Origin of the sequence: Peptostreptococcus russellii (assembly GCF_003012055.1) — a bacterium.
Classification (GTDB): domain Bacteria; phylum Bacillota; class Clostridia; order Peptostreptococcales; family Peptostreptococcaceae; genus Peptostreptococcus; species Peptostreptococcus russellii.
On sequence record NZ_JYGE01000007.1, the window covers coordinates 1 to 57,671 of the forward strand.

General features: G+C 30.0%; 48 protein-coding genes, 2 rRNA genes and 1 other annotated feature (1 of these 51 running past the window's edge). Of the genes, 45 read left to right on the forward strand and 5 right to left on the reverse strand.

The genetic code is table 11. From position 1 onward, the window contains the following. From UF10_RS07895 to UF10_RS07980, 18 genes are all read left to right on the forward strand, one after another. A 23S ribosomal RNA gene (locus UF10_RS07895) occupies positions 1-319 on the forward strand; the annotation flags it as partial. Between the two features lie 67 nt (positions 320-386). After that, positions 387-503 (forward strand): 5S ribosomal RNA (rrf, locus tag UF10_RS07900). Between the two features lie 139 nt (positions 504-642). Then, positions 643-2,346, forward strand: a complete 1,704-nt coding sequence (locus tag UF10_RS07905; RefSeq protein WP_106777263.1) for an aminotransferase class I/II-fold pyridoxal phosphate-dependent enzyme — start codon at positions 643-645, stop codon at positions 2,344-2,346. Between the two features lie 259 nt (positions 2,347-2,605). Further along, a complete protein-coding gene (locus UF10_RS07910) occupies positions 2,606-3,316 on the forward strand; it encodes a dTMP kinase (RefSeq protein ID WP_106777264.1) in 711 nt (236 codons plus the stop codon). Between the two features lie 486 nt (positions 3,317-3,802). Next, positions 3,803-4,741: a DNA polymerase III subunit gene (locus UF10_RS07915; protein ID WP_106777265.1), complete on the forward strand. Its 939-nt coding sequence runs from the start codon at positions 3,803-3,805 to the stop codon at positions 4,739-4,741. Next, positions 4,742-5,650: a PSP1 domain-containing protein gene (locus tag UF10_RS07920; RefSeq protein WP_106777266.1), complete on the forward strand. Its 909-nt coding sequence runs from the start codon at positions 4,742-4,744 to the stop codon at positions 5,648-5,650. A 193-nt stretch (positions 5,651-5,843) separates the two neighbouring features. Next, complete coding sequence (locus tag UF10_RS07925; RefSeq protein ID WP_106777267.1) at positions 5,844-6,596, forward strand: tRNA1(Val) (adenine(37)-N6)-methyltransferase; 753 nt, start codon at positions 5,844-5,846, stop codon at positions 6,594-6,596. Beyond that, positions 6,596-7,429 carry a 16S rRNA (cytidine(1402)-2'-O)-methyltransferase gene (gene rsmI, locus UF10_RS07930; protein ID WP_106777268.1) on the forward strand — a complete coding sequence of 278 codons (834 nt, stop codon included), beginning with the start codon at positions 6,596-6,598 and terminating at the stop codon, positions 7,427-7,429. Before UF10_RS07925 ends, rsmI begins: the two co-directional genes overlap by 1 nt. Positions 7,430-8,086: 657 nt before the next feature. Then, positions 8,087-9,523: a nicotinate phosphoribosyltransferase gene (locus tag UF10_RS07935; protein WP_106777269.1), complete on the forward strand. Its 1,437-nt coding sequence runs from the start codon at positions 8,087-8,089 to the stop codon at positions 9,521-9,523. Between the two features lie 56 nt (positions 9,524-9,579). Next, a complete protein-coding gene (locus UF10_RS07940; protein ID WP_106777469.1) occupies positions 9,580-10,008 on the forward strand; it encodes an Lrp/AsnC family transcriptional regulator in 429 nt (142 codons plus the stop codon). A gap of 174 nt (positions 10,009-10,182) precedes the next feature. Beyond that, positions 10,183-10,402 (forward strand) — a binding site (T-box leader). A gap of 61 nt (positions 10,403-10,463) precedes the next feature. Further along, complete coding sequence (gene metG, locus UF10_RS07945; RefSeq protein WP_207654586.1) at positions 10,464-12,401, forward strand: methionine--tRNA ligase; 1,938 nt, start codon at positions 10,464-10,466, stop codon at positions 12,399-12,401. Beyond that, positions 12,402-13,172: a TatD family hydrolase gene (locus UF10_RS07950; RefSeq protein ID WP_106777271.1), complete on the forward strand. Its 771-nt coding sequence runs from the start codon at positions 12,402-12,404 to the stop codon at positions 13,170-13,172. A gap of 546 nt (positions 13,173-13,718) precedes the next feature. Then, a complete protein-coding gene (locus UF10_RS07955; RefSeq protein ID WP_106777272.1) occupies positions 13,719-14,384 on the forward strand; it encodes an HAD family hydrolase in 666 nt (221 codons plus the stop codon). Between the two features lie 25 nt (positions 14,385-14,409). Further along, on the forward strand, positions 14,410-15,219 hold the full coding sequence (gene proC / locus UF10_RS07960; RefSeq protein ID WP_106777273.1) for a pyrroline-5-carboxylate reductase: 810 nt from the start codon (positions 14,410-14,412) through the stop codon (positions 15,217-15,219). An 11-nt stretch (positions 15,220-15,230) separates the two neighbouring features. Next, entirely contained in the window at positions 15,231-15,920 is a 690-nt protein-coding gene (locus UF10_RS07965) for a response regulator transcription factor (protein WP_106777274.1), read from the forward strand. A 4-nt stretch (positions 15,921-15,924) separates the two neighbouring features. Continuing rightward, a complete protein-coding gene (locus UF10_RS07970) occupies positions 15,925-16,827 on the forward strand; it encodes a sensor histidine kinase (RefSeq protein WP_106777470.1) in 903 nt (300 codons plus the stop codon). A 205-nt stretch (positions 16,828-17,032) separates the two neighbouring features. Further along, positions 17,033-17,788, forward strand: a complete 756-nt coding sequence (locus UF10_RS07975) for an ABC transporter ATP-binding protein (protein WP_106777275.1) — start codon at positions 17,033-17,035, stop codon at positions 17,786-17,788. Positions 17,789-17,791: 3 nt separating this feature from the next. Then, positions 17,792-19,783: an FtsX-like permease family protein gene (locus UF10_RS07980; RefSeq protein ID WP_106777276.1), complete on the forward strand. Its 1,992-nt coding sequence runs from the start codon at positions 17,792-17,794 to the stop codon at positions 19,781-19,783. A gap of 183 nt (positions 19,784-19,966) precedes the next feature. Here the strand turns inward: UF10_RS07980 and trhA are convergent, their stop codons facing one another. Then, the gene (gene trhA, locus UF10_RS07985; RefSeq protein WP_106777277.1) at positions 19,967-20,611 is read right to left on the reverse strand and encodes a PAQR family membrane homeostasis protein TrhA; all 645 of its coding nucleotides are present in this window, start codon (positions 20,609-20,611) and stop codon (positions 19,967-19,969) included. Positions 20,612-20,941: 330 nt separating this feature from the next. On the opposite strand from trhA, the gene UF10_RS07990 reads away from it, so the two are divergent. The 5 genes from UF10_RS07990 (at position 20,942) to UF10_RS08010 (ending at position 25,826) form a co-directional block, all read left to right on the forward strand. Beyond that, positions 20,942-21,625: a DUF1836 domain-containing protein gene (locus UF10_RS07990; protein WP_106777278.1), complete on the forward strand. Its 684-nt coding sequence runs from the start codon at positions 20,942-20,944 to the stop codon at positions 21,623-21,625. Next, a complete protein-coding gene (gene rnmV / locus UF10_RS07995) occupies positions 21,622-22,158 on the forward strand; it encodes a ribonuclease M5 (protein WP_106777279.1) in 537 nt (178 codons plus the stop codon). Before UF10_RS07990 ends, rnmV begins: the two co-directional genes overlap by 4 nt. Positions 22,159-22,176: 18 nt before the next feature. Beyond that, positions 22,177-23,061: a 16S rRNA (adenine(1518)-N(6)/adenine(1519)-N(6))-dimethyltransferase RsmA gene (gene rsmA, locus UF10_RS08000; RefSeq protein ID WP_106777280.1), complete on the forward strand. Its 885-nt coding sequence runs from the start codon at positions 22,177-22,179 to the stop codon at positions 23,059-23,061. Next, positions 23,051-23,902 carry a hypothetical protein gene (locus UF10_RS08005; protein ID WP_106777281.1) on the forward strand — a complete coding sequence of 284 codons (852 nt, stop codon included), beginning with the start codon at positions 23,051-23,053 and terminating at the stop codon, positions 23,900-23,902. The genes rsmA and UF10_RS08005 overlap by 11 nt, the downstream gene beginning before the upstream one ends. Before the next feature lie 544 nt (positions 23,903-24,446). Beyond that, positions 24,447-25,826 carry an aminopeptidase gene (locus UF10_RS08010; RefSeq protein WP_242969081.1) on the forward strand — a complete coding sequence of 460 codons (1,380 nt, stop codon included), beginning with the start codon at positions 24,447-24,449 and terminating at the stop codon, positions 25,824-25,826. A 203-nt stretch (positions 25,827-26,029) separates the two neighbouring features. Here UF10_RS08010 and UF10_RS08015 read toward each other — a convergent pair whose 3' ends face one another. The 3 genes from UF10_RS08015 to purR form a co-directional block, all read right to left on the reverse strand. Then, a complete protein-coding gene (locus UF10_RS08015; RefSeq protein ID WP_106777283.1) occupies positions 26,030-26,332 on the reverse strand; it encodes a DUF6693 family protein in 303 nt (100 codons plus the stop codon). Between the two features lie 15 nt (positions 26,333-26,347). After that, a complete protein-coding gene (locus UF10_RS08020; protein WP_242969082.1) occupies positions 26,348-27,088 on the reverse strand; it encodes a pentapeptide repeat-containing protein in 741 nt (246 codons plus the stop codon). Positions 27,089-27,331: 243 nt separating this feature from the next. Continuing rightward, positions 27,332-28,162 (reverse strand): pur operon repressor, encoded by an 831-nt coding sequence (gene purR, locus UF10_RS08025; RefSeq protein WP_106777284.1) that lies wholly within the window; start codon positions 28,160-28,162, stop codon positions 27,332-27,334. A gap of 407 nt (positions 28,163-28,569) precedes the next feature. Here purR and murC point away from each other — a divergent pair, with 407 nt between their 5' ends. The 20 genes from murC (at position 28,570) to rpmE (ending at position 55,347) form a co-directional block, all read left to right on the forward strand. After that, entirely contained in the window at positions 28,570-29,916 is a 1,347-nt protein-coding gene (murC, locus tag UF10_RS08030) for a UDP-N-acetylmuramate--L-alanine ligase (RefSeq protein ID WP_106777285.1), read from the forward strand. Between the two features lie 648 nt (positions 29,917-30,564). After that, on the forward strand, positions 30,565-33,294 hold the full coding sequence (locus tag UF10_RS08035) for a BspA family leucine-rich repeat surface protein (protein WP_106777286.1): 2,730 nt from the start codon (positions 30,565-30,567) through the stop codon (positions 33,292-33,294). A gap of 312 nt (positions 33,295-33,606) precedes the next feature. Further along, positions 33,607-34,005 carry an RrF2 family transcriptional regulator gene (locus UF10_RS08040; RefSeq protein WP_106777287.1) on the forward strand — a complete coding sequence of 133 codons (399 nt, stop codon included), beginning with the start codon at positions 33,607-33,609 and terminating at the stop codon, positions 34,003-34,005. A 711-nt stretch (positions 34,006-34,716) separates the two neighbouring features. Further along, positions 34,717-35,370 (forward strand): C39 family peptidase, encoded by a 654-nt coding sequence (locus tag UF10_RS08045; protein ID WP_106777288.1) that lies wholly within the window; start codon positions 34,717-34,719, stop codon positions 35,368-35,370. Between the two features lie 252 nt (positions 35,371-35,622). Beyond that, entirely contained in the window at positions 35,623-37,002 is a 1,380-nt protein-coding gene (gene glmU / locus UF10_RS08050; protein WP_106777289.1) for a bifunctional UDP-N-acetylglucosamine diphosphorylase/glucosamine-1-phosphate N-acetyltransferase GlmU, read from the forward strand. A 279-nt stretch (positions 37,003-37,281) separates the two neighbouring features. Beyond that, the gene (locus UF10_RS08055; protein ID WP_106777290.1) at positions 37,282-38,235 is read left to right on the forward strand and encodes a ribose-phosphate diphosphokinase; all 954 of its coding nucleotides are present in this window, start codon (positions 37,282-37,284) and stop codon (positions 38,233-38,235) included. Between the two features lie 422 nt (positions 38,236-38,657). After that, the gene (locus UF10_RS08060) at positions 38,658-39,206 is read left to right on the forward strand and encodes an Mpv17/PMP22 family protein (protein ID WP_106777291.1); all 549 of its coding nucleotides are present in this window, start codon (positions 38,658-38,660) and stop codon (positions 39,204-39,206) included. Positions 39,207-40,004: 798 nt separating this feature from the next. Next, a complete protein-coding gene (locus UF10_RS08065) occupies positions 40,005-41,084 on the forward strand; it encodes a type IV pilus twitching motility protein PilT (RefSeq protein WP_106777292.1) in 1,080 nt (359 codons plus the stop codon). Positions 41,085-41,129: 45 nt separating this feature from the next. After that, positions 41,130-41,864 (forward strand): prepilin peptidase, encoded by a 735-nt coding sequence (locus UF10_RS08070; RefSeq protein WP_106777293.1) that lies wholly within the window; start codon positions 41,130-41,132, stop codon positions 41,862-41,864. 415 nt (positions 41,865-42,279) lie between these two features. Continuing rightward, positions 42,280-42,840: an aminoacyl-tRNA hydrolase gene (pth, locus tag UF10_RS08075; RefSeq protein ID WP_106777294.1), complete on the forward strand. Its 561-nt coding sequence runs from the start codon at positions 42,280-42,282 to the stop codon at positions 42,838-42,840. A 17-nt stretch (positions 42,841-42,857) separates the two neighbouring features. Then, positions 42,858-46,265, forward strand: coding sequence for a transcription-repair coupling factor (mfd, locus tag UF10_RS08080; RefSeq protein WP_106777295.1), 3,408 nt, complete (start codon positions 42,858-42,860; stop codon positions 46,263-46,265). Between the two features lie 12 nt (positions 46,266-46,277). Then, positions 46,278-47,354 (forward strand): peptidylprolyl isomerase, encoded by a 1,077-nt coding sequence (locus UF10_RS08085; RefSeq protein WP_106777296.1) that lies wholly within the window; start codon positions 46,278-46,280, stop codon positions 47,352-47,354. A gap of 178 nt (positions 47,355-47,532) precedes the next feature. Then, complete coding sequence (locus tag UF10_RS08090) at positions 47,533-49,149, forward strand: putative polysaccharide biosynthesis protein (RefSeq protein WP_106777297.1); 1,617 nt, start codon at positions 47,533-47,535, stop codon at positions 49,147-49,149. Positions 49,150-49,336: 187 nt separating this feature from the next. Next, positions 49,337-50,284, forward strand: a complete 948-nt coding sequence (locus UF10_RS08095; protein ID WP_242969083.1) for an SAM-dependent methyltransferase — start codon at positions 49,337-49,339, stop codon at positions 50,282-50,284. Positions 50,285-50,422: 138 nt separating this feature from the next. Continuing rightward, the gene (locus tag UF10_RS08100) at positions 50,423-50,701 is read left to right on the forward strand and encodes an HU family DNA-binding protein (protein ID WP_106777299.1); all 279 of its coding nucleotides are present in this window, start codon (positions 50,423-50,425) and stop codon (positions 50,699-50,701) included. A gap of 365 nt (positions 50,702-51,066) precedes the next feature. After that, complete coding sequence (locus UF10_RS08105) at positions 51,067-51,306, forward strand: RNA-binding S4 domain-containing protein (protein WP_106777300.1); 240 nt, start codon at positions 51,067-51,069, stop codon at positions 51,304-51,306. Between the two features lie 11 nt (positions 51,307-51,317). Next, positions 51,318-52,298 (forward strand): Ppx/GppA phosphatase family protein, encoded by a 981-nt coding sequence (locus UF10_RS08110; protein ID WP_242969084.1) that lies wholly within the window; start codon positions 51,318-51,320, stop codon positions 52,296-52,298. Between the two features lie 75 nt (positions 52,299-52,373). Continuing rightward, complete coding sequence (galU, locus tag UF10_RS08115; RefSeq protein WP_106777302.1) at positions 52,374-53,267, forward strand: UTP--glucose-1-phosphate uridylyltransferase GalU; 894 nt, start codon at positions 52,374-52,376, stop codon at positions 53,265-53,267. A 135-nt stretch (positions 53,268-53,402) separates the two neighbouring features. Then, entirely contained in the window at positions 53,403-54,998 is a 1,596-nt protein-coding gene (gene rho / locus UF10_RS08120) for a transcription termination factor Rho (RefSeq protein WP_106777303.1), read from the forward strand. 148 nt (positions 54,999-55,146) lie between these two features. After that, positions 55,147-55,347: a 50S ribosomal protein L31 gene (gene rpmE / locus UF10_RS08125; RefSeq protein ID WP_106777304.1), complete on the forward strand. Its 201-nt coding sequence runs from the start codon at positions 55,147-55,149 to the stop codon at positions 55,345-55,347. A gap of 125 nt (positions 55,348-55,472) precedes the next feature. Here rpmE and prmC read toward each other — a convergent pair whose 3' ends face one another. After that, complete coding sequence (gene prmC, locus UF10_RS08130; RefSeq protein WP_106777305.1) at positions 55,473-56,357, reverse strand: peptide chain release factor N(5)-glutamine methyltransferase; 885 nt, start codon at positions 56,355-56,357, stop codon at positions 55,473-55,475. 360 nt (positions 56,358-56,717) lie between these two features. Between prmC and UF10_RS08135 the strand changes: the two genes are divergently transcribed. Next, entirely contained in the window at positions 56,718-57,458 is a 741-nt protein-coding gene (locus UF10_RS08135) for an AzlC family ABC transporter permease (protein ID WP_106777306.1), read from the forward strand. Continuing rightward, on the forward strand, positions 57,451-57,671 hold the 5' portion of the coding sequence (locus tag UF10_RS08140; RefSeq protein WP_106777307.1) for an AzlD domain-containing protein. Its footprint extends 115 nt past the window's final position; the window shows 221 of its 336 coding nt (coding positions 1-221); its start codon is at positions 57,451-57,453; its stop codon lies off the right edge, out of view. Before UF10_RS08135 ends, UF10_RS08140 begins: the two co-directional genes overlap by 8 nt.

A 57,671-nucleotide genomic window follows, 5' to 3' on the forward strand; every position in this document is an offset into this window, starting at 1 on the left:
AGCTGGGTTCAGAACGTCGTGAGACAGTTCGGTCCCTATCCGTCGCAGGCGTAGGAAATTTGCGGAGATCTGCCCCTAGTACGAGAGGACCGGGGTGGACATACCTCTGGTGTACCAGTTGTCCTGCCAAGGGCATAGCTGGGTAGCTATGTATGGAAAGAATAAGCGCTGAAAGCATCTAAGCGCGAAGTCCACTTCAAGATAAGATTTCCCACCGTAAGGTTAAGATCCCAGGAAGACTACCTGGTTGATAGGTCAAAGGTGTAAGTGCAGTAATGTATGTAGCTTATTGATACTAATAGATCGAGGACTTGACCAATAAATACGATGGACGTCAAAGTTCACTAAATATACTCAGTTTTGAAGGTATAAACTTCAATTAAATATGTGGTTATTATAGCAGAGAGGATACACCTGTTCCCATACCGAACACAGAAGTTAAGCTCTCCAGCGCCAAAGGTACTTGGTGGGAAACTGCCTGGGAGAGTAGGAAGTAGCCACGTAATAAGCTCTAGCATTTATGCTAGAGCTTTTTTTATTTCTGATACTCTTCTGATATCGAAAAAATATTGGATATATGATATTATTTAGTATAGGAAAGCTAGGGGGAGGAGGGGCTTAATTACTAAGCCAAGTTTATATATGGAAACTTCAATTTATAATAGATTAAGGGAAATAAAAGAATCGGAAATAGTTTCATTTCATATGCCAGGTCATAAATATGGTACTATATTTGAAAAATTAGGATATGGGGATATAATGAAGTCTTTGTACACATTAGATACTACAGAGATAATAGGTACCGACAATCTTCATAATCCAAAGGGGGTTATATTACAATCTCAAGAAAATGTTAGAAAAATATTATTTCCTAATTATGATGATATTGAGATAAGATATTTAGTTAATGGAAGTACATGTGGTCTACAAGCTGCTATAATGACTGCCTGTAGACCAAAGGATAAAATTATTATCAACAGAGCCTGTCATCAATCTGCATATAATGGATGTATACTAGCAGATGCGAGACCTATATTTGTAAATGAAAGAGTAAATAAAGAAAACAATATATTTTTAGGGGCGGATACAAGCGATTATATTGATCAGATTGAAAAAAATAAGGATGCAAAGGCAGTATTAATTACGAGACCAACTTATCACGGTATGAGCTTTGAAATATTGGATATAATAAAAAAGGCACATGAGTATAATATGCTTGTAATAATTGATGAAGCGCATGGAGCACATTTTGGTCTTAATCCAAAATTCCCTAAATCTGCTATAGAGTACGGTGCAGATATGGTGGTACAGAGTATACATAAGAGTTTGCCAGCAATAACTCAATGCTCAATGTTAATATTAAATGATAATATAATAGATAAAGCATATATAAGTGAATCTGAGAAAACAATAAATTACTCATCTGAAAGTTTTAAAAAACATATTGAAAAATATAATAAAAAAGAATTATATTATAGGGGTAGTAGTCCAGAATTGGGCTCTAAAAATAAAGAATATTTAGAAGAAATAGATATTGTGGAAGATATAGAAGAGCATAGAAAATCACTACATAGAAATTTGATAGATAAAAATAGGCTAAATAGAGTGTTAGCAATGATGGAAAGTTCTAGTCCTTCATATGTGATGATGATGAGTATAGAAATTGCATTTGATATTTATAAAGTTCATGGCAAAAGCTTGATGAAGGAACTTTTAAACAATATAAATGAGTTCAAAAAAGAAATGAAGTCATATGATATTTTTGAAACATCAGACCCAACAAAAATATTTATAAATACTATAAATAAGGGAATAAATGGATATGACTTTGCTAAAGTTTTAAGGTATAGATACAATATACAAGTTGAATTAGCAAATTATAGTGGAATACTGATGCTTTCAAGCCTATCAAATGATAAAAGTGATTTTGATAAAATGATATTAGCATTAGAAGAAATACGTAAAAAGAAACTTTTTGGTTTAAATTTAGATTTCTTTGATGATATGGATGATGCGACTATTAAAAATAAAAATGACGATATAAAAAGAATGACAACTAGCAAACAGGTCAAAGTAGATCTTCCAACATCTATTCCTAAGGCCGAGATAGCACCTAAGGAAGCCTTTAACATGGAGACAGAGGATATAGTTGTTGATGAATCTTTAGGGCGAATATGTGGGGAGTTTGTAATTCCATATCCACCTGGAGTATGTCTAGTAGCACCTGGGGAAGTCATTGAAAAAGAAGTAATTGAGTTTATAAAATCTGCAAATAAAATGGATGTAGATATAAATGGAATGGAAAGCGCTGAATTTAATTATATAAAAGTAGTTAAAAATAAGTAGACTGTAAAACTTTGCAAATATGATTAAATAAATTTAAAGGAAAAAATTTTAAAAAATAGAGGGGTTCAAAGTTTATGCTCCTCTATTTATTGTATTGAATTGTTGTATAATTTTTAAATATTTACTAATCATATCAATATATGATAATGTATAAGAGGGAAAATAAAAATATACAATATATAAAAATGGTATGCTAAATATAGAAAATTTAGTTACCAAAATATAATTAAGTTCAAATAAAATAAAGGAAGTTGAATAAATGATAAAATCGCTAAAAAATAAAGGGGAAATTTTTGTAATAGAGAGTGGAACGGACGGTTCAGGCAAGGCAACCCAAAGTAAACTGCTGTATGATAGATTAATAAAAGATGGCTATAAGGTGATGAAGGTAAGTTATCCGAACTATGATTCAGATTCATCTGCCTTAGTAAAGATGTATTTACGAGGAGATTTTGGAGAAAAAGCAGATGATGTAGATGCATATATAGCATCAACTTTTTATGCTGCTGATAGATATGCCTCATATAAGACAGAATGGGAAAATTTTTATCTTGATGGTGGGATTATAATAGCAGATAGGTATACAACATCTAATATGGTTCATCAAGCATCTAAAATGAATGATTCAATAGAAAGAGAAAAGTTTCTTGACTGGCTAGATGAATATGAATATGACCTATATAAAATACCTAGACCTAGTGAAGTATTCTTCCTAGATGTACCAGTAAAATTTAGTGAAGAACTGATGAAGGATAGAAAAAATAAGATTACGAATGAAGATAAGAAAGATATACATGAAAGCGATCATGGATATTTAGTAAAGACATATGAAAATTCAAAATATGTAGCAGATAAGTATAATTGGAATATAATAGAGTGTATTGATAGTAAAGAAAAAGAAATGAAGTCAGTAGAAGTGATACATGAAGAAATTTATAAGAAAGTATTAAATGCAATTAAAAATAAATAATTAAAATAGTTTATTGAAAAATGATCTAAAGAGGTATTAAATAAGAAGTATAAACTTTAAAAAATACTGCTGAGCAAAAATGTAAAGTACTAATAAAATTAAAGAATCATAAATAAAAGAACGATAAATCACTAATAAGTGCCATAAATGAAAATAGTTAGAAGTACTTAAAATGCTATAAAAAAAGTTATAGCATAAAAAGGAATAGAGAGAGTATTAGAAAGAAAAAAATACTAAAAATAAGCATAAAGGCTTAAAATAACATAAATACTAGAAACAAAAAGCTATAATACTTAAGAAGTAGGAAAAGTATTATAAATATAAAAAGTACTGAAAAATAAGCATAATAGTTTAGAGTAACTGATAAATACCAGAAACAAAAAAGCTATAATACTTAAGAAGTAGGAAAAGTATTAGAAGTACTAAAAAGTAATTATAAAGATAATTAAAAAATTGGGTTTTATTAAAATTAGAAAGAGAGAAAAAATGTTTGAAGATATTCTAGGGCAAGACAGCGTCAAAAAAAAATTAAATAGAGCAATTGAATCGAAAAAAATAACAAATGCATATATATTTAGTGGGCCAGAGGGCGTTGGTAAAAAAATGATGGCAGAAGATTTTGCAAGTAATTTAATAGGAATTGATGCTAATAACAGTCCAGACTATATATTAATTGATGCAAAGAAGGGTGAAAACTCTATTAAAATAGATCAGATAAGAAAACTAAATACAAGTATGAGCCTAAAGCCGTACAGTGATTATAAAATATATATAATTAACAACGCAGAAAAAATGACAACACAGGCTCAAAATGCACTATTAAAAACTTTAGAAGAACCTTCTAGTTATGGTATAATAATACTAATAAGCAAAAATGAAGAAAGCTTATTACAGACTATTAGATCAAGGTGTACAGAAGTGAAATTCTCTCCTTTGAATAGAAATGATATTAAAAAAATTCTAATCAATGAGGGGGTAGATGAAGATACAGCTAGCATTTCGTCTATTTTCTCTAGAGGTAGTGCTGCAATAGCCTTAGATATAAGTGCTAATCAAAATTTAAGTGACTTAAGAAAGAAAGTTGAGTCTTTCATAGAATATATGATAATAGAAAAAAATAAATTTGAGATTACGAGAATATCTGAATATATGAAAGAGTATAGTAATGATGTTCAAAGAGTTACAGAACTCTTAAAAATATACATTAGAGATGCTATTTTATATAGAGAAGGCGTTGCTAGTGAGTTATTGATCAATATAGATAGAATAAAAATAATTAGGAAGCTAGCCTTGTCTGTAAGTGTAGCCCAGTTGGGTAAGATAATGTCTATTTTAGAAGAAACAGACAAAAAACTTGCTGCCAACTGTAACTTTAATACAACTATACAGACCATGGCATTAAATATTTATGAGGTGGTTAAATAAATGGTAAAGATAGTAGGTGTAAGATTTAAAGCAGCAGGGAAGATATATTACTTTGACCCTGTAGAGATAGAATTAGAGCTTGGAGAAGATGTAATTGTAGAAACATCAAGAGGGCTTGAATACGGAATGATAGTAGTTGCCCCGAAAGAAGTAGAGGAAGAAGACCTAGTAAGTCCTTTAAAAGAAATCATTAGAATAGCAAATGATGATGATAAAATGACATATGCTGAAAATAAAGATAAGACTAAAATAGCTTTTGATATTTGCGAATCAAAAATAAAAGAGCATGAACTTGAAATGTTTCTTATAGACTGTGAATATACTTTTGATAGAAATAAGTTGATATTTTACTTTACAGCAGATGGAAGAATAGACTTTAGAGACTTGGTTAAAGATCTTGCGGCAATTTTTAAGACAAGAATAGAGCTAAGACAGATAGGTGTAAGGGATGAAGCTAAAATCCTAAACTCAATAGGACCTTGTGGAAGAGCACTTTGTTGTTCAACTTGGATAGGAGAGTTTATGCCTGTATCTATTAAGATGGCTAAAGAGCAGGGATTATCACTTAATCCAGCCAAGATATCAGGTGTCTGCGGAAGATTATTCTGTTGCTTAAAATATGAGGCTAAAGGATATTCAGATGCTATAAAGAAAATGCCAGCATCAGGTTGGATAGTAAAGGATAATTTCGATGATAGAAAGGCAAAAATACTAGAAGTAAATCACTTATTGGAATCAATAAAGGTGGAATACGAAGATAAAACGGTAGCAGTTCTATCTGAGGGAGACTATACAGTAATTAAATCTTTTAAAAAGGATAACTCAGATCATAGACATCACGCAGCAGTAGATGAAAAGTTAGATGCAGCAGATCTTAAAGAATTAAAGAAATTGGAAAAAGAAAAATAATTTCTAGAAATAGATATTAAAATAACAATAAATAAAAAACATTTAAACAGTTTGCTTCAGCGAACTGTTTAAATATTTTGAGAAAATTGTAAAAATAAACAATATGTTTAATAAAAAGTATGACTTTAAGTTAAAAAAAATTTTAAGCAAGATAGAATTTAAAATATATTTAATAGATTAGATGGAAGGTAAAATGGAAGTAAAATTATTAGAAAATGAGAGAATTGACGATTTACAATTTGAAGGGCTAAAGATAATTCAAAGTACAGATGGTTTTTGCTTTGGAATAGATGCGGTACTCTTATCAAATTTTTGTAAAGTAAAGAAAAATTCCAAGCTAATAGATTTGGGAACAGGTACAGGAATTATACCTATATTATTGGCTGGTAAAAGTAATGCAAAAGAAATTTATGCTATAGAAATACAAGATGAAGTAGCAGATATGGCAAAAAGATCAGTAAAATTAAATGATTTAGAAGACAGAGTTAAAGTTATAAATGCAGATTTGAAAGATGTAACTGATATATTTGAAAAGTATACTTTTGACGTGGTAACATCAAATCCGCCATATATGCACTCCAAAGGTTTAATAAATGAAAATGACAAAAAGGCTATTTCTAGACATAGTATAAAATGCGATGTGGAAGATGTAATCAAGGCAGCTTCTGACCTATTAAAGCCAAATGGAAGGTTTTTTATGGTAAATAGACCAAATAGACTGGTAGATATGATGTATTTTGGAAGAAAGCACAATCTAGAGGCTAAATTTGTAAGGTTTGTGCACTCAAGAGAAACAAAAGCACCAAAGCTAATTTTAGTAGAATATGCTAAATATGCAAAGGCAGAGGCGAAAATAATGGATCCTTTGTATATATATGACGATGAAAATAAATATACAAAAGATATAATGGAAATATATGAAAAGAAGAGTGTGGAGGTAAAATAATGTCAGGAAAATTATACGTATGTCCTACTCCAATAGGCAATCTTGAGGACATTACATACAGGACACTTAGAACTCTTAAAGAAGTTGACTTAATAGCTGCAGAAGATACTAGGCACACTGTAAAACTATTAAATCATTTTGAGATTAGCAAGCCCTTGACTAGCTATCATGAACACAATAAAAATTCAAAGGGATATGTATTAATAGAAGCTTTAAAAGAAGGTAAAAATATAGCTCTTGTAAGCGATGCAGGTATGCCAGGTATATCAGATCCTGGAGAAGATATTGTAAGAGAGTGTATAGAAAATTCTATAGATGTAGAGATACTTCCAGGGGCTTCAGCATTTGTAATAGCACTTGTAGGATCTGGTATAGATACAAGAAGATTTACTTTTGAAGGATTTTTAGATAGAGAAAAAAAGAAAAAGAAAAAGAGAATAGAAGAGATTAAAAATGAAAAAAATACCCTTATAATATACGAATCACCACATAGATTGAAAGAGACTTTAAAGCTTCTTAGAGAGGGTTTTGGCAATAGAAAGATAAGTCTATGTAGAGAACTAACAAAGAAACATGAGGAATATATTAGAATGGATATAGAAGGTGCAATAAAATACTATGAGGAAAATGATCCAAGAGGAGAGTATATTTTAGTTATAGAAGGCAATAAAAATGTAGAAGAAATCTTGGATGAAACTGATAAATTAGATGATAGAGAATATGTAAAATATCTTATAGATAGTGGTATGAGCAAAAAAGATGCTATTAAAAGTGTCGCAAAAAAACGTGCTTTAAAAAGAGATGTAGTATACCAGCAAGTTTTAGATTTATAGAATCTAGAGCTTAATATAGATTTGAATATAAAAATATGTTTTAAGAGTCCATATAGTTTTTATGGACTTTTTTATTTATATATTTTTTAGATTGATACATAAAATTCATTTTTTATGATAAGACTATTGAGATTTAATATGCTTAGGTATCGATTTAAAATTATAAGATAAAATAAGATAAAGGATGTATTATTTTAAAATAGATATATAAAAATAATAAATAAAAATATTTATAAAATAAATAAGTCTCTTTTTATCTGATTTTATTAAAAATTTTGAAAATAATCTTGATTAAATATTTATTATCGTATATATTTGTATTTGGGATACTCTTAAATACTAGAATTATATAATAAAATAAAAAAAAATCCTTTTAAAACAAATATAGACAATTGTATACAATGAGCAATCTACATAACAATATAAAGGAATTATGTATGTGTACTAAAAAAAAATGCCGTTAAAATAAAAACTAAAAGACAGTTGATAAAGGTCTTTATATAGCTAGTACTTTTATTAAATATAAAGATATTATAAAAAAACGACAAATAATTATAATAAAAATAGTATTTTAGATGTATTTATGATAAAATAGAAGTATATACTAGTACTTTATAATATTAAGTATTATAATATGTTCATATAAGGAGTTTTTAAATGGAACCTAACTTGACAATGTTAACTGACTTATATCAGTTGACAATGATAAATGGGTATTATAAAAAAGGTACTCATGAAGACACTGCTGTTTTCGATGTTTTTTTTAGAAAAAATGGTAGTGAGGGTGGATATACTATTATTTGTGGCGTAACAGAAGTAGTGGAATATATAAAGAGTCTTAAGTTTGAAGACTCTGATCTTGAATATCTAAGAAGTCTGAATCTTTTTGAAGAAGATTTCATACAGTTTCTAAAGGATTTCAAGTTTACTGGAGATATTTATGCGGTAGAAGATGGAACAGTGATGTTTCCTGGAGAACCTGTGATAGTGGTCAAAGCACCTCTATATCAAGCACAATTGATAGAAACTGCGATGTTATCAATAGTTAATTTTATGTCTTTGATAGCAACGAAAGCATCTAGAGTATGCAATGCAGCAAAGGGAGATCCTGTATTGGAATTTGGTCTTAGAAGGGCTCAAGGTCCACAGGCTGGACTTTATGGAGCTAAGGCAGCTGTTATAGGAGGATGCTTAGGTACATCAAATGTACTAGCAGGGAAAATGTTTGATGTTCCAATATCTGGAACTCACGCACATAGCTGGGTACAAAAGTTTGATACAGAATTGGATGCTTTTAGAGCTTATGCAGAGGTTTATCCAGATGAGTGTTTATTATTAATAGATACTTATAATGTTTTGGAAAGTGGTATTAAAAACGCACTAATTGTATTTGATGAACTTAGAGCAAAAGGTCATGAACCAGTAGGTGTAAGACTTGATTCAGGAGACTTAGCATATATTTCTAAGGAAGTAAGAAAAATATTAGATGAAGCAGGCTATCCAGATGCAAAGATTACTGCTTCAAATGATTTAGATGAATATACAATCACATCTCTTAAGCAGGAGGGTGCTGAAATCGATTCCTGGGGTGTAGGTACAAAGCTTATTACGTCTTATGATTATCCTTCTTTAGGAGGAGTGTATAAGATGGCTGCTACTTCAAACTCAAAGGGTGAGCTGGTTCCAAAAATAAAAATATCTGAAAATCCTGAAAAAATTAATAATCCAGGATTTAAAAAGGTAGTAAGAATCTATAATCCTTGTGGTAGAGCAGCAGCAGATTTGATAATGCTTAATCATGAAGAGATAGATACAACGGCTCCTATTGAGATTTTCGATCCAGTATATACTTGGAAGAGAAAGAAGATTGAACACTATGTAATAAGAGAAATGTTATCACCATTGTTTTTAGATGGTAAATGTGTAAGAGAAGAAAAGAGTGTTGAGGAAGTTAAAAAGTATACTAAGGCAGAATTAAATAGCATATGGGATCAATATAAGAGAATAAAAAATCCTCATATTTATAAAGTGGATTTATCTCAAGAATTATGGGATCTCAAGAATGATATGGTTGCCTCTAGAAGGAATGTTTAAATATATTTTATGTAAAGTAGGTGGATAAAATGACAAAAAAATCTTATGAAGAAAGAATGGATTCAACAGATGCAAAGATTATTGAAATTTTACAGGAAAACGGTAGAATTTCTATGAAGGATTTAGGTATAGCTGTAGGACTTACTTCTCCAGCAGTATCAGAAAGAGTAAAGAGACTAGAGGAGGCTGGAATAATATCTGGTTATAAGGCTATAATAAATCCAGATTCAATGGGAAGAGTAATTAAGGCATTTATAAATGTATCTCTACCAGGAACAGCTTATGAAGCATTTATAGACACAGTAAGAAATGATCCAAGAATAGTAGAGTGTCACCATATAACAGGAGACGATAGCTCTTTAATTAAGGTAATAGTGGAAAATATGGATGAACTAGAAAATGTGATAGATGGTCTTAAGGACTATGGTAGAACTAAGACTTCTGTAATACTTTCTACTCCAATTCAGGCAAAATCAATACTTTAATAATTGACTTTTGACGTGATTTATTATAAACTTGTCTTTAGCAGAGTTTAAGCTAGTTATATTGGGTTATTTAAAATGATTTTCTATTTTTACTGAGAAGGAAATATAGCATTTCTTTTAAGTGAGAAATCTAGCCTAAAATGCGAGGTAATATAGTTATTTTTAAAGTTTTATAATAAGGCGATGAAGAGAATAGATATATGTAATAAGGTCACAGAGAGTCGGATTAGCTGAGAACCGATACTGTAAAGATATTGAAGATGGACTCTGAGCCACATGTCTGAGCTAAGGTTAGGATGTGCGTATGACGCGTTAAGTCAAAGAGATATTGAGTTAGTATTTACACTGATTTCAATAATTAGGGTGGTACCGTGAATTAATACTCGCCCCTATGTTTTCATAGGGAGCGAGTTTTTTGTTATTAAATTTATTAAATATAAAATCAGGAGGAAATTATGACAAAGCCAACATTTTATGTTACAACACCTATATATTATCCAAGTGGTAAATTGCATATAGGTCACGCTTATACTACTATTGCAGCCGATGCAATAGCAAGATTTAAAAGATTCTGTGGTTATGATGTAAGATTTTTGACAGGAACAGATGAACATGGAGAAAAAATACAGAAAAAGGCACAAGAAGCTAATATGAGTGAAATAGAATTTCTAGATGCTCAGATTGCAGATATTAAAAAGTTATGGAAAAAGTTAGAAATAACAAATGATGACTTTATTAGAACAACAGAAGAGAGACACGAAAAAGCAATTCAAAAGATATTTACTAAGCTGTATGAACAGGGAGATATATACAAGGGTGAGTATGAAGGTCACTATTGCGTTCCTTGCGAAAGTTTCTGGACGGAATCTCAATTACTAGAGGGTCATAACTGCCCTGATTGTGGAAGAGAAACAGAACTTGTAAAGGAAGAATCATACTTCTTCAAGCTATCTAAGTATGAAGACAGAATAAGAGATTTATTTGAAAGTGGAACATTTATATTCCCTGAAAGTAGAAAAAATGAAATGATCAAGAATTTCCTTGATCCAGGACTAGAAGATTTATCAGTTACTAGAACCTCATTTGACTGGGGAGTAAAGGTACCTTTTGATGAAAAGCATGTAATATATGTATGGATAGATGCTCTTTGCAACTATATTACATCGATGGGATACGCAAGTGATGACGATTCAGAATACAAAAAGTATTGGCCAGCAGATGTTCATCTAGTAGCCAAGGAAATTGTAAGATTCCATACAATTATATGGCCAGCTATATTAATGGCACTAGACCTACCTCTTCCAAAGAAGGTATTTGGTCATGGTTGGATACTATTTGCTGATGATAAGATGAGTAAATCTAAGGGAAATATAGTATATCCAGGTCCAATGATAGATAGATATGGAGTAGATGCACTTAAGTATTTCTTACTTAGAGAATTCTCATTTGGACAAGATGGTAGCTATACTCATAGAAACTTTGTAAACAGAATAAACTCTGACCTTGCAAATGACCTAGGTAATCTAGTATCTAGAACTGTTTCTATGGTAGAAAAATACAATGATGGAATACTTGTAAAAAACGATGCAGGAACTGAATTTGATGAGAGCCTAATAGAAACATATAGACAAACTAGAGTGGACTTTGAAAAACATATGAATGATTTGATGTTCCACGAAGCACTTGAAAGTGTATGGAAATTAGTTAGAAGAACAAATAAATACATAGATGAAACAATGCCTTGGGCTCTTGCAAAAGATGAAGCGAATAAGGACACTTTAAATCATGTATTATACAATCTTTGTGAATCAATAAGACTAAGTGCAGCAATGTTTAGTTCTCTTTTACCTGATACTGCAAGAAAAACATTTGATCAATTAGGAATAGAAGGAAAAGAAGAACTATACAACTGGGAAAGCACAGATACTTTTGGACTACTTCCTGAAGGAACTAAGGCTCACAAGGGACAATCACTCTTCCCAAGACTAGATGTAGAAGAGGAAATAAAGACTTTGGAAGAAATGTTTGAAGAAAAAATAGATCTAGAAGAAAAAGCTTTAGAGCACAAGGAAGAAATAACTATAGATGACTTTGATAAGGTAGAAATGAGAGTTGGAAAAGTAATCAAGTGTGAAAAGCATCCTAAGGCTGATAGATTGTTAGTATCTCAGATAAAGCTAGGCTCAGAAACTAGACAGATAGTATCAGGGATAGCACAGTATTATAAGCCGGAAGAAATGGTTGGCAAAAATGTAATAGTAGTATGCAACTTAAAGCCGGTAAAACTAAGAGGTGTATTATCTCAAGGTATGGTACTTGCAGCAGGGGATGATGGAGATGATCTAGTAATTCCAGAAGCAATAGCTGCAAAGGATGGAGCTGAGGTGAGATAGATGTTGTTTGATTCTCATGCACATATCAATGATGAAAGGTTCGATGAGGATAGAGATGAAGTAATTGAGCATCTAAGAGAAAATTCAATTGATTTAGTAGTCAATCCAGGTGCAGATATGCCTTCATCTAGATCAGCAGTAGAACTAGCAAATAAGGTGGATTTTATATATTCAGCGGTAGGAGTACATCCTCATGATGTAGAGACTATGACTGATAAAGATTTGGAAGAATTAAAAAATCTAGCTAAGGAAAATGAAAAAGTAGTAGCAATAGGTGAGATAGGCCTAGATTATTATTATGATCTATCACCGAGAGAATTGCAGAAGGAATGGTTTATAAAGCAGATAGAACTTGCCAATGAATTAGGACTTCCCTTTATAGTTCACGATAGAGATGCTCATGGAGATACTTTTGATATAATCAAAAAGTACAAGGCTCCAGAGACAGGCTGTGTACTTCATTGTTATAGCGGATCTTTAGAATTAGCACTAGAGTATATAAAGATGGGATGCTATATTTCTATACCTGGAACAGTAACATTTAAGAACAACAGAAAAACTGTTGAGGTAGCAGAAAATATTCCAATTGAGTGGATGTTTATAGAAACAGATTCACCATATCTGACTCCAGTTCCATATAGAGGAAAGAGAAATGATCCTTCAAAGGTAAGGTATGTAGCTGAAAAAGTTGCAGAACTTAGAGGGATTTCATATGAAGAAGTATGTGAAATAACAAAGGAAAATGCAAAGAAGTTCTTTAATATAAAGTAGATTATTATCTATGAAATATTTAAAAATGTATTTTATTTAAATAGAAGTGACTTTCATATACTCCAAGTTTTATAAAATTTAGATATAAGTGAAAGAAATATAGTTAGTATTCAAGAAAGTGAAAGGGTATCGTATAGAATTGTACGCTACCCTTTTTTATATATTATTTCTTCTTTCTTGGATTTATATAGCCTTTAAAGTAAAATATAAGTGAGAATTTATGGGGTTTCAAGAATATAGGTGCAAAAATGTAAATAATTAAAGATAGAAGTATATATTATAAAAAGTAGATTTGAAGGAATACAAAAATATAGAATTATAATATATAAATTGGAAAGTCTAAAAATTCAAAAGATATAAATAACTATATGATTTTAAAAAAGAGATTTTTATAATAGAAAATATATAGAGCTTTTATCAGTAAGATTGAAAAAAAATAATTTAAATGCTATTCTTAGATATGAAGTTAAATTAATTGAAAAATTATATAATTGATAATTATATAATTAATGTAGATATATGATTTTATATTTTGAAAGGGAAGAGATGAAGAAGATAAAGGGAGTAATATTTGACGTTGACGGAGTAATATTTGATACAGAAAGAATATCATCGGAGTTTTGGACAAAGACTATGAAAAAACATGGATATCATATGGATAATGAAATATATTCACAGGTTATGGGTAGAAATGCAGAGGGAGTAATAAGTGGTCTAGAAGAAATTTATAAGGATCCTAATATAGATTTTAGAGCGATATCCAAAGAAAAAGTAGCAGATATGGTAGAATATCTAGATACTGGAGATATACCAGTCAAGACAGGCGTTTTTGAAATAATAGATTATCTAGAAAAAAATGATTATAAAAGGGCAGTAGCAACTTCTACTAGGAAGGAAAGAGCTAAGAAAAGGTTGGAAAAAGAGGGAATATACAAGCATATGCATGCTTTTATGTATGGTGATGAAGTGACTCACTCTAAGCCAAATCCAGAGATATTTTTGAGGGCAGCGGAAAAAATAAATTTAAAGCCTGAGGAGTGCTTGGTTATAGAGGATTCTCCTGCAGGGGTAGAAGCAGCTAGTAGAGGTGGTTTTGTGTGCATTAATGTAGTTGATATGAAGCAGCCAACTGAAGAGATGAAAAGAGATACAGTAGCAATATATGACGATCTTTTTGGGGTAATAGATTGGTTGGAAGAAAATAATAAATAGATAATAAAATTAATAGGAGGAATATATGAAAAAATTAGGATTTATAGGTGTGGGTAATATGGGAGCTGCAATGTTGGGTGGATTAATTTCTTCAGAAACTATGGCAGCTGAAAATATAATGGCTTCCGCAAGAAGTCAATCAACAATAGATCAAGTTTCTTCTGAATATGGAATTAAGACAACTTTGGACTCAAAAGAACTGAGTAGATTTTCAGATATAATAATACTGGCGTTAAAACCAAATATTATAGGGAAAGTTTTGGATGATCTAACAGAAACATTGGACAGTAAAAAACTAGTGATATCTGTAGCAGCAGGTGTAACAATTGACGAAATAGAAGATAGAATAGGTGATGATAAAAAAATCATAAGAGCAATGCCCAATACGCCTGCCCTTGTAGGAGAAGCAATGTCATCACTGTCTCCAAATTCAAAGGTTAATGATGAAGACATAGAGTTGGCTAAGAAAATTTTCAATTCATTTGGCAAAACTCAAGTAGTAGAAGAGTCATTGATAGATGCGGTTATTGGTGTTAGTGGATCTTCACCAGCCTATATATTTATGGTTATAGAAGCTATGGCAGACGCGGCGGTTCTTAGTGGTATGCCAAGAGCACAAGCATATGAATTTGCAGCTCAGTCTGTATATGGGGCAGCTAAAATGGTTTTGGAAACAAAGATGCATCCAGGAGAGCTAAAGGATATGGTATGCTCTCCAGCTGGAACAACAATTAAAGCTGTAGATGTACTTGAAGAAAATGGTCTAAGAGGAACTATTATAAAGGGGCAGTTAGCTTGTGTTGAAAAATCAAAAGAGATGACAAAGAAGAAATAGGTGATATAACTATGAAAATAATGATTGTGGAAGATGATGAGATAATAGCAAAGGCTATGGAAAGTGAATTAAAGCATTGGGGATATGAGGTTTACTGTGCTAAAGATTTAAGTGATGTAGTGTCTGAGTTTAAAAAATTTAACCCACAACTAGTACTTTTAGATATAATGTTACCCTACTTTAATGGATATTATTGGTGTCAGGAAATAAGAAAGCTATCAAATGTGCCTATAATATTTATATCATCTAAGAGTGAAAATATGGATATTGTAATGGCTATGCAGTTTGGTGGAGATGACTATATTACAAAACCTATCAATATGGACGTTACAATAGCAAAGATACAGGCTCTTCTTAGGAGAAGCTACAATTTCACAAATGAAATAAACTTTATTGCCTTTGGAAAAGTTCAATTATTTTTGGCAGAGGCCAAGATAAAGTATGAGGATGAAGAAATTATTCTAACTAGAACAGAAACCTTAATAGCAGAAGTTCTTTTTAGGGAGCAGGGGTCTGTGGCATCTAGAGAAAAAATAATGGACAAGTGTTGGCAGAGTGATAATTTTATAGATGACAATACTCTTGCTGTCAATATAGCAAGATTTAGAAAAAAATTATCCTCTATAGATTTAGATGGCTTTATCCAGACTAAAAAGGGATTGGGATATTATTTGAACAAGGAAGGTGCTTGGTTTGAATAGGCTTATGGAAGTATTAAAAAAAGAAGGAAAATATATAGCTGCGACAATATTTTCAATGATAGTATTTTGGCTTGTATTTATTATGGCAAATTTGGATAAAAGTTATCTTTATTTAGCTTTTCAAATAATACTACTAATATTAGTTATATATATTATAATTTCTTATTTTTTATATAAAAAAGAATTGAGCTCAAAAGAAAAATTAGAAGAGCTTCAATTAGAAAATATAGCACTTAAAAATAAAGTTATAGAAAATAAAAAATATACTCAGGAATACTTTTTAATGTGGATACATCAAATAAAAACTCCAATAACAGCTGCTAATTTATTGATAGATATGGATGAAATAGATGAAGCAGCGATTAAAAAGCAACTCTTCTATATAGAAGACTATACTAATATGGCCTTAACTTTTCTTAAAATATCTGATCCAGAAGCAGACATGGACATTACAAGTGTTGAATTAGACAAGGTTATAAGACCTATTCTTAAGAAGTTTTCTATAATATTTATATCAAATAGAATAACACTTGAATATGAAGGTATAGAAGATGAAGTTCTTACAGATGCGAAATGGCTGAGTATATTGATAGAGCAGATTATATCAAATGCGATTAAATATTCTGTGGGTGGAAAGGTATCTATAATATATCATAAAGAAAGAAATTCCCTAGAAATAAAAGATACGGGAATAGGTATCAGATCAGAAGATATACCGAAGATATTTGATAGGGGATATTCTGGATTTAATGGAAGGTTGAATCAAAAATCTAGTGGAATAGGCTTATTTCTTGCAAAAGAGATTGCATCTAAACTTTCGATTAAGATTGAGCTTGAGTCACAGCTAGGTGAAGGGAGTTCCTTTTTTATAAATTTTGGAAGAAAAGATATAAATATAAAACTATAAAATATATTTCATTTTTACTTTTAAGCGATATATTTATTCTTATTTTAAGTTATTAGTAAAAATTGCCAACATAATAAATTATAGGGCTAATCTTTCAGTTTTGTAAGATTAGCCCTTACTTTGTAATATAAAATAAATGCAGAGCTTTTAAATTATTGATAGAATATAATTAAGATAAAAGAAAGAAGAGAATATGGAGGTAAAAATGAATATATTAGAAGTTAAAAATTTAAAGAAAATATATGGAAAAGACGGTGCAATGACAGAGGCACTATCAAATATTAATTTTAGTGTAGAAAAGGGGGAGTTTATAGCAATAATGGGTGAGTCTGGTAGTGGTAAGACTACTCTTTTGAATATGGTCTCTACTCTAGATAAGCCTACAGAAGGAAATGTAATAATTAATGGCAAGGACATAACAACTCTCAAGGAAAGTCAGATAGCAAGATTTAGAAGAAATGAATTAGGTTTTGTTTTTCAGGATTTTAATCTATTAGATAGTTTTTCTAACAGAGATAATATATATCTGCCTCTTGTCCTTTCAGATGTAAACTACAAGGAGATGGATAAGAGAATAGATGAGATAAAGGGAATTTTAGGTATAGAAGCAATATTAGAAAAATATCCGTATGAAGTGTCAGGTGGACAAAAACAAAGAGTTGCAATAGCAAGAGCTATAATTACAAAGCCTAGTATACTTTTGGCTGATGAGCCAACAGGAGCCTTAGACTCTTCATCTTCACAAAATATTATGGAGTTATTTGAGTCAATAAATAAAAATGGGCAGACTGTACTTATGGTTACACATTCACTTAGAAGTGCAGCATATGCTAAGAGAGTAATGTTTATAAAGGATGGTATAGTTTTTCATGAAATATATAGAGCAAAAGATGAAAGTGTAAATAACTTTATGGAAAAAATATCACAAGCACAATCCGTACTAAATAGAAGGGATGTGTAATAGATGGGTACTAAGTTAGCTAACAAATTTGCATTGAAAAATATGAAGGCGAATAAAATATTTGTTATACCATTTATACTTTCAAGCAGTATTATGATAGCACTTTTCAATATTATGATATGTATTTCCCAAAATGAATATGTAAGAACAAGACATGTATCATTGCCAATACTTATTAATTTTGGAGTAGTGATAATAGGAATATTTTCTTTTATATTTATAATATATGCAAATAGGTTTTTGGTAAAGAGAAGAAATAAGGAATTTGCCTTGTATGCAATTTTAGGATTAGAAAAAAAGCATATAAGAAAAATAATATTTATAGAACAGACAATAATTTTTGCAATAACAACTCTAATAAGTATAATTGGAGGTTTTATTCTAGGTAAATTAATGTTTCTTATGGTAAATAAGTTGATAGAAAGTGGGACACCTAAACTTTCAAATTATCCATTTTCTACATACGGTGCGGTTATTACTTTGGCTTATATTTTAGTGATATTTATAGTGATATATTTATTGAATATAAAAGATATAAGTAAGTCATCTCCAATGGAATTACTTTCAAAACAGTATAAGGGTGAATCTGAACCAAAATCGAAGTTACTTTTGACTATTATAGGTTTAGCCTTATTAGCTGGAGGATATTTCCTAGCACTTCATACAGAAGGTACTCTAAAGAGTTTAGGAATATTCTTTTTAGCATCTCTTTTAGTAATATTTGCTACTTATTTCTTATTTATATCATTTAGTATTATAGTTTTAAAGCTTATGAAAAAAGATAAGAAAAAGTATTATAAGGACAAAAATTTTATATCTATATCTGGTATGATGTATAGAATGAAAGGAAACGCACTAGGACTGGCTAGTATAGCAGTTCTTTGTACAGGTGTAATAATTACTCTTTCGGCTACTCTTACAATCTATAAAAATATGGATAATATAATAAATACTACTATGAATAGAGATTATACAATGGAGCCATATAAAAGTGCTACAGTGTATGAGAGTCAAGAAGATATAGAAGCTAGACAAGCTAAGGCGGAATCTATTGTAAGGAAAAATGTAGTAAAAAATGAAAAAATAAGCAAAATTTATTCAAAAGAAGAGATGATGACATTTGTATATAAGGACGGAGATAGTATACTATCTACAGATTCTACTAGTTCACAGGGAAAACTCCCTTGCTATATAATAGTGTCTACTATAGATTCCTATAATCAGGAGACAGGTCAAAATATTAAGTTAAGAGATGATCAAGTATTGATATCAGCTAATAATAAAAACTTGATTAAGGGAATGGCAAGGATAAACTTGATGAATAAAGCTTATGATATGGAAGTTCAAAATATAGATATTCCAGGAAATATAGCAGTAGAATCATATAGAATAATAGTTCCTTCATACAAGCAATTACTTGAAGCAGCAAACTTTTATAAAGTGAAAAATATTGATACGGGCAAATGGAATCCATCTCAGATAAATCTTTATACAGCTTGGAATGTAGAAAATTCTTCAAAAGATTATTTTAAAAATCTTGAAGAAAGCGTACCTAAGAAAGAATTTTTTGTAAAGTCCAAGTCAGATCTTTCAGAATTTATATATCAGTTAAATGGAGGCTTCTTATTCTTAGGAATAATGATAGGCTTGATATTCTTAATAGGAACAATACTGATTACCTATTACAAGCAGGTATCTGAAGGATATGAGGATAGAAAACAATATCAGATAATGAAAAAGGTCGGTTTGCCAGATGAATTAATTAAAAAAACAGCAGAAACTCAAATTGTATGGATGTTTTTTATACCATTAATTGTAGCATTAATAAACTCATTAGTAGCATCAAAAATAGTTTATCAGCTATTAGGATTATTCGGTGTATATGGATACTATAAATACGGAATAAATATTGCTATGGTAATTGGATTATTTGCAGTAGTATATCTAGTAATATTTAAGGTAACGTCAAATATATACTATAAAATAGTAAAGTAGTTAAGAAAATGAAAAGGGTTAAAGATATAAAAAGTATATAAAGTGTAAATTGCACTTTTTATAAAATTAATTTAAAATTTACGACAAAAAAGGAATTCCAAAAGCGTGGGGCTGGAATTCCTTTTTTTGTCTCAAATTATGAGATATATGTTATTTTAAATTGTTTGGCATAGTTAAAAGTATTTATATAAGATATAAAAATACTAGTAAGAAATGCGCTAAAGAACCAAGCATAGTAAAAATATGAAATATGTCATGAAAATTCCAATTTTTAAAATTTGGCTTCTTTATTGCGTATATTACTCCGCCTATAGTATAAAAAACACCACCAAGTACGAGTAATAAAAAGGCTGGTGTAACTAAGTTTAAATATAAATCTTTGATTACAAATAAAGCAACCCAACCCATACCTATATAAAGAACAGTTGATAGAACTCTAGGCATATTAATCCAAAATACCTTTAAAGTAATTCCTGAAATAGCAATTATCCAAAGTATAATAAATACAGGGATACCTACTTTTTTAGGTAATACATAAAGACAAAATGGAGAATAAGAACCAGCTATCAATATATATATCATTGAATGGTCAACCTTTTTCATAACTGCAATAGCTTTTTCTTTAGTAGAACTAATTGCATGATAAATACCGCTAGTAAAATATAGAAGTATCATTGAAACTCCGAAAATAATACTTGATACAAACAACATTGTGTTTATATTTCCGATTAAAAGTTGTTTGCTAATTAATAATATTAAAGCAATAATAGACAGCCCACCTGCAAGCAAATGCGTTATAGAACTGATTGGATCTCTTAGTACATTCATTTTCCCACCTCGTTTTAACAAATACAGTATGTAGTTTCGTAAACTACTTATGAAATAAGTATATATCTTTTTGGAGAAAAATTCAAGTAATTATTTCAAAAAGTGAAAAATTATTAGATTATTGCGTCAAAAAAACATAGGGGAAATATTCAATACAATATAACGAAAATCTTAAATACGTGGTATAATAAGTGTTTGTTAACAAATTGTATGAAAATATATAAAGAATAGATGGTATAATATAAAAGTACAGGCAAAATCTGAAAGTGTGAAACTTGCCTATAAAAATTCTAAAAAGATTAAGAGGAAATATGACTTGGAGATGACAAAATGTATGATATAAAGGAAATAATCTACAGTTTACTCGAAAAAGAAGAGATTAAAATAGAAGATATACCAAACATATATCTTTATATGGATCAGGTTTTAAGTTTATTTGATGAAAAGTTTCCGTATAATGAAAATGAACAAAAATTGACAAAAACAATGATTAATAATTATTCTAAGGGTGGAATTATACAAGCTGCAGTAAAGAAAAAGTACAACAAAGAACATGTGCTGATGATTTTAGTTACATGTATGCTTAAGAGAAATTTAAGTCTATCAGAAATCAAAAAACTTGTTGATGAGTCTGTAGACAAGGTGGATAACTCAAATGAAAAATTGAAAAAGCCATCTAAAAAAGCAGACAAGGCTGTGGATAAAAAGAATATAATAAATGAAAAAGATAGCTCTTTAGATTCTGAAAAAGATATAGAAGATGAGTATATAAGTAAAACTACAGGAGAAAATAAAGAAAAATTAGATATAGAAGAAATATATGAAAAGTTTATATCCAAAAAAAATATTATAGAAGAAATAGTTAATGAACATCTAGATGATATGATTGCCTCATTGCAAAGGGATGATATAATAAATAGTGAAAATAAACTTTTGGATGTTTTGATGCTTTGCTATTGTTCTAATATATTAAGTGAGACAGCAAGAGCAATTATAAGAGGGGAAGACGAATGATAAAAGAAGTAATAGTAGTAGAGGGAAGAGACGATATAACAGCAGTAAAAAGAGCACTTGATTGTGAGTTGATTGCTACTGGTGGATTTGGATTTCCTAAGGGCGTAATGGAAAGAATAAAGACTGCACAGAAAAAAAAGGGAGTAATAATATTTACAGATCCTGATTTTGCTGGCGAAAAGATAAGAAAGACTATCTCAGCACAGATACCTGAGTGCAAGCACGCATTTTTACCTAGAGAAGAAGCTATAAAAGATGAAGATATAGGTATAGAAAATGCCAGTCCAGAGAGCATTTTAGCAGCTTTAGAAATGGTAAGAACTGAGACTAAGGATGAAAGAAATGAATTCTCACAAAGAGATCTTGTAAAGTATGGATTATTAGGTGGAGAAAATTCTTCAGAAAAAAGAGATTTAGTAGGTAGACAATTAGGAATAGGTTATGGAAATTCTAAGCAATTTTTAAATAGATTAAATCACTACGGTGTGACTAGAGAAGAGTTTGAGTCTGCAGTAGATAAAATATTAGTATAGAATTAGGAAGGTAATTGAATGGATAAAAGACTTTCGTCGCATATAGCGACTATGGATATAGTTAAAAAACATAAATTTAAATTTACAAAATCATTAGGACAGAACTTTTTAATAGATGATGATATTATAGATGATATTGTTGAGGGAGCAAAGGCAGGAGAAGGTGACAAAATAATAGAGGTTGGACCAGGTATTGGTACCTTGACTAGAGAGTTGGCAAGTAAAGTTGATAAGCTGATGGCAGTGGAAATTGATAGAAACTTAATACCGATATTAAAAGATACCTTAAAGGATTATGAAAATGTGTCAGTAGTAAATGAGGATATTATGAAGGCAGATGTGAAAGCTTTGATAGATGAGCACTTAGACGGTGGTCCTGTAAAACTTGTGGCAAACCTTCCTTATTATATCACTACCCCTATTATCATGAAATTTTTGGAAGAAGATATTAATGTAACAGATATAGTTATAATGGTACAAAAAGAGGTAGCTGAAAGGATGAATGCTGATCCTGGTTGTAAGGCCTTTGGTGCTTTATCGGTAGCCGTTCAGTATTACTGTGATACAGAAATAATAGCAAAGGTACCAAGACATCTATTTGTTCCAAAGCCAAATGTGGACTCAATCGTAATTGGATTGAGAGTTAGACCAGAAAAAAAGTATAAAGTAGATAATGAAGAAATATTTTTTAAAACAGTTAAGGCAGCTTTTGGTCAAAGAAGAAAAACACTATTAAATTCTCTTACAAGTATGGGTATACTTGAAAAGCCTTTAGTAGGAGAGGCTTTGAGAGAGGCTGAAATTGATGAAAAAAGAAGGGGTGAAACTCTAAGTCTTTATGAGTTTGCAAGACTGTCAGATTGCATAAATAAAAAGATAGAAGGGATGAGTCATGAGCAATAATGGAAAAAAGAAACTAAATAAATCTGCAATAATTATAATTGCGATAATAGTATTCTTTCTTCTATATTTTCTTTCTTTTAAGTTGGCTAGAGGATATCTAGTTAAGCATGGTAGCAATGATACTACTAATGTAATGAATGTAGAAAATGATGGTGAAAAAACTGAAGTTCAAAAAGAAATAGAAATGAAAAAAACTCAAGAAAATAAAAAAGGGGCTCTTGAAAGATTCAAGGAAAGCAAAAAAATGTATATCTCTGATGAAGAGGTAAAGAATATAAAAGTGGAAGGTGAAACATTAGAATCATTTAAAAGATCAATGAGCAACTTTGTAGTGGTAAGAAGTGTGGGTGAAGAGTTCCACCCAGATAATAAAGGAAAAACAAATAATAATGTTAGATTTGAGACTGATTTCAACTATTTTCAGGTAACTGCAGGAAATAAGAAGGAATATTATAAAATACCTGTATCAGATAAAGAAGATTTTAGAAATATGTATAGAAGAATGATATACACATCTGTAGATTTTATTACCAATGGTGATAAAATAGGAGAGATGAAATTGTATCATAAAAATGAAGAAAAAAAGGTATGGCCTTGGAAAAAGAAAGAGCTTATACATAAGATTCTATATAAAAGAGAAGTAGGTAAAATTCAACCAGAAAAAGAATTTAGCAAATCAAAACAAAACTATACAATAAAGATAAAAAAGTCAGGTGTAGAGTTGTCTATACAGACTATGGGAAAAGATTTTATAAAGGTTCATTGTGGAGATAATATAGCCTATTATGAGGTTTATACTGATTTATATGATTATTTAAGTAAAGATGTATTTAAAAAATAATCCTAAGAAAAAGAGTGTGGAGATTTTATAAAACCACACTCTTTTTATAGATGAATTTTATTTTAGAGATAGTTTCAAGTGCCTATATCAAGAAGAGAGTTAGAGTTTATTAAAGGGAAAAGATGTAAGTAAAAGTTTGTAGAGGAGTTAGTATTTCTGTATGAGCCAGCATTTATAGATGAAGAACCATTTCTATATAAAACGATATTTATATAGAAAGTGATGTTTATATATAAAGTAGTATTTATAGAGAAATAGGACTTATAGATAAGTTAATATTTAATAAAGCTAAAGTTGCTAGAAATAAATGACTAAGTATTGTAGTAAAAGATAAATAAGAATATAAATATGGAAGTATAGCATAAATTTTGCAATGCTCAATTTATATTTGACTTACTTATAAAAATATAAAAATGATATAATTAAGATTATAAAAGGGTATATATAAATAAGGATTAAAATATTTCAAATAATGATGAAAATGTACATATAAATGGTATATACTGTAATTATTGGGAAAATAAAAGGAAGGTTGGTGCTTATTTTGAAACTAGAATTAAAAAGAGAATCAATTTGGAAAAATATTGATAAAGAAGAACATAAAGAAATTTTTGAGTATGGAGAAAGGTATAAAGAATTTCTAGATAAATCTAAGACAGAAAGAGAAGCTACAGACTTTATAATAGAAAAGGCAAAAAATAAAGGATTTATATCACTTGAAGAAGCTATTAAAAAAGAGATAAAAAAAGGTGCTAAAATCTATCTAAATAATAAGAATAAGTCAGCAGTTTTGATGGTTGTAGGTGAAGACTTAGAAGAGGGAATGAATATAGTAGGATCACATATAGATTGCCCAAGGTTAGATCTTAAGCCGAATCCTTTATATGAAGATTGCGAACTTGCAATGTTTAAGACACATTATTATGGAGGAATAAGAAAATATCAGTGGCCTACAATACAGTTAGCACTACATGGTTTTGTAATTAATTCAAAAGGGGAAAAAATAAATATAAATATAGGTGAAGATGAAAATGATCCTGTATTTTTTATCAATGATTTGTTGCCACACTTAAGCTCTGATCAAAACAAAAAGACTCTAGGTGCTGGAGTCGATGCTGAGAGTCTTAATATAGTGGTAGGTCATTCTTCTTATAAGATAAAAGATGATAAAAATCCTATAAAAATAATGGTTTTAGAAATATTAAAAGAAAAATACAATATTATTGAGGAAGATTTTGCAGTTGCAGAAATTGAAGCTGTACCAGCGGTAAAGGCAAGAGATGTGGGATTTGATAGGTCTATGATAGCAGCACATGGACACGATGATAGAATTTGTTCATATGCAAATTTAGAGGCCATTTTGGAAGTAGAAGATCCAAAAGTTACTGCAGTTGGCCTATTTGTAGACAAAGAAGAGATAGGATCTGTAGGAAATACATCTATGTCAGCAAAGTACTTTGAAAACTTTGTGGCTGAAGTATTGGCAACTAGAGAAAATTATTCCGATATTAAGCTAAGAAGAGCAATGGCAAATTCTAAAGTTTTATCTGCTGATGTAACAGCATCTATTGATCCAAATCATAAGGGTGTAATGGATGAAAAGAATGCATCTTTATCAGGATATGGGATAACAATGTCAAAGTACACTGGAGCAAGAGGCAAATCTGGTTGTAATGATGCAAATGCAGAATTTCTTGCTGAAATTAGAGATATATTCAGAGAAAATAATGTAATCTGGCAGACAGGTGAGCTAGGAAAGGTAGATCAAGGTGGTGGCGGAACGATAGCATATATTCTAGCTGAGTATGGTATGGAAGTAGTAGATATGGGAACACCAATGCTTTCAATGCACGCACCAGTTGAGTTGGCGTCAAAGGCAGATGCTTATATGACAAAAAAGGCATATAAGGCATTTTTAAGATAATTATAGAAAATAAGAAAGATATTTATAAATAAAATATAATGCTTTAAAGTGGAGGAAGATAAATTAACTTGAATCTAAAAGCAAATACTTATAGTAGGTAAATTATATCGAAAGTTTGTTTAAGAATACTTAAATTTCAAATACTTTGCTATAGAAAATATAAAAAAAATAAGAAAAGACGTTCATAAATTGAACGTCTTTTCTTATCTAAAGTGAGTATGTTTAACTTTCCATTGTTTTAATTTTATAAATAGCCAAAAGCTATAAATTCCCAAAGTTATTATTGTAAGTAAAAGCCACTTAACCCAATTTCCGAATAGTTGGCTAGCAGTTCCGTCAAAATAGAGTCTTTGTCCGTTGACAACAGTGTGTTCTATTTCCCAACGATAAATCATACAACAAGCCCAAGGAAAACAAATGCCAAGTGTTAATACTGTAATTAAGCTGCCTAGAATACTCCAGCCTATATACTGCAACAGGCCTCCATCAAAGTATGATTCTTGCATACTATACCTCCGATATTACATATATTTAAGAGCCTCTTCAAAGCTCATCCAAAAATGAATTCCATTTGATGAATCCAACCATCGATCTTCATGGTAGCTATCTGCATATGACATTTCTCCAAGACGATAAGTAAAGTTTTCATCAACAAAAGAAGTAGCCTCAGTATAAAATCCAGTCTTATCTTTATTCATTATAGCAACAGTGATTGCCTTGTCACATCTACAAGCATTGCTGGTAGAGGAGCATCTTTTTGCATCTGATGGAATAAGAAGTTTGACCATTTTATCATTAAAGCATTTTTTATATCCAAAAAAGTAACCAGTCTCTGGACAAGACATTCTAAAGTGAACTGTTCTTTCCGTGTCTTTCAAAGCTTCTAAATTAGCATCTATTAGCAAAGAAGAAGTAAAAATAGTTCCATCACAATTTGTATAAGAGAGATTGCATCCTCTTAAATCAGCAGCAAAAAAACTAACATCTACTAGCTTGCAATAAGAAAAGTTTACATTTTTGAAAGTTGCATTATCAAATACAGAGTTAGAAAAATCAGAGTGGCTAAAGTTAATATCTTGAAATTCAGACCAAGAAAAATCAATATTGCTAAAGTCTAAGTTTTCTAATTCAATAATATTTTTATCAGAGCCAGACTCATTAATCAAACGTATTTTACTCATATCTAAAAGCTCGTCTATATTTGCTTTTTCTCTAAAAGACTTAATCTCTTCCATAAAACTCTTTACATTTAAAGTTCTCATAAATAGTCATCTCCTAATATAAATAAAGTAATCCAACAATAATTGAAAAAAGAAGCAAAATTTGTATATATAGAAATTTATACAGCCCAAAAATATATTACAGGCAATTGTATATAAAAAATATATACATATACAATTATTACCCTGAATTTACTAGTCAAACTAGGAAAACTATAAAAAATATGGCTATTTAGATAGTTTTCAATTCTTAATTTCCTATTTAGCCTATTCTAATATGAAATATTACTTTCTATATTCATCATTAAAAGTTTTAAGGTTTGGATGAACTAGTATATTATTGCCCTGAACATCTAGTTCTAGTAGAGATATATAGTCAGAAACAAGTTTATTTTCAGGCTGTATTGTAGATATAAAGACACCTATACCAACAACTTCTGTATCAAACTCCTTCATTAACTCTGTCATGCCTTTAATAGTTCCGCCACCGCGCATAAAGTCATCAATTATGATTACCTTGCTGCCTTGCTTTAAAGCCTTGCTAGGTAAACTCATTGTTTCTATTTTAGATGAAGTACCAGTCACATAGGTCATACTAATAGTAGGGCCTTCTGATACCTTTGTGTTCTTTCTAATAATTACAAGAGGTATATTCATGGCTTTTGCAGTCATTAGAGCCATTGGAATACCCTTAGTTTCCATAGTAACTATATAATCAACATCTGTATAGTCAATATTTGATGCAAATATTTCTCCTATTTTAGAAACAACAGTTGGATCATATATAAGGTCTATCAAGTATAAAAATCCGCCTGATAAAATTCTGCCTTCTTCCTTTATTCTTTCACATAAACTGTATAGAAACTCTTCATTTTCTTCTTTTGATGTTTTAGGAATGTACTTAACACCACCTGCAGCTCCTGAAATTGTAATAACTTTTCCTAGCTGAAGTTTTTCAAACACATTTTTAACAACAATTAAGTCTTCACTTATAGTTGATTTTGCAGCATTGAACTGTGAGGTGAAGAAGCTAAGTGTGAATATCCTATTAGGGTTATCTGATAGTATTTTTACTATAGCACCTATTCTCTCATTTCTTTTAAATTTATTGTTCATAATTCCTTCTTTCCTCCTAAATAACTAATATTTTGCTAGAACTCAGATTTTTGAGCTTATATTTTTATGTTAAACTTCATATATATTTTCTCTCATTGATATATTTTTATGATTATACCTTGCTTTTTATTTTAGCTAAATCAACTATTTTTTTTTCTTTGTGATATAATATAGCTAGTTAAATTTAAAAGTATACATATATTTGAAATTTAGTACACGCAAATAGAACTTGCTGATACAAGATATATCCTACAAGTTTTTACTTGCCAATGTACGTATTGTGCAAAATTTAATACACGATAAAAACTATACAAAATAAACATTTTAGATACTGAACATTAACTAATTATACCACATAAAACGTTCATATTGTATAGTTTTTTAATAATTGAGAGGTGAAAAATATAATGAATGTACATTTTATAGGAATTGGTGGAATAAATATGAGTGCCCTTGCAGAGATATGTATAAACAAGGGATACAAAGTGACTGGGTCGGATATGCAGGAATCACATTTAGTTAACCATCTTAGGGATCTAGGTGCTACAGTTCATATTGGCCAGAGAAAAGAAAATATCAGTGATGATATAAATCTTGTAGTATACACTGCAGCCATATCAAATGATAATGAAGAGTTTCAAGAAGCAAAGAAGAAAAACATACTTATGATAAATAGAGCAGCATTTTTAGGACAGATTATGAGAGAATATAAAAACTCTATAGCTGTTGCTGGAACACACGGAAAGACTAGTACAACTAGTATGCTATCAACTATATTTGACTATGCAGAAACAGATCCAACAATATTGGTTGGGGGTAATCTTAGTACAATAGGTGGGAATGTAAGAATAGGAAACTCAGAACACTTTATTACAGAAGCGTGTGAGTATGTGGATAGTTTCTTAAACTTTAATCCTTTAATATCAATAGTTTTAAATATTGAGGAAGACCATTTAGATTATTTTTCTGGGATAGAAGAAATTAAGGCTTCATTTAATAAGTTTGGAAAGCTACTACCAGAAGAAGGATACTTTATAGTAAATGGCGACAATGAAAACGCCAATGATATAATGTATGAGGTAGAGGCAAATATAATTAAGTTCGGGCAAAGAGCGGATAATGATGCAATAATTTCAGAAATAAAATATGATAATGACGGATATGCAATGTTTAATCTGAAGTATAAGGGTATCAATTTAGGTAGCTTTGATTTGTCAGTATATGGACTTCATAATGTATATAATGCCACAGCAGCAATACTTGCAGCCATTGTATCAGGTTTAGAAGTAGATACAATTAAAAAAGCTATAAAGACATATACAGGAGTAGGAAGAAGATTTGAAAAGAAAGGCAACTATAATGGTGCCTTGATAATAGATGACTATGCACATCATCCAACAGAAGTAAAGGCAGCTCTTGCAGCAGCCAAAACTTTGAAAAAGAATAAACTTTGGGTTGTATTTCAGCCTCATACTTATTCTAGAACAAGAGCTCTTTTGGATGAGTTTGCAGAGGCCTTCTATGCAGCAGATAAGGTTATAATTACGGATATATATGCAGCTAGAGAAAAAGATCCTGGAGATATTAGCTCAAAGAATTTAGTAGAAAAACTATATCAAAATAATGTTGATGCTATGTATATGCCAACATTTGAAGAAATTTCGGAATTTCTAAAAGAGAACTTAGAAGAAGAGGATCTTTTATTAACTTGTGGTGCAGGCCCAGTAAATAAAGTTGGAGAAGCTCTTTTATAAGTGAAAAGATATTAATAAAAATGCAAGAGCATAGAATAAATTATTCTATGCTCTTTTTATTTTGGATAAAATAAGTAGTAATAGTTTATTTAATAAGAGAATTCATTTAAAAAAATAGTAAGTTTTCAAAAAAAGGATATTTTATCTAAAAATTATGAATAATGAGAAAATTAATTATCGCAAAAAAAAATTGGGTAATAGCAGTTTATATATATTTTATATACTTTAATATTTATAAATATTAAGTTTTTTAAGAAGTCTATTTTTACAATTATCTTATTTCACTTTAGTAAAACATCTTGAAAATAACCTTGAAAAGTATAAGTTGCATGGCAAATGTATTACAAAGAGATTTTAGGGGTATAAAGAGTAATTGCATAATGATTTATAAAAGATATGAATTTCTATAATGATTCAAAAAAATAAAAATTGTAAAATACTTAATAATTAGATAGAAGTAAGAGCATATTTTGGAGATTTATAAAATATGAATTTTTGCTGATAATATTATATTCTTAATAAATTTAAACTATAGCTAGTTGATTTAAGAAATTTAGAGCTTGAAATTCTAAAAAAACAATTAAAGATGCGAAAAAAATATTAAAAACTGCTTGAGAGCAATTTATAAAAGTTGAGAAAGGGGTAAATATGAAGATTAAAAAAAAGTGTATAGTAATATTCGTTTCATCTGCAATGATACTGTCTATGTTTAGTTACGAAATAGCCTATTTAACTTTTGCAAAGGACACCACTGCAGTAAGTCAGGAAGAGATTATTGATCATAGAGATTACATAGGTGACCTTAGTAGTTTACCATACTCAGAAGGTGGATTAGGACTTTTCCAAGAAGAAGATAGTTACACTATAAAGCTTGGTGATACAAATATTCCTGATAATGATAAAAAAATAAATATAGAAAAATTGAGAATTTTGGAAGGAAATTTTAAAGAAGGGTCTGATAAAATATTAAAAATAGATGAAGGCGTCCTTTTGCCAGATTTATCAGAAGCGATATTTAAGGGTTATAAATGTGATATAGAAATTGCAGATACTATAGATACATCAAATGTTATAAGTATGAAGGAATTATTTATGGATATAGAAAAGGCAAATCCAGATGTTAGTAGTTGGGATGTATCAAATGTGCAAAATTTTTATATGATGTTTGAAAGTGCAAAAGAAGCAAATCCAGATGTAAGTAATTGGAACACATCTAGAGCATCTAGTATGTACAGGATGTTTAGGGATACAGAAAAAGCAAATCCAGATGTTAGTGATTGGAATGTATCAAATGTGAGTAATATGTATGCTATGTTCTGTGGTGCAAAGCTAGCAAATCCAGATGTAAGTAAGTGGGAAACAAATAAGCTTAGATATTCAAACGCTATGTTTAGAAATGCAAAAAATGCAAATCCTGATGTAAGCAACTGGATTACGTCAGAAGTAGTTAATATAGATGTAATGTTTGAAGGTGCAGAAGTAGCAAGTCCAGATGTAAGTAAGTGGAATACTTCAAAAGTAACAAGTATAGACTCAATGTTTGAAGGAGCAGAAGTAGCAAGTCCAGAAGTAGCTGAGTGGGATACTTCAAAAGTAACAAATATGAGTTCAATGTTTTCCAAAAACAATATAGCAAATCCAAATGTTTCAAATTGGAATGTAGAAAAAGTTGAACAAATGTATGCTATGTTTAGAGATACAGAAAAGTCAGATCCAGATGTAAGTAAGTGGAAAACAAATAGCTTAAAAAATACAAGTCTTATGTTCAATGAAACAAAAATGGCAAATCCAGATGTGAGTAATTGGAATATGTCTAAAGTAGAAGATATGTATGGAATGTTTAGAGATACAGAAAAGGCAGACCCTGACGTAAGTAAGTGGGATACTTCAAGTGCTGAAAATATGGAATCAATGTTTTGTGGGGCAAAACTAGCGAATCCAGATGTAAGTAAGTGGAACACATCTAAAGTTAAAAGCATGAAGGCTATGTTTAAAAATTCAAAACTAGCAAATCCAGATGTAAGTGATTGGGATACAGTAAAAGTTGAGGATATGGAAAGAATGTTTGAAAATGCTGAGAATGCTAAGCCTGACGTTTCAAAATGGAGCGTTAAAAATCTTTCTAATGCAGAGTTGATTTTCTCTGGAACTGCTGCGAAAGAATTGGATATTAGAAATATGAGATCACTAAATGGTATTAGTGAAGGGAAGAGGACTATCTATAATAATAAAAACTTAGAGAAAATAGTATTTAGTTATGAGGAGGAAAATAAGAACTATTTCCCTTTGGAGTCTATATATATGAATGCTGCTAACTATAAATTATATAAAATAGTAGATGAGGAAGCTTATAATAAGAATAGTGATAAAGGCAAGCTTAAAATAAAAGAATTTTCATTAGCTTTGGAGAAAAATGCTTCAGCCGAAAGTAATATTTCTATAGCTAGTAAGATTAATGAAGCAGTTGAGAATGAACTAGAAAATTCAACAGATAGGAAAGTATCCTTTGAAATCAAGTTAGATGAGAGTGGTACTGAAAATGGTGGAAACGGCGGAAATGGCGGAGGTACAACTTCTAAAAACTATGCTATTTTAGCAAGTGGAGATAATTACACAGATGCCTTGGTATCATCGGTATTGGCAAATGAAAAGAAAGGACCAATAATTTTAACAGAGAAAAATAAAATATCGAAAGAGACTTTAAGAGAGATTGATAGACTTGCTCTAGATGAATTAATTGTAGTTGGTGGTGAAGAATCAATATCAAAGAATATATTTGAAGGATTGAAAAATAAAGACTACACTGTTAGAAGAATATCGGGTCAAAATAGATATGAAACTGCAAAAAAGATAGGACAAGAAGTAAGACTTACTAGCAAAAATACGGATCTTGCAATATTAGTAGATGGAAGAAACTTTCCTGATGCAATATCAGTATCTGATCTAGCAAGTGAGAGAAGAGTTCCAATACTCCTTACTGAGGCAGACTTATTAAACAAAGAAACAAAAGAAGCCCTGAGAGATTGGAATATAAAAAAACTGACTATTGCTGGAGCGGAAAAGTCAGTATCTAAAAACATTGAAGAAAAATTAAAAGCAAGTATAAAAGATGTAGATAGAATTGCTGGAAAAGATAGATATGAAACTTCTTATTTAGTAGCTAAAGAGTTAAGAAGTAAGATAGATAATAAAAATAATATGATTTTGGTAGATGGAAGAAATTTTCCGGATGGAATAACTGTAGCTTCTTTATTATCAAAGTACAAAAGTCCTATATTGTTGACAACAGGGGATAAGATTCATCCAAGAGTGGCCAAGGCTATTAATGACTGGAGTATAGAAAATATACTTATAACAGGAGGGTATAAATCTGTGTAAAAAGATATAGAAGATGGGCTAAATGTTGAGAAAATTTATAGAGTATCAGGTAATAATAGATACAATACAGCTATAGAAATATCAAAAAAATATACAAATTCAATAAAACTAGACAATAAATAGTTAAATATATTGAAAAAACAGTTGAAGTTTATATGAAAATTTGGTAACATTTAGAGAGTGCACATGAGTGGCATTTTAAAGCATTAATTTATAGTGGTGTATTAGACTATAAATTTTAAGTGTTTAATGTACAGCTCTTTGTACATTAAACATTGTAACAAGGTTATTGTTAGGTTAGGAGGAAGAAAAATGCAATTAAACATTACAACTGACTATGCAATTAGAATAGTTTTATACCTATCCACTAACATGGATGAATTTGTAAGCACCAAAGAGTTATCGGATAATTTGAGTATTTCTAGAGCTTATGTAACAAAAATAGTAAAAATCTTAGAAAAAAATAATTTGGTTACTATTATGAGAGGTAATAAGGGCGGAGTTGCTCTTAAAAAAGAACCAAGCAAGATAAGTATTTTAGAAGTGATAAGTATTATGGAATCTACAATAAAGATAAACAGATGTTTAGAGGAAGATAAATATTGCTCTGCTGATAGATCTGATTATTGTAAGGTAAATAAGATGTATTTAAAGATTCAAAAACAGCTAGAAGAAGAACTTTCTAGTACTACAGTAGATACTTTGATTTAATTAAGGTGAGTAAAGTAAAAACAATATGATATACAGTACTCAAAAAGAGTATTATAAATAGGAAATTACAATGTTAAAAATGAGTTCAGGTGATAACAATTATTGCTAACAAGACCGCAGAAAATTAATAGTTTTCTGTGGTCTTTATTTTATAACTAATAATAAGTTTGATTTATAGGAATATAATCCCAAAAAAGTGATATAATACGATTATATATACATAAATATATGCAAAATCGTTTTAATTTAATGAATAAGGTAACTATCTTACTATAAGCTATCTAATAAGTTAGATATGGTGATTAAATAAAATTATACAATAAATAATATTTTTATAGTTTTTATAATATATATATTTCTTTATGTATATATATTATGTATATATCTTTTATGAACTCTTAAGATGATTCAAGGGTAAAGGAATAAAAAAGAATTTTATTATTAAATAGTAGTTGAAAGCCACTGATATAAAAAATATTTAAATCAAGTTAAAATAACTTTAAAAAATTTATAGACTTAAATAGAGTGAAGAAAATATATAACAATAGAAATAAATGTAGATATTTCTTAAAATGATTCAAAAGTAAAGGAATAAAAAAGAATTTTGTTATTAAATAGTAGTTGAAAGCCACTGATATAAAAAATATATTTTTATTAATTTAATGATTAGAAAGTAAAAAAAGCATTTAGAGAAATATTATGGAGGTAAAAATGGAAAGATTAGGAAGTATTATAAAAAAAGCATTGCTGATTCTAGTAGTTGTTTTAGCCTTTTACTTGATACCGACTAGAAATTTATATGTAAAGCCGGCATATCAATATCCAAATATGCCAAATGGATGTGAGATTACATCTTTGGAAATGTTGATGAGATATAATGGTTTTGATGTGAGTAAAGAATTTTTAAATGATAATTTTTTGAAACATTCATCTATGAGTAATGCAGATCCAGATTTGGCATATATAGGTAGCCCATACGGAAAGTCTTCTGGTTATTATAGCTATGCAGCACCTATTGCAGAGGCAGCTAATAAATATTTTGAGTCAAATAATGTATCTATAAAAGCGAAGGATAAGACAGGCATGACTGTATTTGGTGTATTAAACCAAATTATATTTAAGAAGAAACCAGTTGCAGTTTGGTACACAGTAGATGATGAAAAACCAAGGTACAATGGAACATACTATACATCTCCAAGTGGTGAAAAAGAGCCTCTATACGCAAATTTACACTGTGTAGTGGTTGATGGAGTAAGTAAAGGCATGATAAGTATAGTGGATCCTGAAAAAGGAAGAAGAGAGATTAACTTCATAGAATTTACAAAATTATATATGCAGATGGGACAAAGAGCAGTTGTTATATGATATAATTAATTTTGGTAAAACGGATTTTGTTTATAAAGTCTTTCTTAAGTGAGGGACTATTAAGGTCATATATTACATTATCGAAATGATGCTAGATTATCGATATAGATTTGATTTTAAAATTAACGGAGCTGTCACTAATGAAAAATAATAGATATATTGCTTAGAAAGGCTTAGCAGTAGTAATATGAAAATAAAAAAATTTATAAAAAGTTAGTATTATTTAATAAAATAGGTTTGGGGGAATGAAAAATGAAGAAGGCTATAATACTTGCAGCTGGTAAGGGAACTAGAATGAAATCGGCTCATCCAAAGGTAGTTCATAAAGTGTGTGGAAAAGAAATGGTAAACCACGTGGTAGATGCCGCAAATGATGCAGGAGTAAATGAAACTATTGTGGTTTTAGGACACGGAATAGAGGAAGTAAAGGAAGCTGTAGGTGAAGGAGTCCAATCAGTAGTTCAAAAAGAACAACTAGGTACTGCTCATGCAGTTAAGATGGCCAATGACTATATTGATGAAAAGGATACAGTTATAGTTTTATGCGGAGATACTCCGTTAATAGAGTCAGATACTTTAAAGGATTTCTTTAAATATCATGATGAAGGCGATTTTGCAGTAACTGTTCTTAGTACATCAGTGGATGACCCAACTGGATACGGAAGAATTATAAGAGATGAAAATAGAGAGTTATTAAAAATAGTAGAACAAAAAGATGCAAGTGAAGATGAAAAATTAGTTAAGGAAATAAACTCAGGAATTTATTGTTTCAATGGTAAATTTTTAAAGGAATCATTAGAAAAAGTTGATAACAACAATGCTCAAGGAGAGTATTATCTTCCTGATACAATAGAAATTATTAGAGAGGCTTCTGGTAAGGCAGGTGCATATATGGCTGCCAGCATAGAAGAGCTAATGGGAGTAAACTCAAGAAATCAGCTATCAAATGCTGAAAGAATAATGAGAAGAAGAATAAATGAAAAGCATATGACAAATGGAGTTACTATTATAGATTCAGATGCTACATATATTGACTCAGATGTTGAAATAGGAAATGATACAATAATTTATCCAGGATGTGTACTTAGAGGAAATAGTAAAATAGGTGTTGGTTGTGAAATAGGACCACAGACAAGTATGGAAAATTCTGTAGTTGGAGATTTTACAAATGTAAAGAAGTCAGAAATGATAAATGCAAGTGTAGCAGATCATACTAATGTAGGTCCATATGCATATTTAAGACCTAAAGCAGATATAGGAAGCCATTGTAAGGTTGGGGATTTTGTAGAAGTAAAAAATGCCAAGCTAGGAGATGGATCTAAGGCATCTCACCTATCATATATAGGAGACGCTGAAGTAGGTAAAAATGTAAACATAGGATGTGGAGTAGTATTTGTTAACTATGATGGTAAAAATAAATTTAGATCAACAGTAGAAGATAATGCTTTTATAGGATCAAATTCAAATTTAGTAGCTCCAGTAACAATAAAAGAAGACGCATTTATAGCTACAGGGTCAACAATTACAGAAGATGTGCCAAGCGCTTGTCTAGCAATTGCCAGAGAAAGACAAGTTATAAAAGAGGGTTGGGTAGAAAAGAAAAGAAAGAAGGACGAAGAAAAAAGTAAATAATTTTTAAACTTACTTTAATAAATGTTTGGAAAAAATATATAATAAGCTACAATATTGTATAAATTAAATTTAAATGAAAAATGTGAAAAGATAGTTTTATAGGAAAAAATTTTAATTTACTATAAAAAATTGGATATTTAAGCACATATTGTTAAATAAAAGTTCAAAAAATATTGTATAAATTAATGTATAAAAATAAAAATTGTGATATAATAATATACGGAATGTAAAATTTTAATTATTATATAAGTCACATTATTACTTTTTAGGAGGTTTATTATGAGTTGTTACAATAGCCATAAGATGAAGCTTATTGCTGGTAACGCATCGAAGGAATTAGCTAGTAAAATAGCTGATTGTTTAGGTATAGGATTAGTCGACTGTAAGGTTGATACTTTCAGTGATGGCGAAATTGCAGTTACAATTAACGAAACTGTTAGAGGTTGCGACGTATTTGTAATTCAGTCAACAAGTAGTCCTGTAAACGATAATTTAATGGAATTATTGATACTTATAGATGCTTTAAAGAGAGCTTCAGTAGGTTCAGTTGCAGCCGTTATACCATATTACGGATATGCAAGACAGGATAGAAAGGCAAAGGCAAGAGATCCAATTACAGCGAAGTTAGTTGCTAATCTTATTGCAGCAGCAGGTGCAGATAGAGTACTTACTATGGACTTACACGCTGGTCAGATACAGGGATACTTTGATATTCCAGTAGATCACTTACTAGGCGGTAAGATTTTAGCTGATTACTTTAGAGATTTAAATATAGACGATTTAGTTGTTGTTTCTCCAGATTTAGGAAGTGTTACTAGATCTAGAAAGTTTGCTAATAATATTAACAAGGAAGTGCCTATTGCAATAATAGACAAGAGAAGACCAAAACCAAATGTTAGTGAAGTAATGAATATTATCGGTGAAGTAGAAGGAAAGAACGTTATACTACTTGACGATATGATAGATACAGCAGGTACTATAGTAAATGCAGCATCAGCTCTTAAGAAATTTGGAGCAAAGGATGTATACGCATGTTGTACACACGGTGTGCTTTCAGGTCCTGCAATAGATAGAATAGAAGCTTCTCCAATAAAGGAATTAATAGTATTAGATACTATAGAGCTTCCAGAAGAAAAGAAAATAGGAAAGATAAAGACAATGTCAGTTGCAGAGATATTCGCAGATGCAATTAACAGAATTTATACTTGTGATTCAGTAAGTAAGCTGTTCTAGTATACAGTTTATTTTTGAAATATAAAATTCATATCAACAAACAAAAAAGTTCCTATATAGGAGCTTTTTTGTTTGTTTAAATTAAAGTCGATAGTCAAGTATTATTGAAAGAGACATTTTGATTGATATTTTTCAAAAAATATTTGCTTATTTAATATAAATTGTGAAAAAAGATATAAAAAATATTATATGGAATATATTTAAAAAAGTTTAATTATAGTTAAAAAATGCAAAATAAAAAGAATTAAAGCAATATAAGTAAGGTTAAAAAAGATTAAGAGTTTAATGTCGGGAAAATGTTATCAGAATAAAAAAATAAAGTTAATATTAGTGATTGATATAATTATATTTATTATGTATAATATAATAAGGGTTTTTTGTGAAAAAAATGATTTAAAGGAAAAAGTATTTAGGAGGTATTTATGTCGTTTTTTACTAATCAATATGTTCTTTCTTTCATAAAATTTGCAATACTTGCAACTTTGGGAGAAATCATAGCTTCTAGTATAAAAAATAAGAAGCTTACTATTCCGCATTCTATTGGGGCTAGAATGATAATTTGGGGACTTCTAGGAGTTTGGATAGCATTTATGATGGGGATATTTGCAAGTTCTATGGGAGCAAAGTTAGGAATGGATGAAAATTCAACCTTCCCTATTAAGCTGGCATTTGCAGTTTTAACATCTGTTGTGATGAATACAACATTTGGACCAGTATTTATGGTTCTTCATAAGCATTCAGACACTTATCTAGACCTTAGATATAATAATAAGGGTGAAAAAGTAACTCTTAAAAATGTATGTGACAACATAGATTACTTTGCATACATAAAAAATGTTTTGATAGGTACGATTCCTACATTTTGGCTACCTGCTCATACTATTACATTCTTGCTACCAGGCGAGTTTAGAGTAATATTTGCAGCTTTGCTTTCTATTTGTTTAGGTATTATATTATCACTAAAATCATAAAATTTAACTCCAGACCAAGATTGGTTTGGAGTTTTTTTTGTGAGTATTTGAATAGGTGGAAATAGTTTTTGATAAAAAAAAGATATGGAAATAGATAAAAATTAGATATAAAAATAGTTTGAAAACTAGATAAAAGAAGTATAAAAACAGATTTAAATAAAGATAAAAAATCAGATATAAAAATAGTTTAGAAAATATATAAAATAAGTATAAAGGCAAATTTAAAAAGATAAAATAAGTACAAAAACAGATTCAAATAAAGATAAAATAAGTAAAAAACAAATTTAAAGTATATTTGAAAGTGGATTAAGGGTAGTCATATTCTATAAATATAAAAAATAGATATTAAATAGATATAATATTATCGATTTTTCTTTTAAAAGATCTTAAAAATTGTTATAAAAAATATTTTTTGACTATATTAATATAAAGAAGTATTAATCTATTTTAAAATATATTTTTCCACGATTCTTTATTTATTTTAAAATATGTTTTGCCACTATAGGACAAAATATATTTGCGACTAAGAGTAGATAAGCTATTTAAGTAAATATTTGATAGGTTTTTTATATTGATACTTGATATGGATATTTAATCGATTTTTATATGGATATTTGATAGATATAGAATATGAGGTGTTAGCAAGCTGAAAGTTTTTTATAAAATAAGAGGCTTTAAAAGGTTTCTATAAATAAGAAGGTTTTATAAGTGTACTTGCTATGTGTTTCTAGAAAGTTAACAGATATATAAAGTCAGCACATATAGGAAATAATTGTATAGAAGGAGTGTATTTAGAAGATGGCTATAATAAAAAAAGTAATAGACGAGTATGAGGACTTAGATTTTTCAGATATACATATTAGAGAAGGTAAAAAGCTTGCTTTTAGATATAAGGGTAAAATAATCTATACAAAATATGTTATTGATATTTTTGATATTGAAGAATTTTTAAATTCTATAAATCAGGAAACTTTATTAAATAGATTAGACAGTAAAAAAGAAATTGATTTTGCATTTGAGCATAGAGATTTTAGGTATAGGGGAAATATATTTTTATATAGAAAAAGGCTAGGAATTACTATTAGAAAGATTTCAATGAAGATAAAGTCAGTGCAGGAGTTGGGCTTACCAGAAAGTTTGTTGGATGTGACGAAATATTCAAGTGGAATAGTATTTATTACAGGTCCTACTGGATCGGGCAAAACCAGAAGTTTGGCGGCTTTGATTGAGTATATAAATTTAAACTATAATAAGCATATAATAACAATAGAAGATCCGATAGAATATATTTTTGAAAGTAAATCTTCTTTAATTACTCAAAGAGAGATAAGTTTGGACAGTCATAGCTTTTCTACTGCTCTCAAGTCAGCGCTTAGGCAAGATCCAGATATTATAATTGTTGGGGAAGTAAGAGATGAAGAGACGATTAAAATGGCTATTAGAGCAGCGGAAACTGGGCATTTATGCTTTTGTACACTACATACACTAGGGGCTGCAGCTACTGTAGAAAGAATAATTGCAATGTTTCCTTCTGATGAAAAAGAAAAGGTAAAGTATGAATTGAGCCTTGTTTTAAGGGCAATTGTATCGCAAAGTTTAATACTAATTGATGGTGAACTTTCACCGATAACAGAACTTCTAATAGTAGATAAATCTGTCTGCAATATGATAAAGGAAAATAAAAGCAATCAAATTTCTAATTATATAGAGACAAATCTCTCAAAGGGTATGCTATCTATGGATAGAGAATTAATAAAATTATATGAAAAAAAGAAAATTAGTAAAGATCAGCTAGAGTCTAACTGTATTGATTCAGATAGAATTAGAGATATTTTAAGCTCTGAAAATTCTTTATTTAAAGCAAAAGCTATATATTAAAATTATAAGTAAAAAGAAAATATATTTAAAGAGGAGTAGCTATTTATGTATGCTTATTTTTTATTTCTAGCATTATTTGAAGTTATTATTGTAAATATAGTCTTAGATAATAGAGGTATAGAGTTGAATAATATGGAAAAGCTAGCTGTTTTTCTAGTAATATCAATTATGATTCAATATTGTATAGTTGTTTGTATGGACTTTTACTATTTGCTTAGGATTATATTTTCTATACCTATATTATTTATTGTTTCTTATACAGACACAAAATTCAGATTGGTGTTTGATGAAGACCTAATCTGTGGTATTATAGTACAGGTAGGGATAGTATTAACATTTATAATAATAGACATAGTTTATATAAAGAAGTACTCTCCAATAGGGTTGAATTGCACTTTTACAGAAAAGATAGCAAGTTTATATGGAAAAATTGAAAAGGGCATATTTAATAAGGGAGAATTAGGGATTTATTTTAATCATCTAAGCTACCTATTTGAAGATATAAAAAGAAATATATATGGATCTATAGCTTTGTTTCTAGTGTCTTATGTGATAGCCAAGAGTACAGAGGCAATGGGGATGGGAGATGTTTTATACTTTTCCTTTATAGCAAGCTTTACTGATGTATCTATTTCATTTTTTATATTTTTTGCATCATTTATATTTTCTGGATTGTATTGTATATTCTTGAGAATCTTTGATAAGAAGAGTTTTTTTAACGGTTTGATTTCATTCACTCCGTTTATTTCTGTTGGATTTTTGATTTCTTTATGTCTATAAACATTGTTATATAATTAAATTGTGGAACTTTAATAATTCGAGCATAAAAAATAAATATATAGATTTTAAGCTTAATGGGATGACTTAAAAAATAGTATTGAGATAGATTTTTTAGAAAATTTAGGGCTATTATTAAAAAAATGAGCCAAAGTATAGATAAATAGGAGTTAAAGACTATTAAATAGATTATTTGGGTATATAGCTTAGTAGAGCTTAGGATCTTTTGAAGATCTATTTAATAATAAATCCTATATTATTGTAGTGATTGAATATTAATATTTGGATTTATAAATTTATTTTTTATTAATGAAGTTTCTTATAAATATAAGGTATTTATTGAATAAATATCTCTTTTTTGATTATAAAATTGATATTATCTGAATTTAAAAAATAATTTAGGAAGGGTTAAGATAAAATGTATATAATAGTAGGACTAGGAAATCCTGGTAAAAAATTTGAACATACTAGACATAATGCTGGTTTTGATGCGATAGATAGATTGGCGGACAAGCACGGTATAAAAATAGATAAGTTAAAGCACAAAGCTTTAATTGGAGAAGGAAGAATCAACTCAGAAAAGGTTGTTTTGGTAAAGCCTCAAACATATATGAATTTAAGTGGTGAGTCTATAGTGAGTGTATGTCAGTTCTTTAAGCCAGAATATGATCATTTAATAGTTATGTATGATGATATAGACTTAGATGTTGGAAAGTTAAGAATAAGGAAAAAGGGTAGCGCAGGCTCTCACAATGGAATGAAATCAATAATAAAGAGCATATCTACACAAGAATTTCCAAGGATTAGAATAGGGGTGTCAAAGCCTGCTGAAGGGTGGGATTTGGCGGATTTTGTATTGTCAAAACTATCTAAAGAAGATTCAAAGGCATTTGATGAGAGTTTGGATAGAGCGGTATTGACAGTAGAAGAGATTATAAGCTCAGGTATTGAGCCAGCTATGAACAAATATAATGGTTAAGGTATGGTGTGATTAAAATGGAAGATGTATTAATTAGTTCTTTAAAAAATAGCTTAGAATACACGAACATGATAGAATCACTCTCGAAAAAAGAGGGTAATATTCAAATTAATGGTCTTCTTCCAGCAAGTAAAGTCAATATTGCATATTCTATTTACAAAAATACATCTAGACAGATGCTATACGTTGCAAATACAGAATATGAGGCAAAAAAAATATATGAAGAGTTGTCTGTATACATGAAAAGCAAGGTAGAGTTTCTTGGTACAAATGAACTCCTTTTTTATAGTTTAGATGCTAGGGACAGAAAATTAGATGCTAGAAGACTGAAGACATATTTTAAGTTGTTTAAGAAAGAAAAAATAATCTTGGTAACATATACAGATGTACTTGCAAAAAAATATGTGCCAAAAAGCATTATTATGGATAATGTATTTAATTTAAAAGTTGGACAGACGGTTGATATAGAGAGCTTATCAAAAAGTTTGGTCCATCTAGGTTATCAAAGAGTGAGCAAGGTTGAAGGGTTTGGGCAATTTAGTGTAAGAGGTGGTATAGTAGATATATTTACTCTCTTATATGATTATCCTATCAGACTTGAATTTTTTGACGATGAAATTGATTCAATAAGAGAATTTGATGTTTATACACAGAAGTCCGTAGATAAAATGAAGAAGGTAACAATTACTCCTTCAAGAGACTTTATATATCCAGAAGATGTAAGTGTAGGAGTTGAAAAGATTAAATCAGAAACAAGTGACTCCACAGATTTGGATATAATGAGAAATATAGAAAAGATAGAAAGAAAAGAATATTTTGATGGACTTGAAAACTATATAGAATATTTATACGATGGAAAGTATGAGAGTTTAATAGAATATCTAAGTGATGACGCAGTAGTATTTGTAGATGATATTGCTCATGGCAAGGAAAGATATAAGAATTTATCCTCAGAATTTAAAGATAACTACACTCTAAATTTAGAGAGAGGTTTGGCTTTAAAAACTCAGGGTAATTTATTATTTTCAATGTATGATATTGTATATAGATTGAAAAATAGAAAAGCAATCTTTAATTCGCTTTTACCAAAAATAGTCAATGATGTGGACATTAAAGAGCAGTTCACTTTAAATAGTAGAGATATCCCTGGCTATAAGGGAAGGCTAGATCTATTTATTGAAGAAATAAAAAGACTAAGACACATAGGATATAAGATAGTTATTGCGACTGCTACAACAGAAAGAGCAAAGAAGATTCACAATTTATTGTCTGAAAATGGAATTGAAAGTATATATTCAATTAAAAGAGATCTAGAAATAAAGACATCTCAGATTGTTGTTACATCTGCAAATATTAGTCAAGGATTTATGTATCCAGATATTAAGTTTCAGATAATAACAGATAAAGAGATGGTGGGCTCCAACAAAATAGGAGTTAAGAAAAAGAAAAAGAAGAAGAAAAATAACTCGACAAAAATTGACTCTTTCATAGAGTTAAATGTAGGGGACTATGTTGTTCATGAAAACAGTGGTATTGGTAAATATACAGGTATAGAGCAAATTAGTGTTGCTGGAATAAAAAAGGATTACTTGAAGGTAGTTTATCAGGGTGGGGATAGCCTATATGTTCCAATAGACCAGATGGACAAAGTTCAAAAGTATATCGGTGGCGATGTAGAAAAGGTAAGACTCAATAAGCTTGGTGGAAGTGAATGGTCAAAAGCAAAAAGAAAAGTTAAAAAAGAAATTGACGATATGACCAAGGAACTTATAGACTTATACGCAAAACGTGAAAGTAGAAAGGGATATAAGTTTTCTAAAGACACTGTTTGGCAAAAAGAGTTTGAAGATAGATTTCCATACCAAGAAACAGAGGATCAGTTAAAAGCAATAAAAGAAACCAAAAAAGATATGGAATCTGCTAAGGTAATGGATAGGCTGGTATGTGGTGATGTTGGTTATGGAAAAACAGAGGTAGCTATTAGAGCAATTTTTAAGGCTGTAACAGATGGAAAGCAAGTAGCTGTTTTAGTTCCGACTACAATACTTGCACAACAACACTACAATACATTTACCGAGAGATTCGATGGATATCCTATAAGGGTTGAAGTTTTAAGTAGATTTAGAACAGCAAAGCAACAAAAAGAAATTATTGAAGATGCTAAAAAAGGTCTAGTAGACGTTTTGATAGGTACCCACCGTATAGTATCTAAGGATATAGATATGCCAAAGCTGGGTCTTGTTGTAGTAGATGAAGAGCAGCGTTTTGGGGTAAAGCACAAAGAATCCCTGAAACAGATAAAGGCAAATGTTGATGTCTTGACCCTATCAGCTACTCCGATACCTAGAACTTTACATATGTCTTTGAGTGGAATAAGAGATATGAGTATTATAGAAGAGCCACCGCTGGAAAGGTACCCTGTAATGACCTATGTTATAGAGGCAAAAGACAGTATAATACAAGATGAAATTCATAGAGAATTAGCAAGAGGTGGTCAGGTATTCTTTGTTTATAATAGAGTAGAAGGTATAGAAGAGATGGCATCTAGAATAAGAAGGCTAGTACCAGATGCAAGGATTGGTGTAGCACACGGTAGAATGTCTTCTAAGGAACTAGAAAATACTGTCCTTTCATTTCTATCAAAAGAGTTTGACGTCTTAGTTTGTACAACTATTATTGAGACAGGAATGGATATAGCCAATGCAAATACTATGATTATATATGATGCAGATAAGATGGGACTAGCCCAGTTATATCAGCTAAGAGGTCGTGTAGGAAGAAGCTCTAAACAAGGCTATGCATATCTTATGTATGAAAGAAATAAGGTATTAAGTGAAGTTGCAGAAAAGAGGCTAAAGTCTATAAAGGAATTTACAGAGTTTGGATCAGGATTTAAAATTGCAATGAGGGACCTTGAAATAAGAGGAGCAGGAGATGTCCTAGGTGCTCAACAACATGGTCATATGGCGATAATTGGTTATGAATTATACGTTAAGATGTTAAATGAAGCTATCTCTAAGATAAAGGGTGAGGAAATAGTAGAAGACATAGATGTTGAAATAGAATTAACTGTCAACGCCTATATACCTTCTAGCTATATTCAAGATGAAATTATCAAGTTAGAAATGTACAAAAAAATAGCAACAATTGATAATAAGGAAGATATGTATGAAATGCAAGAAGAGTTGGAGGATAGATTCTCTGACATTCCAAAAGAGACACAAACATTATTAAATATTGCTTACATTAAATCTCTATGTAAGAGACTAAAGATAGATAAGGTAAAACAAACTGGTCAAACTATTGATCTAATGCCTTTTACAAAATATGAATCAAAAGAGGCTAGTGGATATGATATAGTGATGGAACTAGTAAATATGTTGGAAGGTTTCTGTAAGAGACAGAAAACAAAAAATCAAAATTAGGAGGAAAAAATTTTGAAGAAACTATTGGCTATTTTGTTAGCCTGCGTAGTAGGTGTATCAGCAGTAGGATGTACTGGAAATAATGCAGTAGCTACAGTAGATGGAAAAGAAATTACAACTAAGGAATTTGAAGAACAGCTAAAATTTAGCAAGTGGATAACTGAGCTTCAGTATGGTGATGATATCTGGGGAACTATGAAAAAGCAAGATCCTAAGTACCAAGAAACTATAAAAAATCAAGTTATGGACTCGCTTGTTCAGAGTCAGATATTTTTACAGTATGCAGAAAAAAATAATATTAAGCCAGATCAAAAGCAATTAGAAGATTTTAAGGCTCAAAACAAAAAGATGTTTGAAGATGCTAAGGCAAAAGAATCATTTGCTAAAAGTGGTTTAGATGAAAAGTTTATGGATAACTATGCTAAGCAGGCTGCTACAATAACAGGCGTTGTAAAATTTATTGAAAAGAAATCAACACCAGATGAAAAGAAACTGAAGAAGTACTATGATGAAAACAGTGAAAAAATAGATGCTTCACACATTCTTTTAGTAACTACAGATGAAAAAACTGGTAAAACATATCCAGATGAGAAAAAAGCTGAAATAAAGAAAAAGGCTGATGAAGTATATGAAAAGGCCAAAAGTGGTGAAGATTTTGCTAAGTTAGCAAAGGAATATTCACAGGATCCAGGATCAAAGGAATCTGGTGGTTCTCTAGGTGAGTTTTCTAAGGGTTCTATGGTAGAAGAATTTGAAAAGGTTGCTTTTTCAATGAAAGAAGGAGAAATATCTCAACCAGTCGAAACACAATTTGGATATCATATAATCAAGGTAAATAAAAAAATTAAGCTAGATTATGATAAGGTTAAGGCTGAAATGAAGCAAGAATTAACTCAGAAAAACAGTCAAGAAATGATATCAAAGATTCAAGATACAGCAAAGGTTGAAAAGTTTGAGGATAAAATAAAGGAAGTCCCATTCGGTTCAACAGGAGCAGAAAAGAAGGATACAAATAAAGCTGAAGAAAAGAAAGATACAAAGAAAACTGAAGAAAAGAAAGATACAAAGAAAATTGAAGAAAAGAAATAACTAAAAAAAGAAAAGGCTAGCATGGTTTAACTATGTTGGCCTTTTTATAGTTGGACGATTAATTGCTGTATTGATATATTAAAATAGCCTGAAATATGCGATTTTGGGGGATAAAATAGCATTTATATGGTATAATATCTATTGTGAATTTGAAGTTAAAATTTAATAGGAGGACAAAATGGAGATAAGTAATAAAAAGAATTCCTTTTTGATGGGTACCTTGATTTTAGGTGCTGCTGGGATTATTATAAAGATTTTAGGTGCTATATTTAGAATACCTTTGGGATATTTTATAGGTGCGGAAGGTATGGGATATTATCAGACGGCCTATCCAGTATATGCTCTATTTCTTACTCTGGCTACGGCAGGATTTCCAACGGCTATAGCTAAGCTTGTTTCTGAGCAAGCAGCCCTAGGTAATCATAAGGGAGCAAATGAAATATTTAAGGTGACTCACTTAATGTTATTTATAACAGGACTTGTGATGTTTCTAATTTTATTTTTTGGAGCTGACTATATAGTAACTAATATTCAGCACAATCCAAATGCAGTTACAGCTATGAGGGCAATTGCTCCAGCACTTTTGATAGTACCTTCGATGTCCGCTTATAGAGGATATTATCAAGGATATCAGCAGATGAGTAGGATAGCCATATCTCAAGTAATCGAACAGGTTTTTAGAGTATTCTTGGGGCTCATATTAGCTTATATGCTAATGGCACAGTTTGGACCTAAGCTAGGTGCTGCGGGTGGTATATCAGGAGCTACTATAGGAGCATTTACGTCATTTTTATTCTTGGTAATGGTATATATGAAAGACGCCAAAAAAAGAAAAGTAATGATGGAAGAAAGTGTGGGATATGTTAAACAGAAGACATCTTCTATAGTAAAGACAATTATTAAGGTTGTAATTCCAATAAGTATAGGAGCATGTGTTATGCCTCTAGTTAATGTTGTTGATACAGTTATAGTGATATCTAGACTTGAAGTAGCGGGCTATTCTAATATGGCTGCAAACTCTATGTTGGGTCAGCTTACAGGAATGTCAATGCCTATAATAGTTATGCCTATGATATTTACTACAGCTATTGGCATGAGTCTTGTACCAGCAATATCAGCATCATATACGCTTAAAAAGTTTAATGAAGCAAGGCACAATGCAAAGTTAGCGTTTAAGATTACTCTACTTTTGGTATTACCATGTGCATTTGGTTTGGCAGCTTTATCGCAACCAATAATGGGTCTATTATATCCAAAGCAACCTGCAGAAGTTTTGGGGCTTATGTTGTTTACCCTTGCACCAGGATGTATTTTCCTAGGTCTTTTATATACTTTTAATGGTATATTACAGGGTATGGGAAAGCCAATGATACCAGTATATGCTCTACTTTGTGGAATAGCAGGAAAGATAGTTATAAGTTACACTCTTACAGCTATGCCAGCATTCAATATATTAGGTTCTGCAATAGGTACAGTAATTTCTTATATGATAGCGGCCATAATTGAATATATATATATTAAAAAAGCACTAGATATAGAGTTTGATAAAATGCAGTTCTTTATCAAGCCTTTACTAACAGTAATGGTTATGTTTATAGGAGCAAGATATTCTTATGTAGGATTGAGTATGTTTATAAATCCTAAAATTGCTACTTTAATATCTATAGCTATTGGTGGTGTAATATATATAGTAGTACTACTCGCTTCTGGTGGCATCTCACAAGATGAAATATTGGCAATGCCTAAGGGTAAGAAAATATTGAGTAAGTTAAAAAAGATGAAGTTAGTAAGATAGACTTAGATTGACAAAGTAAATATTGATCTTTTAAAATAATATAAAAAATTTGTATTATTTTGAGATTATATTTATGGCTTTTAGCAATTTACATAGAAAATAATAAAAAAATATAGGGATTGTGCAGTATCTTGTACGATCCCTACTTTTATTTTAATAGTTAAGTATTAATTAAAGGAGGTATATTATGATAACAATAGTTGGGCTTGGTGCAGGAGATATCTCTCAGATAAGCTTTAGTGCAATGGAAGAATTAAAAAAGTCTAAAAATATCTATATGAGGACAGAAAATCACCCGATATTAGAGAAATTGGATATTGAATATGAAAGTTTTGACTCCTACTATGAAGATGGAGAAAACTTTGAAGCAGTATATGAAAAAATAGCAAAAAAAATAATTGATATTGGACGAGAAAATGATATAATATATGCTGTCCCTGGACATCCTAGAGTAGCTGAGAGTACAGTTGTACTGATAGAAGAGTATGCAAAAGAAGAGGATATAGAAGTAGATGTAATAGCCTCTATGAGCTTTATAGATGCTATGTATAATTATCTTAAGTTTGATCCATCTGAAGGATTTAGGCTTTTAGATGCATTTGATGTAAGGCTAAGAGATTTGGATTGTGGATCAAATATTATTATTACGCAAGTATATGATAGATTTATAGCTTCAAATATTAAGATTAAACTTATGGAATACTATGAAGATGATCAAGATATATATTTAGTTAGATCAGCAGGTATCAAGGGTCAAGAGTTCAAGGAAAAAATGAGCTTAAGTGAACTGGATAGAGATAAAAATCAATTTGATCATTTGACAAGCCTTTTTATAGAGAAATCTAATAAAAAAAGATTCAAGGATATTTTTGATCTTAAGGATTTAGTTAAAGATTTGAGACAAGAAGATATGAAAATAAAATCACTTGGATATGTTGATATTGCAGAAAAATTGGGTATTGACTCTAAAGCGTTAATGTCTTCTGTTGAAAATGATAATATAGAAGAAATGATAGAGTCCTTAGGGAAGGTGCTATATGATCTTGTGTTGCATTCTCAGATAGGAATAGAAGAAGGTTACTTTGATTTTGAAGAGGTCTGTGATAGCGTATGCATTAGTTTAAGTGATAGATAAATATCTATATACAATAATAAAATTGAGAAAAAACATTGAAAAATAGCCAAAACTTATGTATAATAAACTTGTCAACTAGAAAGAATTGTAGATATTTAAGTTGTAAAAATAAGAAAAACATTACGGGAGGTAATTATTGTGAATAAGGCAGAATTAGTTGCAAAGATGGCAGAAAAGAGTAATTTAACAAAGAAGGAAAGTGAATTAGCTCTAAATGCTTTTATGAAGGTTGTTGAAGAAACTCTAGTTTCTGGTGAAAAGGTACAGTTAGTAGGTTTCGGAACATTTGAAACAAGAGAAAGAGCTGCTAGATCTGGAAGAAACCCTAGAAAGCCTGATCAAGTAATAGAAATACCAGCTTCAAAGGCTCCAGTATTCAAGGCAGGTAAGGGTCTTAAAGAATTAGTAAACAAGTAAAAATTACTTTTTTAAAAAGTATTTAAAACTTTTTATATTTGATTTAGAAATAGTATTGTAAAAGATTTTCCTTTTCAATACTATTTTTTATTTCTTTATAATGATATTTTTCGATAAAATATATGACTTTTCTACTTTGTGGGAATATACTTATTTGGGAAATTTATAAAAAATAAAAAAATACTAGATTTTATAGAATCTTGGGTTTATATTAAGAAATCTATGATAAAATAGTAATAAAAATAGAGTGAAAGTATAAAAAAAGTATAATGCTAGTTTATAATATTTATTAAAAATAGATAATGATATTTATATCTATGAATGTGTTATAATTAATGCATATGTATTTTAGTTAAAGGAGAGCCATGAGATTAGATAAGTATTTGAAAGTTTCGAGAATTATAAAAAGAAGAACTGTTGCTAAGGAAGCTTGTGAAAAAGGAATGGTTCAGATAAATGATAAAGTAGCCAAATCATCATCTGAAGTGAAGGTAGGGGATATTCTTACGCTGACTTTTGGTGAAAAAGTGGTAAAGTATAGAATAACAGAAATAAGGGAACATGTTTTAAAAAATGATGCAAAAGAACTATATGAATCAATATAGCAGGTAAACTTGTGAAGGTGGGCTATAAAATGAGATACGCTACAATAGATATAGGAACAAATTCCATGAGATTATTATTATCTGAAGTAAGAGATAATACTTTCTTGGAAAGGAAAAAATATGTAAACACAACTAGGTTGGGTCAAGGTATAGATAAGTCAGGTTTTATAAGTGAAGATTCGATAAAAAATAATATCGAGTCTTTAAAAGAGTTTGTAGATTTATCTAGAGAATATGCTTGTGAAAAAATTTTATGTATGGGAACTGCTGCCTTAAGAAATGCAAAAAATAGAGATGTTTTTATTAAAGAGGCAAAGTTAAAACTTGATGTTGATGTAGATGTAATTTCAGGTGAAGAAGAAGCACTGCTGGGTTATACTGGAGTGATAGGTGGAATTAAGATAGAAGATGAGGCAATTTTGATAATAGATATTGGAGGCGGATCTACTGAATTTATATTAGGAGATCAATCTGAAATATTTTATAGAAAAAGTATTGACCTAGGAGCCTTATCTCTTAGTGAAAGATTTTTTACAAGTATGCCTGAGAGCGAGCAAGAGTTAGATAAAGCGAAAACTCATATAGAAAGAAATGTTTTTTCTATAGTTAGTGATTTAAAACAAATATTTGAAAGTGATAAATTATCGGAAAAATTTGATTTTAAGCAACTTAAGCTTATAGGAATAGGTGGTACGATTACATCTGTTTCAGCAATTAATCAAAATCTAGAAGTATATTCTATGGAAAAAGTTCACTCAAGTGTCGTCAAATATTCTGAGCTAAAAAATCAAATCGAAAATATAAAATCTATGAACTTGAATCAGAGAAGAGAAATAGCTGCTTTACAGAAAAAAAGAGCAGAAATTATTTTATCAGGAGAGCTTATATTAGAATCCATAATGAGAAGTCTAAATATGAAGTTTATAGAGATTAGCGAATTTGATAATCTTGAGGGATTAGTATTAAAAAATATTCAAAGTAAAAACATATAAAAGCAATCTAAATCTTATTTTGAAAGAATCTTTTATATTAAAAATAATAATTGAAAAGGATGGGGGTTAAATTTTATGATAAGTAAAGTTAAAAAAGCCGTTATACCAGCGGCAGGATTGGGAACTAGGTTTCTTCCAGCTACAAAGGCACAGCCAAAGGAAATGCTCCCTATTGTTGATAAGCCAACTCTACAATATATAATTGAAGAGGCTGTAGCATCAGGTGTTGAAGAAATATTAATAATTACAGGAAGAAATAAAAAGTCTATAGAAGACCATTTTGATAAGTCTGTTGAACTTGAATTAGAACTTGAAAATAAAGGTAAAAAAGAACTTCTTGAAGTAGTAAGAAATATATCAAATATGGTAAACATTCATTATATAAGACAAAAAGAACCTAAGGGATTAGGTGATGCTATATATTGTGCGAGATACTTTATTGGAGATGAACCATTTGCCGTAATGCTTGGTGATGATATAGTCGATAATGAGGGCGGTAAACCTTGCCTTAAACAATTGATAGATGCTTATGACAAGTATAAGACTACAATTTTGGGAGTGCAGGAAGTAGAAAGAGAAAATACCAATAAATACGGTATAGTTGATGGTGTCAAGATAGAAGATGATGTTTATGATGTAAAGGCTCTAGTAGAGAAGCCAGATCCAGACAAGGCACCTTCAAATGTGGCAATACTTGGTAGATATATTATTACTCCAGAGATATTTGATATACTAGGAGATTTGCCTCCAGGGAAAAATAGTGAAATTCAACTTACAGATGCATTAGAGGAACTTAGTGAAAAAAATAAGATGTATGCCTATGTATTTGAGGGAAAAAGATATGACTTGGGAGACAAGCAGGGATTTTTACAGGCGACTGTTGATTTTGCATTAAAAAGACCAGAGCTTAAGGATGAATTTTTAAATTATATTATAAATATATGTGAAAAAAAGAAGGAAGATAGGTAATAGGATGTCAAAGAAAAAAGGCAAAACGATAAATAAGATAGTAGCAGTTTTGATAGCAATGATGTTTGCTATATCAAGCGTTGCTTTTGCAATTAGCGTAATAATGGGTAATTAAGCAACAAAGGGGGTGAATATATGAGCAGTAGAGAAAGCTATCGTGAATTATTAAGTAGAGAAAGTATAGTTGAACTTAGGATTATGGGTAAAAACTTTAATGTGAAATCAGTGACTACCTATAAAAAGGCTGATTTAATAGAACAGATATTAGATATTGTTGAGAGTAATAAAGAATATTTAAGAGAACTTGAAGAATACACAGGAGTATCTTTTACTGAAAATAAAGAGAAAGAGGACAGTCCTGAAGACAGAAAATCTTATGATAGGAAAGCTTCAGCTAGAGAAGAGGCTGAAAAGCAAAATAGCATCTCATCTAGAAAGCCATATAGGGAAAAAGATTCTTCTGTAAATGTTTTTAAACAATATAATAATCAGAAAAATAGTAGTGAAAGTAACTATAAAAATAATTCCTATGAAGGCAACAATGAGTATAGAGTGCAAAATGGCAATGAAAGAAGAAATTCTGAGACACAGTTTTCTACTCCACCTAATATGACGGAAAAAAATAAGGCAGAGGGAGTATTAGAGATACTTCCCGATGGATTTGGATTTTTGAGAGGTACAAACTATCTGTCAACAGAAAATGATATCTATGTATCTCCAAATCAGATTAGGAAGTTTGGACTTAAAACAGGGGACTTTGTAACAGGCGTTACAAAACCAGAAAATCCAAGCGAAAAATTTAAGGGTCTTATGTATATTTATTATATAAATGGAGATCACCCATCTTCTGGAAGAAATAGAAAATCATTTGAGCAACTAGTTCCTATCTATCCAAATGAGAAGCTAGTTCTGGAAACTACAGAAGATAATATTTCAACTAGAATAATAGATTTATTTTCACCTATAGGCAAGGGGCAGAGAGGATTGATTGTGGCTCCACCTAAGGTTGGTAAAACAGTTCTTTTAAAAAAAATTGCAAATAGTATATCTATAAATCACTCTAATATGAAATTGATAGTACTTTTAATAGATGAAAGACCTGAAGAAGTAACAGATATGAAGGAATCAATTGATGGCGAGGTAATATATTCCACATTTGATCAAGTATCGTCTCATCATGTAAAAGTGGCAGAGATGGTTTTAAATAGAGCTCAAAGATTAGTAGAGCACGGTGAAGATGTGGTAATACTTCTAGATAGTATTACTAGACTTGCTAGAGCTTATAATTTAACAATAAGCCCAACTGGAAGAACTTTATCTGGTGGTATAGATCCAGGAGCTCTTCATGGTCCAAAGAAATTTTTTGGTGCAGCTAGAAATATTAGAAATGGTGGGTCTCTTACTATACTAGGTACAGCTCTTGTAGATACCGGATCTAGAATGGACGATGTAATATTTGAGGAATTCAAGGGAACGGGAAATATGGAGCTTCATCTTGATAGAAAGCTAGCTGAAAAGAGAATATTCCCAGCTATAGATGTATATAAATCAGGAACTAGACGTGAGGATTTACTTTTAACTAGTGAAGAGATGGAAGTACTATATAAGCTTAGAAGAATGTTTAGTGATGAAAGCGCACAAAATGCAACAGATAAAGTTATTGAAGAGATGAAAAAAACAAGAAATAATAAAGAATTTATAGAAATAATAAAAAAAATTAATTTCATATAATACAATACTTTAAATAAATAATTTTACAATAGTATTGATAAAGCTGTTGAATTCACTTTATTATTATGATATAATAAGGGAGTTGAATTTAAGGGATTTCTAAATCCGGAATAATAAATAAAGAAAATTAGAAAGAGGTGAAATTATAATGAAGAAGGATATACAACCAAACTACAAGGAAGTTGAAGTACGTTGCGCATGTGGAAACACTTTTATGGCAGGATCAACTAAGGACGAAATAAGAATAGAAATATGTTCTGAGTGTCACCCATTCTACACTGGTAAGCAGAAGAATATCGAAAAGGGTGGTAGAATCGACAAGTTCAAGAAGAGATTCAACATGGAATAATATTTCACGTAAATCAATATTTAAATTCGAATTTACATATTACATTGAGATAGCGTACTTTGGGTACGCTATTTTTTATTTATATTTTAAATGCCATGTGTACACACGGCATTTAAAATATAATACTATTTATCAGTAAGTTTTCCAGCAACCATTCTGTCAAAACCTTGAATATCTTTTTTGCTATATATATCTGTAAATCCACATTCTTTCATCTTAAAAATAATATCTTCAGCTTGATCATGACCAGATTCAAATATTAGTATACCATCAAGTTTTAAAAATTCTCTAGAGTCTTCAATAATCTTATTATAGAAATCCATACCACTTTGTCCGCCCGATAGTGCAATCATAGGCTCGAAATTCTTTACATCACTTTCTAAGCTTTCAATGACATCTTCTTTTATATAGGGAGGATTTGATACGATAATATCAAGTTTACCCTTTAGAGGATCTAGATTTTTAGATGAAAAGAGGTCGCTTTGTATAAAAGTTATATTGTCTGCATTTAAATTTAGAGCATTTTTCTTGCTGATTGAGAGAGCTTCTTTTGAAATATCAACAGCATATAGACTGACATTATCTTTATCATTTATTAGTTTGGCAGAGCTAATTATAATAGCACCTGAACCTACACACATATCCAAAACTTTGAGATCTTTATTCTTTGGAGTAAATTTATTTATATGGTAAATTAATTCCTCTACTATAAGTTCAGTATCAGGCCTAGGAATTAAAACATTTTCATCTACATAAAAGTTAAATCCCATAAATTCTTTTTCATTAAAAATATATGCCATTGGCATTTTATTCATACGCTTTTCAAATAAATCTATAAATTTTTTAAATTGATTTTCTTCTAAAACTTTTTCATAGTTCATAATTAGTTGTATTCTATCATCGTATCCCAAAACATTAGAAAGAAGCAATTCCACATCCAATCTAGCAGTAGGGCTTGAAGTCTTTAGTTTTTCAGTGTATTCGGCGATTATATTCTTTAATTTTTTCATTTTATTCTCCTTATATATGCTATTTGAACAATTGAATAAACAATTAATAAATTCATTGTTTATTTATTAGAAAAAAGATGATTTTCATTGCTTGTTTTTAGTAAGGGCAAGTATAAAGATGTACTTATATACTGTGCTAATATATAAGTATACTATATTTTTATAAGGCAAAGTATAAAAATAATAAAAAGGCTAAATATATTAAGATTATATTTTTATAAAAAAGCAACTTAAGATTGAGAAAAGAGACGAATTAATAGTATAATAGAGTTATAGAAATACTAATAAATGTATTCAGAAAATAACAAAAATGAAGGATATTGTATACAATGGATTAAAACAATCAAATAGAGGAGTGTTATGTTTAGAAAAGAAAAGATAAATAAAGCATTTAAAATGTCAATCCCAATAGCTTTTGGCTATATCTCTTTGGGATTTATGGGGGGAGCAATGATACAAAAAAGTGGCTTCAATTTAATTGAGATACTTTTGATGTCTTGTCTAATATTTTCAGGAAGTGCAGTATTTATTGCAGCAAATATGTTATCTGCTGGAATATATCCACAAATATCAATATATTTAATTGCAACTATTATCATAAGTAATTTGAGAAATATAATGTATAGTTCTTCTCTTGTAAATAATACAAAGGATTTAAAAGGGAAGAAAAGAGTCTTATTTGCACAATTTGTCACCGATGAAACCTTTGCAATCAACAAGATATGTTATGAAAAAGATAAACAGTGGGATGGAGATTGTGCCCTATATCTCAATTTATTCGCCTGTTTATATGGACTAATCGGAAATGGTTTAGGTGGATTATTTGGCCAATTGATTGATATACCTCTTGATTTGGGCTTTTTTATGATGTCGAGTATGTTTATAATATTGACAGTACTTCAGATAGAAAAAAAGCTTGATTTCTTGATGCTATTGATATCTATTATTGTGTCATTTGCAATATTAAGTGTATATCAAGGGGGACTTGATCTAATAATAATAGCCCTAATAGTTACTAGTATTGGATATTTTATAGATAAAAGATTGGAGAGAAAGGGAAAGCTAGATTCTAAGCATAGAAAGGAGAATATTTGTGACTAATACAGTTTTAAAGATGGGAATAATATTTATATCCTTTATTGCAATGTTTGCTATGAGATATATACCCTTTGCTCTTTTAGGTGAAAAAGGGACTTCGAAGGAATTTGAGAGATTTATAAAATATATTCCAATAGGAGTTTTTGTGGCTTTAATTGTAAAAGATATATTTTTTAAAGATGGGAAAGTTTTTTTATCAACTGAAAATATAAAACT

Coding starts and splice junctions, on each gene's coding strand:
- UF10_RS08070 (WP_106777293.1), top strand. CDS start 41,130: ATGTATGCTTATTTTTTATTTCTAGCATTATTTGAAGTTATTATTGTA.
- UF10_RS07965 (WP_106777274.1), top strand. CDS start 15,231: ATGAAAATAATGATTGTGGAAGATGATGAGATAATAGCAAAGGCTATG.
- UF10_RS07940 (WP_106777469.1), top strand. CDS start 9,580: ATGGATTCAACAGATGCAAAGATTATTGAAATTTTACAGGAAAACGGT.
- UF10_RS07910 (WP_106777264.1), top strand. CDS start 2,606: ATGATAAAATCGCTAAAAAATAAAGGGGAAATTTTTGTAATAGAGAGT.
- proC (WP_106777273.1), top strand. CDS start 14,410: ATGAAAAAATTAGGATTTATAGGTGTGGGTAATATGGGAGCTGCAATG.
- rho (WP_106777303.1), top strand. CDS start 53,403: ATGAGCAGTAGAGAAAGCTATCGTGAATTATTAAGTAGAGAAAGTATA.
- trhA (WP_106777277.1), bottom strand. CDS start 20,611: ATGAATGTACTAAGAGATCCAATCAGTTCTATAACGCATTTGCTTGCA.
- rnmV (WP_106777279.1), top strand. CDS start 21,622: ATGATAAAAGAAGTAATAGTAGTAGAGGGAAGAGACGATATAACAGCA.
- UF10_RS07955 (WP_106777272.1), top strand. CDS start 13,719: ATGAAGAAGATAAAGGGAGTAATATTTGACGTTGACGGAGTAATATTT.
- UF10_RS07980 (WP_106777276.1), top strand. CDS start 17,792: ATGGGTACTAAGTTAGCTAACAAATTTGCATTGAAAAATATGAAGGCG.
- UF10_RS08105 (WP_106777300.1), top strand. CDS start 51,067: ATGAGATTAGATAAGTATTTGAAAGTTTCGAGAATTATAAAAAGAAGA.
- rpmE (WP_106777304.1), top strand. CDS start 55,147: ATGAAGAAGGATATACAACCAAACTACAAGGAAGTTGAAGTACGTTGC.
- UF10_RS08065 (WP_106777292.1), top strand. CDS start 40,005: ATGGCTATAATAAAAAAAGTAATAGACGAGTATGAGGACTTAGATTTT.
- UF10_RS08135 (WP_106777306.1), top strand. CDS start 56,718: ATGTTTAGAAAAGAAAAGATAAATAAAGCATTTAAAATGTCAATCCCA.
- prmC (WP_106777305.1), bottom strand. CDS start 56,357: ATGAAAAAATTAAAGAATATAATCGCCGAATACACTGAAAAACTAAAG.
- pth (WP_106777294.1), top strand. CDS start 42,280: ATGTATATAATAGTAGGACTAGGAAATCCTGGTAAAAAATTTGAACAT.
- UF10_RS07920 (WP_106777266.1), top strand. CDS start 4,742: ATGGTAAAGATAGTAGGTGTAAGATTTAAAGCAGCAGGGAAGATATAT.
- UF10_RS08090 (WP_106777297.1), top strand. CDS start 47,533: ATGGAGATAAGTAATAAAAAGAATTCCTTTTTGATGGGTACCTTGATT.
- UF10_RS08015 (WP_106777283.1), bottom strand. CDS start 26,332: ATGCAAGAATCATACTTTGATGGAGGCCTGTTGCAGTATATAGGCTGG.
- glmU (WP_106777289.1), top strand. CDS start 35,623: ATGAAGAAGGCTATAATACTTGCAGCTGGTAAGGGAACTAGAATGAAA.
- purR (WP_106777284.1), bottom strand. CDS start 28,162: ATGAACAATAAATTTAAAAGAAATGAGAGAATAGGTGCTATAGTAAAA.
- UF10_RS08045 (WP_106777288.1), top strand. CDS start 34,717: ATGGAAAGATTAGGAAGTATTATAAAAAAAGCATTGCTGATTCTAGTA.
- UF10_RS07935 (WP_106777269.1), top strand. CDS start 8,087: ATGGAACCTAACTTGACAATGTTAACTGACTTATATCAGTTGACAATG.
- UF10_RS08020 (WP_242969082.1), bottom strand. CDS start 27,088: ATGAGAACTTTAAATGTAAAGAGTTTTATGGAAGAGATTAAGTCTTTT.
- UF10_RS08095 (WP_242969083.1), top strand. CDS start 49,337: ATGATAACAATAGTTGGGCTTGGTGCAGGAGATATCTCTCAGATAAGC.
- murC (WP_106777285.1), top strand. CDS start 28,570: ATGAATGTACATTTTATAGGAATTGGTGGAATAAATATGAGTGCCCTT.
- galU (WP_106777302.1), top strand. CDS start 52,374: ATGATAAGTAAAGTTAAAAAAGCCGTTATACCAGCGGCAGGATTGGGA.
- UF10_RS07905 (WP_106777263.1), top strand. CDS start 643: ATGGAAACTTCAATTTATAATAGATTAAGGGAAATAAAAGAATCGGAA.
- UF10_RS07990 (WP_106777278.1), top strand. CDS start 20,942: ATGTATGATATAAAGGAAATAATCTACAGTTTACTCGAAAAAGAAGAG.
- UF10_RS07970 (WP_106777470.1), top strand. CDS start 15,925: ATGGAAGTATTAAAAAAAGAAGGAAAATATATAGCTGCGACAATATTT.
- UF10_RS08040 (WP_106777287.1), top strand. CDS start 33,607: ATGCAATTAAACATTACAACTGACTATGCAATTAGAATAGTTTTATAC.
- UF10_RS08035 (WP_106777286.1), top strand. CDS start 30,565: ATGAAGATTAAAAAAAAGTGTATAGTAATATTCGTTTCATCTGCAATG.
- metG (WP_207654586.1), top strand. CDS start 10,464: ATGACAAAGCCAACATTTTATGTTACAACACCTATATATTATCCAAGT.
- UF10_RS07950 (WP_106777271.1), top strand. CDS start 12,402: ATGTTGTTTGATTCTCATGCACATATCAATGATGAAAGGTTCGATGAG.
- UF10_RS07925 (WP_106777267.1), top strand. CDS start 5,844: ATGGAAGTAAAATTATTAGAAAATGAGAGAATTGACGATTTACAATTT.
- UF10_RS08060 (WP_106777291.1), top strand. CDS start 38,658: ATGTCGTTTTTTACTAATCAATATGTTCTTTCTTTCATAAAATTTGCA.
- rsmI (WP_106777268.1), top strand. CDS start 6,596: ATGTCAGGAAAATTATACGTATGTCCTACTCCAATAGGCAATCTTGAG.
- UF10_RS08005 (WP_106777281.1), top strand. CDS start 23,051: ATGAGCAATAATGGAAAAAAGAAACTAAATAAATCTGCAATAATTATA.
- mfd (WP_106777295.1), top strand. CDS start 42,858: ATGGAAGATGTATTAATTAGTTCTTTAAAAAATAGCTTAGAATACACG.
- UF10_RS08055 (WP_106777290.1), top strand. CDS start 37,282: ATGAGTTGTTACAATAGCCATAAGATGAAGCTTATTGCTGGTAACGCA.
- rsmA (WP_106777280.1), top strand. CDS start 22,177: ATGGATAAAAGACTTTCGTCGCATATAGCGACTATGGATATAGTTAAA.
- UF10_RS07915 (WP_106777265.1), top strand. CDS start 3,803: ATGTTTGAAGATATTCTAGGGCAAGACAGCGTCAAAAAAAAATTAAAT.
- UF10_RS07975 (WP_106777275.1), top strand. CDS start 17,033: ATGAATATATTAGAAGTTAAAAATTTAAAGAAAATATATGGAAAAGAC.